This window comes from Chlorogloeopsis fritschii PCC 6912, assembly GCF_000317285.1.
GTDB lineage: Bacteria > Cyanobacteriota > Cyanobacteriia > Cyanobacteriales > Nostocaceae > Chlorogloeopsis > Chlorogloeopsis fritschii.
Map to the genome: position 1 here is coordinate 115,344 of NZ_AJLN01000051.1, position 57,671 is coordinate 173,014.

Genomic DNA, 57,671 nt, shown 5'->3' on the forward strand with positions numbered 1-57,671 from the left:
ATTATCTCAGGGCGATCGCTTGCTACAGGTGGTGGAGGCGTGACAGTAACAGGAGGATTAGTGCTTGTGATGGTTGGAGAATCAGGCACTTTCCCTTTTAAAAATCCTCCTTGGCGCAACAAGTATCCGAAAAAACCACCAAGGAGTACTAAGACTGAAAGAATAACTAACTGTAGTGGTACTTGCGAACGCTTGCTAGGAGCGGTATCGGGCATTACTTGAGTTTTTTGGTTATAGCTAAAACTCTCTGGCTTAACTTGTAAAGTTTGAGATAAAGAATTTCTAACTGTTGGAATGTTAAAAAGCTCAGGCGATACTTCTGCTAGCTTGGTTTCTGGTTCGGAGTATTGAACTTGATAGTGTACTAAAGCAACAGTGACATTATCATGTCCATTCACCGTGTTTGCTATCTCTATTAACCGATCTGTAATGCTTGCTATGTCAGTCTTTGCCTGCAATAGCGGTAAAATTTCTGTATCCCAATACTGTTCAACACGGTCGAAGTCACTCAAACCATCAGAACAAAGTAGGAAAATACAATCTTCGTCAAGGATAAAGCGTTCGGCAGAGGGATGTAATGAACTGCTAGGACTCATCCCCAATGCCTGTACCAAAGAACCGGAGGCACCTTGTTGCACGGCATCCCGGTAAATGGCATAACCCAACCGTACCTCACGAGAAGCAACATCATCATCGAGGGTTACTTGATAGCAGCCGTAAGGTGTAATCCAATAGGCACGACTGTCGCCAACATGAGCAATATAAATTTCATGTCCAACAGGTAAAGCCATCACCAGAGTTGTTCCCATCCGCTGTCGTCCTTGCCGACTTTCACTGTCGTTGCGCTGGCTGATTTTATCGTTAGCAACAGCTGCTGCTCGCTGTAAATCCTCTAGTAGAAGAATGGGATCTATATGATCGTGAGGAACTTTGGTTAGTTCTTGTACTTGGTGTTGAATAGTTTCAATCGCTAAATTTGATGCGACATTTCCACCCTCATGTCCACCAATACCGTCACAAACTATTGTTAAAGCACTAGTGTGGGGTGGTTTACTGATGATGCTACCGCTTTGAGGATAACAAGCATCTTCGTTACGTTGGCGACTTGGCCCTGTGTCGCTTTTAGTCGCAATCGTAATTTTGGGAGATTGGGTTTGGCCTAGTTCTGCCAGTCCTTTATCTAAAACTCTAATTAATTGCTCTGGAGCTTTGATTTCTTGGTCAATTAAACAACGACAAATTTCGCCTACAAATTCTGCGATCGCTGGTTTTGCTCCTGGCAGCAGTTGTTGCCAAAATTCACCTAATTCAGATAAGTTTGGGAGCGCAGCATCCTGAGAAGGAAATTCTAGCAATCGTACTAATGATCCTTCCACTCTTAGTAAATGGGAGTTCAGCAAACTAGAACCAACGCCCTCACTTACAAGAGGTTGCCACAGATGGGCTATCTGCCAAAGCCAATTTAGTTGGCGCATTGATGTAGCATCACGCCAAGCAGAGGTAAACTCGCTACATAAATCTACTTCACTTAAGGCTGCAATATCTGTAATTTTAATTGGAGATTTTTCTAACAGTAGTATTTCTTGTTCTTGCTGCCCATCAAAAATAGGCAAGACTCCGTATACCTGCGGTATATGCAAGCGATAAGAAATTAATCTTAAATAAGGTCTAATAGCTTGTAATTTTTCTGGATCTGGTGTTTGAGGTAAAAAACCAGGTTTGGTATCTAAAAGAATAGATTTATTTATAACTAAATAGCGATCGTCTAATATATCTCCCTTTTCACCCAAGCTCATACCATCTGTGACAGCCCAAAGGAAGCGTTTAGGTAAGGGTGTAGAGCATCGCTGGCAGAAGTTGTGGGTAAGAGGATTGGGAGCCTGACAATTTTCATTTGGGCAGTAGAGCGTAGCCGCATCATTTTCCATAGTTTTCCCACCGATCTGCAATTGGCAATTTCTTCAACATTAATAGCAGCGGCACTCTCAACCGCTAATGTTTCCTTAACTAGATCTATCCAACTTTGGATCATGATTTTAACTTGCAAAAGAAGCTAGGTGCTAAGGTCGGTCTAAACAATGTCCTCAGTCCACCTGAAGTTTCCTCTATGGGCTACTCCACCATCAGACCGGCTCAATTCACAACCTGCTATCAAACCATAAAGCTACCATGACTAGATTCCTTGGAATAATTACCCCTCTAGAAAGAAGAGAATGGGTTGGTATTTCTTTTAATTTTTAATTAAGTAGATGGTAATAAACTTATGAAGACAGCTAAAAAGCTAGTCTTCAATTGGTAGCAATCTGTTACTGCTAGAGTATTTAAGTTTATTCGCCTACTACTTTAACTGCAAATTTAACATATCTCATCTGTGAAAGTGTAATGGAAGATAACAAAGAAAAAAAAATTCATCGCACCGCCAATCCTGGTGATGTAATTTCTCAACAGCCACAAAGCATCGAAGAAAAATCCCAACAACAAGCGGTAAATGCTCCTGATATCACCGGCGATCAGATCGAAGTCCCGACTTACTTTGTTGTAGAAGAGCCGGATGGTGAAAAAAAAGCGTTACATCATGTTAAAGATGCTGAAGAAATATCAGACGTGATTCGAGAAGCACGAGTTGATGAAGAAGGAAATCGGCAGTGGTGGTAGTAACTTAACCTGAGATTGGAGGATAAGGTTAGGGGCAGAAAGAAAAATCAAAATTTATCAAAGTATAATTTCTCTCGTCTAACGACAGGGGAGATAGTGAATTCACTGAGCTATTGCAGGTTTCTTAACTCCAAGCGTCGAAAAACGGCGCTTGGAAGCTACCAAAGGCAAAGTGTGGTCACACTCTATTAACATAAATAAAATCTATAGCTCTCTTCTAAATTCTCTAATTTAATTAAATAAAATTATTATTTTCAGTTTGTCTGAGCATACAATCAATATGTATCAGTATAATTATTAGCATTAATCACGAGCTAATCTATATTATTTAGAGATTAAATACTCGCTTCTGTAACAAAAATCAACTTAACTATACTTTATTTTATTATTTTTACCACCAATTTTCTTCGGCTCGGAAATTGTTAGGAAATATACTCATAATTCTTAGTTCAAAAAGGCCCTAACAATGGACAAGTTGAGTTTACGACTAATCTAACTAATATTATTTGTTTTTACAAAGCTTTGGGGATTCAAGCTTGAAAGATGTTTACCAATTTAGAGATTAACTATTTAAGACGACATCTCTAGAAAATTCGATAGCACACCAATGAGAGTGGAGCACTAATTAATAACAAGTAAAAGGCTGCGGCAGTAGCCAAACAGCCTGTGGTTACGGAAAGTACGAGCAAAGCAATTGAGCGATAATTTATCGGTTTAATACCAAGATCCATCTCATGCTTTACCTGTAAAGGAGTTAGGAGTGAAAAATTTATAGTTTATAACTTTTAACTCAACTAACTCGTCATTCTTCATGACTTCGTTAATCCATAACTCTGTTGATCCTCAGGAGCAACTTGGGGAAGCCCCATACTGTAGTTTGTGACGCGAGAAGTAAGATTGTAGCTAATTTCGCCCTTTTGCAGGAGCGATCGCATAAAATGCTCCAAATCCGAACCAATACGACGTAAGTTGTAGTCTGTTAGGTCTGCGCCGCTATATGCTTCCACTAGTTCATCAAACTTATGATAAACCTTTTGCAGAGCATCTTCATCCCAGATAAATTCGTTGTCTGGGTCAACATCCAACGTTAAAACCTGATTGCTGGGAACCAATTCGCCATCCCGATCCAGTTCAGCCGCAAAAATACGGATATGTCGGGTTGTGGACTTGAGGAGCATTGGGTTGTCGTCCATAACAGTGTCAAATAGGGTGATCCAGTTTCTCGTTTGAATAGAATACAAGCAAACAGTCAGCAGATGCTATGGGCAGCCTAATACCGAATCGGGATTTTACTTTTTTGATTAGGGGATAGTTCTATCTTAATCCCTATTGAGGATTGACATGAAACGAAATCTTCACACTGAAATTGTTGCAGATGCTGTGGATCAGCTTGAATCCCCTTGAATCTTCGGCTAAGATGGTCGCCAAAACCCCTAATAAGGAAAAGGCAATGCCTTTGTTGTCAGCATGGGTAATTATTTTGCCTGCGTCAATTATTAATCTGTCTACTTTTGGGGGTTGAGACTGTATATTTTACCAAACTAAACGTGTGGTTAACCAATTGATTAATTACATCATGAAGATTGTCTGGCTTCTCTGTAACGCCACGTGCCAGGAAAACGGGAAGTTGCTCTTGAGGCATCTCAGCCTATAAAAAGGACTGCACACACTTGTGTACCCTGATGATACGTTCTACCTGCACCAAGCTCTGAGGGCATAGTAATTTTGCTCGCACTGGACTTGAAAGTGATAGAGGGTTGTACTAGCAATAATGGCTAAAGTTTGTCCGCCTACAATTTTTCATCTTTACATAAGCAAAAAATGGCCTTATTACTTTAGCAGTAAGTGATTCTACTAATGTAAATGTTCATGCATATTCATAATCTACTCCTGCGATTGGCAATGAACTAATGTGAGATACTTGGCGAATCATTGAAATCATGTCTATAATTGTCTTCCCAAAAAGAATTTTTACTTTTTGCTGACTATGTCTATAAATCTTGCTTGTCTGTCAAAAGAAAAATTAGTACATCTAGTAATTTTACGTAATTTAGACACAATAACGTCTAGCTTTCATTAATGTAGAGAAAATCAGCGATTTTACTTACGTAAAAATACTAAATTTTCAGTAAAAACTCAAACTGTTATTGACGTAGAGATAAAGTTGATGTAAAAACCTTTAAAAAGCTAGAACTAGTTCTTACAGAAACTTTATTGTATACAATCTTAAAAACTGAATAATGGTTATGGCTTGGTTCAAACACAGCTAATGCTGAAATATTTGAACCTTGATCGGAAAACTTGACAGTAGTAAAGTTTAGCTATAAACAATACGCAGGAGAGGCAAAATGGAATACAAGTTTTGTTCCACAAAAAAAGAGGGTTAATTCAAATATTTTAGTTCCGAAAAAAACATAAAGAATTTTTGCTTGTAGATATAGCTCCTCCACCTCAATCAACATAAAGTAAAGGAATCCTAACAGCTATGAGTTCTAAAGCTTTACCACGTCAAATCAACAATATCGAAGTAGGAGTTTATGAGTGTGAAATACATCTGAAGTTCCGACTAATTGAAGAAAAAAGTTTATTGGGCGATCGCGATCAATTGTTACAAGTGCTACTAGATGCTTTAACAGAAGGTTCCGATGACTTTCTAGAAACCCTACAAGCTTCTGTAAAAACGCAAGAAATTTCAGAACTTAAAGCTTCACCACAAATGCGACGTCAATTAATGCGTCTGCGAAATTTTAATGAGAATGCTTAATGATGAAACCTGTAATTAAGCTGCTACGTATGGAATTTACACCTTTACTCGTGAGGGTTGTCATTAGTCATTAGTCATTTGTAATACAAAAGACAAAGGACAAACGACTAACAAAGCGTACTCGTTGTTATTTTTTCAAAGGTTTCAGATTTTGAAATTATATTTCCAGGTATTTGCTAGAACCAGTTCTTTTGTTTCTAATTGCCGAGGTATTAGCTATTAACAATTGTTATTACAGACTCTGCTTCTTTGACTGATTTCTGTTTTGCTGAGTAAAAACAAAGGGTGCCACAGTACTTAAAACTTGGAATTTTAAATTCTGACTTTTGGATTGTAAATTCTCTGTAAATTACATCAAGTCAATTTTGACCTATCAATTTTAACTTGACAGATAGTAATATCTTGGAAGGTGAGTATAGTTACAGTGGTTTCCCTGTTATCACCTCAGTGCGGTTTCTAACCACCACAATCGTGAATAGTGTTGTGGTTAGAAGCCACACTGATTATGATAGACAAAATGTTTTATTTAGCCAGACCGTGTTCGAGGGCAAAACGAACCAATTCGGTGCGGCTATTTGTACCAGTTTTACTAAACAAGCGGCTAACATACTTTTCAACATTGCGAACGCTAGTATCTAAGCGTCTAGCTATTTCTTTATTCATCAACCCTTCAGCTACCAAATTTAAAACACTTTGTTCTCTGGGGGTTAAGTCAATTGTGAAAGGTGGTGGAGATTGAGCAAGCGCGTTTTTTTGAGTTAATAGTGCTTTGATTTGGGCAATTTGATTGGCTAGATCGGCTATATCGGGCGTTTCACCCTCTTCAGTTGCGGCTTGAGCTTTGGTGGCGCGGCGAGCAAGCAAGTTTTCGACTATTGCCACTAATTCATCGGGATCGAAGGGTTTGGGCAAATAGGCATCTACTCCGGCTTGATAACCTTGGATGCGATCAGTTGTCATGCCTTTAGCCGTTAGAAATATCACTGGCAGTGCCTGAAAACGAGGATCTTCGCGCATCTGCTTAAGGAACTGATAGCCATCCACCTGAGGCATCATGATGTCGGAAATCACAAGATCCGGTAAACTTTGTTGCATCAATTCCCAGCCTTCACGAGCGTTACTGGCAACTTGAACGCTGAAACCGCTTTCTTGTAAATAATCTTTCACTGCTTCACGCAATCCCGGTTCATCATCTACCAGTAACAGTTGTGCTGACATCTAAAAATTTCCTTTCCTCAACTTTATTTACAATCTAGCGAAAATAAGCAGGCTGTTGTAAAAGCAAATAAACTCTACTCTAATTGGTTCAAATGCTTTTAAGTAAATATTTATAAACTTTTGTCATCAATTGGGGACATACAATGCCCCCACAATCTTAAATTACTTTAGTTTGTTCAAAAATCTTTCATGGATGAGCAAATTGAACTTTTCCTTGTTTGGAGCCATTGCAACTTTGAGCAAAACTTGCTAGTCTCAGTACTCGCGCTTTCAAAGTATGGTAATTTAATGCAAACAATAGACGAACATTCAAGCCAAAGACGTCAAAGCAACCTTCCTGGTTGTGGGAACTGCACTCAAAATTGAAAATGCCTGCATCTTTGATCATCCACCTGATGCGATGTGCAACTAGTTGGAGTTGGTGTACATCGTGCTCACTGAAATTATGGGACTGGTAAGTACCAACGTGCAGAACTCCGACCATACCCTGTTTGATCGGTATTGGTATGCCAACAAGTGATTTAAGATCCTTGTGGCGCAGAACTGGACTTACAACCTCTACCTTTGATAAGTTATCAACTACCATAGGCTTCATGCTTGCGGCAATATGACCGGCAAAGCCCTGTCCTATAGGAACACGGATTTGCTGTGAAATCTCTTCCTCAAGTCCTATAGTGGCATAAACAGATAAATTCTGTTGACCTTCAACAGGTAGTAGAAACGTAACAGTATCTACAGACATATACTCTTGTACCCACTGCAATTCCTTTTGCAAGGATTGTGCCAACTGGGCTTTTATGTCGGTAGGTTTGCGACCTATTCGTACTTTCCAACCTTTATAGAATCTTTGTAAACCAATATGGTCTGCCCAAAACATTATTATTTGACTCCAGTCGATACCAAGTTTTAAATGGTTGTAACATTTCTAAAAATTATAGCTTTTTTATAAATTAGAGGTATGGCAATAATAATATTGGAATAATACTGGCATTATAGATTTGAATGAATGTGTATTTACTAACTATCCCATTAGAGGGATAATAACTACGAGTGAACTATTTTGTATTTATCTTATTCACCTTTTAGTATATTTACTTTCAATAAGATGGTAAATATTAACCGAGTAGCAATCGTGGGAGGAACTCATGGGAACGAGTTTACAGGTGTATATCTAATTAATAAGTTTAATAAAATTCCGAAATTAGTTCAAAGACCAAGTTTTAAAACACAAACAATAATTGCTAATATATGGGTTTTTAATACCGTCAAAAGATATATTGATAAAGATTTAAATCGCTGTTTTGCGACTGCCGATTTACAAAATGATAGCCCTTGTTATTTAGAAGAAAAACAAGCCAAATTTCTGAATAGACTCTCGACCTCAAAGGTAATTTTCAAGTTAATTTTATTTTGGATTTGCACAGTACGACTGCTAATATGGGTGTTTCGCTCATTTTAGTCAATCAGAATTATTTAATGTGAAACTAGCAGCATATCTAACTGCTATAGAACCATCTATAAAAGTTTATAGCTGGGTTGAGCCAGGAAAAGATAGCTCCTTTTTAAATTCCTTGTGTGAAAATGGTTTTGCTATCGAAGTTGGAGCGATCGCATCAGGTATTTTAAATGCAGCTTTATTTCAACAAACTGAAAGCCTGATTCAGACTATCCTTGATTATTTAGAGAACTTGAACAGTGGTGCAATTGAGCAGACAAACAGAAAACTAACTATTTATGAACATTGGAAGCCAGTCGCCCTTGATGATTAGTAGGGGAGACAGCACGCCTTTGTGGGTTCTCCCCGTAGTGTAGCGACTGCCGTGCGGGTTGCTCACAGCGTCTCAATTATCTTCGCTGTTTCTAGTATTTTGGCTTCCCTTTGTCCTGCTGCACGTGCCCTAGCAGTAAATAAACCAATAGGAGTATTTAATAAGTCTACAAGAGAGGCTCTGCCAGCTAAAGATTTGATGCTATCTGTAGGTAATTCCTTGAATAACCAACGTGCTAACCGATAACCACATTCTTTAAGTGTGATGTCCCGCATTAACTCCACGCCATGTAACTCATGCAAATAGCGATTAGAACGTCCATAGCGTCGCCATTGACTTTCTAATTCTTTAAGTGTATTTCGGTGTCGGTGCTGCACGATCGCTTCAGGAGCAAATTCCAAACGCCCGATATTTTCTTGTTGAATTCGCCAACAAATATCGGCATCGCCACCAGAATCAAGATAGGGACGAAATAAACCCACTTTTTGTAGTGCTTGTCGTCGAATTGCTAAATTTGCAGTTTGACCGTAAGGACAAAACTTATGGGCAAGGGTATGTTTTTGTGATAGAGTTTCTTGGCGAGCGGCAAAGTGTTCTAGTAAGTTGTTTGGAGATAATGCCGTAATTTCACCGACAACGATCGCTATATCAAGATTAATAAAAGGTGCAATTAATACTTCTAACCATTTTGGCTGGGGGCGACAGTCAGCATCAGTAAAGGCTACAATCTCGCCAGTGGCAGCACGAATACCTTTGTTGCGGGCGGCGTAGGAACTTTGAATTTGATTTTCGCTCTCTATACGAATGAGCGAGGGAAATTTTGTGGCAATTTCTTGCAATATAACAGCAGTGCGATCGCTACTGTTATTATCTACCAACAAGTACTCCAGCTTTTGTTTTGGGTAAGTTTGAGCCAGCAGGCAATTAATTAACTCTGGTAAATCTGCTTCACCGTTATAAATAGGAATAACCAGTGATACCCTTGGTAAAAAGGCATCACTGGTAGTTGCATGAACTAGTTCATTCATAAATTCAACTTTTTGGATTTGGGATTATTAGCAGCTAGTGGTTAGTATTTAGTGGAATTTTCTACTAATTACTGTACGGGAGGCAGCGCGCCCTTGCGGGTTAAGCGCGTCGAGTGCGACTGCCGTGCGGGTTTGAACAACAATCTCTCTAGGATGACGAAATATCTAAATAAACCCGCCCCTGCTAACCACTAACCTGATGTTTCGTTTTTAGTATTCCCAATTCCTAATCTCGAACGAATCTACAATCGCAAATCCCTGGCGCGAGCGCTGATTGGTTTTTGGGATGGTTGATTTTGTAAAGGCTTGGCAAAGTGATTGCTAGAAAGAATTGCCAAAGCACGGGTATAATGAGGGTCGTTTTGAGTTCCTAATAAATCTGGGTTAGAGGCTAACTGACGCTGTTGTTCCTCTGTTAAATCTAGTTTTATATGAGGCGCAATGCCTTTCTGACTAATATCTGTTCCTTGAGGGGTGTAATAATGGGCGATGGTGATTGCTACGCCAGAACCATCTGCTAATTCATGTACTGATTGTACTAGGGCTTTGCCAAAAGTTTGAGTGCCAACTACTGTCGCTCGTTTATTATCCTTGAGTGCGCCTGCTAGGATCTCGCTGGCACTAGCTGAGTTATTATCCACAAGCACTACAAGGGGGCGGTTGGTTAGAGCAGTTTGATTGGCTTTGGTTTGATCGCTGGCACCTTTTCGATCTACCGTGCGAACGATTGGGCCATCATTTAGCCACATCCGAGCAATTTCAATACTCGCTTGCAACAAACCACCAGGATTGCCGCGCAAGTCCAATACAAAGCCATTGACTTGCTTGCTGTTCAAATCGCGGATAGCTCGGCGCATTTGATCTGCAGCATGGCCACTAAATTCCCGCAAGCGGATATAACCAATACGGCGATTACCTTCTTGCTTGAGAGCATAACGTACTGTAGGCACTTCTATAGTTGCCCGTGTTAGCTTTAAATCAAAAGCATTTTGCCCATCCCTTTGCAAGCGCAAGGTTATGATTGTACCCGCCCTACCTCGAATCAACTTGGAAGCATCTTCGATTTTCATCTGATGGGTAGATTTACCGTTAATCGCCACAATCTCATCTCCAGGCTTGACTCCCGCTTTCATTGCTGGCGAATTTTCCAAAGCTTCTACAACGGTTAGTCGCTTGGTTTTTTCATTCATTTCCATCCTGATGCCAATGCCAGAGACTTCCCCAGATGTTTGGCTAGTCAGGGCTTCAAACTGTTTGGGATCCATAAACCGAGTGTATGGATCGTTTAACTGTTGTAGAGCTTCGCGAATGGCAGTGTAGGCTTGTTCGCGGGAAGTATAGTCTTTGCTCAAAAGACTAACTCTTATTGCCTGCCAATTTTTTTTGTTAAACGAACCATCTACATATTCACGATTTACCAATTGCCATACTTGGTCAACTACCTGTTTGGGGCTATCTTGTAGTGCTGCACGAACAGAACGACACCAAACTGTTCCAAATACAGATAAAGTAGCCGTAGAAGCGATCGCCCCTCCAATCAAAGCCACTTGCAGCAGCGAGTACCGTTTTGTAGATTGTTTCATGTATATTAGCTGGAATAATTGTGTGGTTGACAATTTAGCAATCAAGCTTTTTGGAAATTTATAAGTTTTCCTACTGAGCTATAAATTTTTTCATCTTTTTTCCTTTAAAGAGTTCTGAAAATAGTGCGTAATTTTTCAAGAAGTTTCCTTGTCTTCGTCAACTTGCAAGTCAGCTTACTGTATTTGTATAACACTTTCATCAGTGCCATATTTGCACTCATTATTACCTAATAGTAGATTTTACTAGGCTAACTTAATTCTAAAGATTAAGAAGTTTCAGTAACTTAAATTTTATATAAATCCGTCATGAACCGTAAAGTTCAAGGTAATCAATTTCGCCGTCGCAAAATCCTACTAAGTAAAGAGTGGGGATTTTTACAGAAAATAGCGATTTGGCTGGGTCTTCTCCTTAGCATTTGGCTAGTGTTTATCACTATAACGTTAGTTTTGGCATCTTCCAAGCCAGTGGATGCCTTATTTGTACTTGGTGGTAGTATTCGTAGGGAAATTTATGTTGCTAAATTAACAAAACAGTACCCCAAATCTCAAATTTTAATTTCTCAGGGTTCTCCAGAACCCTGTATTTGGCTGATTTTTCAGAAAGAAGGGGCTTCCATGAAGAATGTTACTTTGGAGAAGTGCGCTGATTCAACTTTTGATAATTTTTACTATGGTATCCCGATTCTGCGTCGCTGGAATGTGCATAAAGTCATGTTAATTACTTCTCCAACCCACCTACCACGAGCTAAGTGGCTGGGACAGATTCTTTTGGGCGCACATGGGATTTGGATGGAAACAGAGATTGTCCAAGAACGTGGAATCCCTGGTAATAGAGAGTTTGGGGTGAAAACTGGACTGGATGTCACTCGCAGCTTGTTTTGGGCAGGACTGAGTCAGATTATTCAGCCCCAATGCCAGGAAGTGAAAAGATTAGAAGATGTGAATATAGAAGCTTGGCAGTATCGGGGTTTTCACTGTGAACGGCAGGGAAATTTAACTAATACTAGAACCAACAAAAAAGAGCAATAATTTTCATCAAGCTGAATTGTTGAATAACGTTGAGGATTATCTCAAGTTTTTTACATTCTCAAGGAAATTGGATCATCTTTCAAACTTAGAAATTACCTTGATTAAAAGTAGGCTGAACTGCGATCGCCAAAATTGTCGATAAAGGCACGTCAGCAAAATATTGGCGCTGAAATTGTTCTTCGCGGACAGCTGCTAAAAATTGGTCAATGGCAACCTCTGCAAGAGTTGATTCAGCGTTTGCATCCTGACTAATTTGCAAATAGAGGTCTTGTCGTTGGACTGTAAAACCTATATATTTTAAGGCTTTGAAACCCAAAAGCAAACTGGAGTTGCTGATTCCTAATTTCTGTAAAAGTTGGACACGCGTGACTATTTGATTAGTGCGGCTGAGATATTTGGCAATTCCTACAAGCGTTAGCCAAATTTGCTCTGGTGGTTGGCGTTCGGGTTTTGACCATGCGATCGCCAAAGGTTGCTGATTGTGAAGCGATCGCCTCAACCATGCCCGTAAATCATCCCAGCTGGTGGGGCATTCTTTGAGGAGGAGAGGGTGAGGGGGTGAAGGAGTGAGGGGAAGAGTAGGAATATTACGCCAGTCCAAGATTGGTATAGATGGTTGAGTTACTTGGGTAAATTGTTCACTAGGACGTACAGTAATCAATCGAATTTCGTAGCGTTTTTTGAAGGTATTGTAGTCTAACTCTGCAATGCAATCACATTGCCCCGATGGTAATTCATCTTTATGGTGTCCCCACCATACCCCAGGGAAAGGATTTTTTGTCGAATTATCCCGAATATCAAACTCAGTTTTGATGTACTGCACTTTTTTCCCCTGCCAATCTTGTTGGTTGCGATGCCAAGCATTTTCAAACCAGCAGTTTTGGATCAGTAACTTTGGCACAGGATTACCCATGCCACAAGGTTCTAACAGTTTTAGTTCTAAAAATAATTCTTTTCCCAAGTCTGCAACTGTCACCACTAAGTCTGCTTGTATTGTTGATGTTAAAGTGACGCCTCCCAAAGTTTGCCGCAGTTGTTGGTTAATGGCCTCTGTAAACAAAGGAATATTCTCAACTGGCAAACTTAAACCTGCTGCATAGGGGTGTCCGCCAAAGCGATGCAAAAGATGGGCTTGGTTTTTTACTAGTTGGTATAAATCGACTGAGTTGATGGAGCGGGCAGAACCACGCGCCAATATAGAGGGGCTAGGGACTAGGGGCTGGGGGCTAGTTTCATCTTCCCTAGTCCCTAGTCGCCAGTCCCCAGTCCCTTCTGTACTCAGCAAAATTGTCGGTTTTCCTGTCTCCTGTGCTACTTGCCCTGCGACTAAGCCCAAAACACCAACAGCCCACTGGGAATCTGATAAGACTATGACACTAGTCGTGGATAAGTCCATTTGGTTGAGCTTTTGCTTAACTTGCTCTACCACTTCTTTTTGTAGAGACTTGCGGCGAGAGTTGGCTAATTCTGTGACTTCTGCCAGTTGATTGACACGCCTGGGGTCACGACTAGTCAGTAATTCTACGCAGAAGCTGGCATCGCCTTGAATACGACTAACGGCATTAATGCGCGGCCCAAGACCAAAGGAAATATCTGTGGGGCGATCGCCACTTTTTTGGCACAATTCTAACAATCGCCCTACTCCCGGACGCCGCCGCAGTGACGGAGGTTGCTTAAAATCTTCTTGCAGTCGCTCAATTCCCAACTGTGCCAAATAGCGACAATCTCCACTTAGTTGTACTAAATCAGCAATTAGTCCCACAGCTACTAAATCCAATAAATCTTCTAAAGATTGTTGCGGGACATTTGGCAAGGTTTGATACAAAGCCTCCACCAACTTATAAGCGACTGCTACTCCAGAAAGATGAAACAATTGATGGTCATTTGGTAAATAGCGGGGATTGATAATGGCAGTTACAGGAGGACGTTCCGCTGGCAGGGTATGATGGTCTGTAACAATAATATCTAAACCTAGTTGTTGAGCATAAGTAATTTCCTCAGTATTTGTGCTGCCCGTATCGCAAGTCACAATTAACGTGCAGCCTTGTTTAGCTAAATTATCAATGCCTTGATAGTTAAGGCCATGGGATTCTGTCAGGCGATTGGGAATGTAATAAATTAAGTGCGTATTTTGAGCAAAAAACTGCCCCAAACCATCCCACAATACAGCCGTGGAAGTAATGCCATCAGCATCGAAGTCTCCCCAAATCGCGATTTTTTCACCAGTTTTCCATGCCCTTTGCAACCGTTCCACCGCCAGTTGCATTTCTTGCCCAAACTCAAATGGGCTTGCTGGTTGATAAGCTTTTGGATTGACAAAAGCCGTTAGCTGCGAAGCATCTCGTATACCTCGTTGCCATAACAACTGCGCCGCAAAATAGCCGCTTGATGTAGGTGTATACTGCTTAATCGCTTGTAAGAACCACTCCGGTGGTTTTTCATCTGATGCAAGAATCCACTGCATATAGTTAATGGTTAAGGGTTAATGGTTAATGGTTAATAGCAATGAACAATTAACTATTAACAATTAACTATTAGCTATTACCAACTAAACAGGCGTTTGTTCATCAGTGATGTGAGATTCACTGATTAAGGCATTGAGGGCAACTTCACTAGCAACGCCTTCGGGTTTGCGAGTGCGGATTGGGCGAGAGCGTTTATAACCAGCCCTTTCAGCTTTTTGGCGCTCGTAATCAATGAGTCTGCCATAATGCTCATGTCTGCTTAGATTCATCGACAAGAAAATATGCTGGCGAATATTACCAAAACCTTTGCGGGTAAAAAACTTGACTGCTGAATCATTTTCTGGATCGGTGTCTACTAACATGAATCTCGCCCCATCTTCAATCATGCGGGCGATGACTGTATCAACAAGTTTGTCTCCTACTCGGCGACGCTGAAATTTGGGACTAACTCCTAACCATAGAATATACCCGTAAGTCCAAGAAGCCTTAGTAATAATAGTTCCTAAAATAAATCCTGCTAATTGCCCGTCGATTTCGGCAACAAGGCAGTATTCTGGATCGGTATTGTAAAGTCCAATCACCTCCCACTCATCCCAGCAACGGTATAGATAGGGATATAAATCACTAGTAAATAATTCTTCTCCTAAATGATAAACGGGGGCTATATCGTCAATTCCTAATTCGCGGACATAAACCGCATCAAATTCTTGTGGAAGCATAAAATAGTAGGGATTAGGGGTTAGAGGCTAGGGGCTAGGAGCTAGAAAATTAAAAAGTAAAAATTTTTAATTTTACATTTTTAATTTTTAATTGATTTGTCCCCAGTCCTTAGTCCCTTTACAGTGATACTTCTTGAATGTTAGCGAGATTCAGTAGGTTAAGGTTCACTGCATTGGGAGAAGAATTTGTCACAGATGTCAGTTCAGAATTGGTGCGATCGCGATCGCATCTCGTTGCAAACTGGCAATACTCGCAAGCTTTGTTACCCTCTGGTACTTGCGGAAAATCTTCTCCCTGGTGGTAACGTTCTAGCCATTGGTTTAATTTACTTAATAGTTGTGTAAGCTTCTTAGCTGTTTTCTCGTGTTGAACAGTACTATAACTAAATTTAATACTTTGCGGTTTACCTTCAGACTGGACAAACCAGTAAGTCATGGAAATATTTTCTGGTAGATAATCGCTGGTTTCAGCCAATACGTAAGTATATAGACGTGTCTGCCAATTTTGTTCTAATTTGTGTTTGTTTGGTAGTTTGGGATAAGTTTTCCAATCAAAAATTTGTGCTTGCTGGTTGTCTGCTATTAATAAATCGTAGACAACTGTCAGTAAATAATTTTTAACTTGCAGCGTGCGATAGTGTTCGCTTTCACGAAAAATTTGACTATCGACAACAGGCATTAAAATTTCTGGTGCAGCATTAGCAAAAGCTGTCATCCAAGTTTGCAATTGTGGATCTGCTTGCAAGAAACCATCAATTGATAAACCCATTTCTCGCTGCTGCATCAACAGGTGAAAGCGGCTCCCCAAGGTTTGGTGTTCTTCGCGTTCTGGATCGGCGGGAGAATGAAGTTGTTCTAAATAGGTGTGTTGGAATTGGCGGGGACAACGTTCTAAAAGATTAAGTTGTCCTTGGGAAATTCGCAGAAGTTGAGGTTGAGTGGATAGCATACTTTTAAGATAGCGATTCACATTTGTCCACAGGCGATCGCTCTTAATATAACCGTAGTAATCCGGAGGTCATCAACTTTCGGCACAGGTGATGATAATTCGATTAAGACGGAAATTATTACTGGCTAAAAGATTGGGGTTCGCCATCCCATTCAGGATCGTTGAAGTGTTCGTAGGCTTTGACGAAATCATAAATGGTGAAGTAGTCCTTCCCTTCAAATAGGCGAGTACCGCGACCAATAATTTGTTTAAATTCAATCATCGAGTTGATGGGGCGCATCAGCACGATGTTACGCACGTTTCGGGCATCAACCCCAGTGGACAGCTTGTGGGAGGTGGTGAGAATGGTGGGGATAGTTTTCTATAAGGGTCTTTTGAATATTTCCCATTCTTAATACAGGAATTTCTCCTTCTGCCAGGGATTTAGCAGACGAACCATATTCTACCTTTTCACACACATCCCCTAACTTTGTCTCTGTCCACCCGTTGCCTTTCTGGGTGAAGATGGCGTTTAGATAGCTTTCAAATAATTCGCGGGAGTTGGCGAGGTTTTTTTCGGTGTTTGCGATCGCTCTATCAATCCCCTCAAACGCCTCATCCAAAATTGCCACAATCCGCCTTTGTTCAGGCAGTGGTGGAAATGGAATGGGTATTGAGTTTAGTGATTTTTGATTAAGTTTTGGTTGAGCCATACCACTTACATACGGCTCAAGGGAGATGGAATTTAAATAATATTCGATGAAACTCTGTGTAATTTTTTCTTTAAAGCGGAGTACATGAGCGTGGTTATTTACCCACGTCTTACCTGTAATTGAGAATGCTATTGGATAGCTTCTTGCCAAAAGATTCGCACCATCTTCAGACACTAAAAGTAAATCTTCATCAAAGATGTAATTGTCAACGTAATCAACAATACCAGAAGCACCATAATAGGGAATGTTGCCAGATTTTCTTGAAAACTTTGTGATAGGTACTCGTTTGCTATCTAGATTTTCACAAAGTTTATCTAAATATTTGATTTCCCAACCCACTGGCAACTGTCCACTATCAACTCTCAACTGCATACCATCCCCTCAATACCAGCCAACATCTTTGCACTTTCCGCATCCAAAACCGCTATACTTCTAAACTTGTTCATAAGCAGCAATAAAATCATCCCGTGAAATCCCAGATTGAGTGCAGATACTTCTGAGGGTAGAACCTTTAATTAGTTTATGATTTGGCAAAGTTAAAGGAGTATTTGTGCCATCAGAATTTTGTCTAATCATAGAAATATGTTCTTTTTCTCTGATTATTGAAAATCCAAAACCCTCAAGCACCTTAATTACTTTTGATTTAGGGGCATCAACAGGAAACTTTGCCATTAAACGTTTGCCTCTGCCACAAAAGCTTCGAGTATTGGGGAATCAGATTCTAGCACCGATTCTCCAAAAGTTTCGACATGAAATAAAATAGCCGATCGCACATCATTTAAAGCTTCTTCATAGGTGTCACCCTCACCAACTACAACCCCTTGAATACCTAAAGGATAGGCAACATAACCATCAGGGTGCTTTTCCACAATGATTTTGATATTTTTCATAGTTACATCAACTAAATTAATTGGATATCCAAAAAAAACGTAACATAATCTGCTAATTGTCAACTGTCCATTGTCAACTGCATAATTCCCGCCAAAATCTCCGCACTCTCCGCATCCAAAGCCGCAATTTCATCCAGAATTTCCTGTGGTTCTCGTAACGTCGATTCCTCAGCTTTATTTGGATTCTTCACCGACAAATCAAATGTCTCCCGATCGACATCAGCAATATCCACCAGCCAAGATTTTTCTGATAGTGCAAACGTAGCCTGTAACTCTACAAACTCGCGCAAATCCTCATCATTCAGCGCATTCGTTTTCCCCAAACTACGCCCCGGATCGAGTTGGTAATACCAAATTTTCTGAGTTGCCATTCCCTGAGTTAAAGGTTTTCCCTGAGAAAACGTTGCTTGAAACTCTGTAAATATGGGAATAATTTGCGGTTGACATAATCAATCAGATCATCGCCTATCAGCGCGTTATCATGATCCAATGTACCGTCCGCTTTTTTCGGTGTTGCCCAAGACGACCAGCGATGCGCCTCATCAATAATAAATTCATAAGGTTTACCTACTAGTTCTGCCTCTAGCGCCCTTTCCTGCTCCAAATCATCCAAATACTTTAGAAACAGTAGCCAAGAGGTTTGCTCCGTGTAATCTAACTCTGTAGTACAACCTGCCTCTTTCCAGAGAACATCATCAATATTTTTAAAAGTTTGCTCGAACATTTAGCTTTACTGTGGGATTTTTAATATTAATGGCTTGGCTCCTATCTTGCACCTAGAAGGTGAAATGAGGGTGCGATTCGTTGAGTGCTAAATCACGGTTAAAAAACCGTACATAGTTACTCCAATCTAAGACTGCCAAGTCTAGATTGAACTTTCAGATTGATGTAGGTGTAAACCTGGATTTCTCACAAAGACTGAGAAATCAATGTTCAAAAACTTTCAGGACATATATTATACAAGTCTTACAGCAATTTTACCCATAACCCTTGAACTCCCCTACGACTTTTCACAAGGTTTCAACGACCATCCCGTCTAGGGGTGGTTGAAAGAAGATTTGTGTTGTTACTAGGTGAGATATTTATTTCAATTAGAAGAGTTGAAGGGCGCACTTAGTTAGGGACAACTCCGACACTGTGTATAGTGGAGATTAAAAATAATTTGTCGTTTTAGGTTTTTTGACAAATAATTCTGTCGTCACGGACAAATAATTTGTCGCTTTGCACAAAAATCGGGATGACTGGATTCGAACCAGCGGCCCCTTCGTCCCGAACGAAGTGCGCTACCAAGCTGCGCTACATCCCGGCACAGTAATGCCAACATAAATAGAGAATATCACAGGCTAGGGGAAATTACAAATGAGGGGATAGGGCATAGGGGAAGGGGATAGGGAACAGGGGATAGGGAACAGGGGACAGGGAACAGGGAACAGGGAACAGGGAACAGGGGACAGGGAACAGGGAACAGGGAACAGGGAACAGGGAACAGGGAACAGGGAACAGAAGATTATTTCATACTTCAGACATCAGCTCCGCTTTTGTCGGAACTTGCTACCATTAACTTTGATAACTAACTTTAAGTGGTGAAGGCAAATTGTGACTGTAAAGCCAGACTGGTTGCGGGTAAAAGCGCCTCAATGGGAGCGTGTGGGTAATGTTAAGGAGATTTTGCGGGATTTAGCCCTAAATACGGTTTGTGAGGAAGCGTCTTGTCCAAATATTGGTGAGTGCTTCAATGCTGGTACGGCGACATTTTTGATTATGGGGCCGGCTTGTACGCGTGCTTGTCCTTACTGCGATATAGATTTTGAGAAAAAACCCAAACCCCTAGACCCGACGGAACCTGCACGACTGGCGGAAGCAGTGCGCCGCATGAAGCTAAATCATGTGGTCATCACTTCTGTAAACCGCGATGATTTGCCGGATGGAGGTGCATCCCAGTTTGTTGGTTGTATTGAAGGAATTCGCGCCATCTCACCCAACACTACCATCGAAGTTTTAATTCCCGATCTGTGCGGTAATTGGGAAGCGTTGGAGTTAATTTTGCAAGCACAGCCAGAAGTTCTCAACCACAACACAGAAACGGTTCCGCGCTTGTATCGCCGCGTGCGTCCCCAAGGTAATTATGATCGCACGCTGGAATTACTGGAGCGTTCCCGTCAACTGGCACCGTGGATTTATACAAAATCCGGGATTATGGTGGGACTAGGCGAAACTGATGAAGAAATTCGCCTAGTCATGAGAGATTTGCGATCGGTGGATTGTGATATTTTAACGATTGGGCAATACCTCCAACCCAGCCAAAAACATTTGAAAGTAGATGGATTTATCCACCCAGATCAATTTGCTGCCTGGAAAGCATTTGGCGAAGAATTAGGATTTTTACAAGTTGTTTCTTCTCCATTGACCAGAAGCTCCTATCATGCAGAACAAGTCAGAGAATTGATGGAACGTTACCCCCGTAGAAGAGGACAAGGGGACAAGAAAGCACCAGGAGCAGAGGAGCAGGGGTGCAGAGGAGAACAACCAACTACTAACCACTAACTACTAACCACTGTACGGGCGGATTTTATTAGTAATCTCTCAAAATAACGAAATATCTAAAATAAACCCGCCCCTACTAACCAATGACTAATGACCAACGGCCAATGACCAATGACTAATTCCAAATCAGTAGTAATTCTGGGTGCGGGTGCTTGGGGAAGTGCCTTGGCAACTTTGGCATCAACGAATGGTCACAAAGTCCATGTTTGGTCGCGTCGGGGTTCCAAAACTTTGGCAGAGGTATTAGAGGGTGCTGAAATTATCCTTTCAGCAGTTTCGATGAAGGGTGTAAGAGATGTTGTTTCTGGGCTGAAGTCTTTATCCCTTTCTCCAGAAATAATTTTTGTCACGGCAACGAAAGGTTTAGATCCTCAAACCACCTGCACACCTTCACAAATTTGGCAAGAAGCTTTTCCCCATCATCCAATAGTGGTGCTTTCCGGGCCGAATTTATCTGCCGAAATTCAACAGAAATTACCAGCTGCAACGGTAGTTGCTAGCAGCGTTATCAGTGCTGCTGAGGATGTGCAGCTGGTTTTGTCTTCTCATCGTTTCCGCGTTTATACCAATACGGACACTTTAGGAGTAGAACTAGGGGGAACACTTAAGAATGTGATTGCGATCGCTGCCGGTGTGTGTGATGGTTTGCAGTTGGGAACCAATGCTAAAGCTGCTTTAGTTACCCGTGGTTTAACAGAGATGGTTCGCATCGGCTTGCATTGGGGTGGAAAGCAGGAAACATTTTACGGTTTGTCTGGTTTAGGCGATTTGCTTGCCACCTGTAACAGTCCTTTGAGCCGCAATTATCAAGTTGGCTACCAACTAGCTTGCGGCAAAACTTTGACAGAAATTCTCGCTCACTTGCAAGGAACAGCTGAGGGCATCAATACGACTAAAGTATTAATGCAGCGATCCAAACAGCAAAACATTTCCACGCCAATTACCGAGCAGGTTTATCGTTTACTTCAGGGTGAAGTTACTCCCCGACAAGCGCTTGAAGAACTCATGCTGCGAGACATCAAGCCGGAATATCACTAGTAAATTGCTGGTAGTTGTAAAGCGGATTGACATAAATATCTTAGTCATTTCACTGAGATATTTAGTTAAACCCTCCTTACAGTAGTTATTTTTTGGTTATTTTTCCCTAACTACTATACGGGCGGGTTTTAACAACAATCTCTCTAGGATGACAAAATATCTAAAAAACCCGCACGGCAACCGCACTCAACGAGAAAACCTCTAAGGGCACGTTGCCTCCCCTACTAACCAATAACTACTAACAATTCCCAAGAATCCCTGACGAAAAATTGTTCAAACCTTCAGGAAATTACTCACATAACTATGTAGATATGACTATGCTTGTGAGAAACAAGTGTCTTACTGATATGTATTTATACGAGGGCACAAAGTTAACAAACATGAGAAATCAAGGCTTCAACATTAACTAAAGAATTAATACTTTTAAGTCTACTTAAGGCTTTGAATCGCTTTACTTCAATGCGGACGAAAGCAATAGCAGACACTTTTCATGTACGTAATAAATAACACCTATTTGGTTTTTTGAAAAAAAACCTCAAGGTCACTCAAAACAATGTTAGTTCTTCGTAAATCACGGGAACAATAGCAACAGTTGATTAGCTAACCGCAATCTATTGTTACCTGGAGCCATTGAGACGATCCTTATGCCAGCAACATCTTTTTACGCAGACGCCGCCTACGAAACCCAACAGTCACCCCAGATGTTTGACCCAGATATCACAATTGATGAGAGTGAACTGCCGCTAGACGATCTGGAAGAGTTGGAGATGGTTTCTACCGATCCGGCTAGTTTCGCTCCCAGCGTTAACCGTCGCAGCACAGACTTGGTACGTCTATATCTTCAGGAAATTGGTCGGGTTAGACTGTTAGGACGAGATGAAGAAGTTTCAGAAGCTCAAAAAGTTCAGCGCTATTTGCGATTGCGGATAGTTTTGTCTAATGCCGCCAAGCAAGGAGATGAAATAGTTGCACCGTATCTGCGGATCATTGAAATTCAGGAGCGTTTAGCATCGGAACTAGGACATCGTCCTTCTATAGAACGGTGGGCTCGTGCTGCTGGTGTGGACGTGTTCGAGCTCAAGCAAACTTTAGGGCAGGGAAAACGTCGCTGGGCTGAAGTGGCTAAGTTGACTGTGGAAGAACTGGAGAAAATTCAAAGTGATGGACTTCAGTCTAAAGAGCACATGATTAAAGCCAATCTCCGCCTAGTGGTATCAGTTGCTAAGAAGTATCAAAATCGCGGTTTGGAATTATTAGATTTAGTCCAAGAAGGCACTTTGGGCTTGGAGCGAGCTGTCGAAAAATTTGATCCAACGAAGGGATATCGCTTCAGCACTTACGCTTATTGGTGGATTCGTCAAGGTATCACGCGGGCGATCGCTACTTCTAGCCGCACAATCCGTCTTCCAGTTCACATTACAGAAAAGTTAAACAAAATTAAAAAAGCTCAACGTAAAATTGCTCAAGAAAAAGGTCGCACTCCAACTCTAGAGGACTTGGCACAAGAATTAGAAATGACACCTGCCCAAGTGCGAGAAGTTTTGTTAAGAGTTCCCCGCTCTGTTTCTTTAGAAACCAAAGTTGGTAAGGATAAGGATACAGAATTGGGCGAATTGCTCGAAACTGATGGTGTAACGCCAGAAGATATGTTAATGCGAGAATCTTTACAAAAAGACTTGCAGCACCTTTTGGCAGATTTAACCAGTCGTGAACGGGATGTAATTTTGATGCGGTTTGGCTTGGCAGATGGACATCCTTACTCGCTAGCCGAAATTGGACGTGCTCTTGACTTATCAAGGGAAAGAGTTCGTCAAATTGAATCTAAAGCACTACAGAAGTTACGCCAACCCAAGCGCCGTAACCTGATTCGCGACTACTTGGAATCTTTGAGTTGACAAATGGTCAATGCTCAATTGTCAATAGTCAACAGTGAACAAACTCTCATTTATCTACTGTTGACTATGGACAAATCATTAATTGATTGCTTTACTAAATCTTTGTTCCCAAAGTTTCTCATCAGTTTGTAGCAAATAATTGACATCTGAGTCAAGCAAAACTAAAAGTTAGTATCTCTCAAGATATTTTGAGTACGGGGATCGTATCTTAATCTGTTGTTAATCAATATTCAATCGCTTCTACCATCATATTTAGTAAATGTTTGCAATAAGCATTCTTTGTTGCAAATTGGTCTAAAGTTTTGCTATATTCTCAGCTGACAGGGTTTGTTGAGAAAAATTTGTATGACGGTTTACAGCGCTACTTCACTTAAGGCAGAATTAAACGAACGAGGCTGGCGTTTAACTCCCCAGCGAGAGACAATTCTACACATTTTCCAGGATCTTCCGCAAGGAGAACATCTCAGTGCAGAGGATTTGTACCATCGACTAGAAACCAAAGGAGAAGGAATCAGTCTGTCAACTATTTATCGAACTTTGAAGTTGATGGCACGGATGGGAATTTTGCGGGAACTAGAGTTGGGAGAAGGTCATAAACATTATGAATTAAACCAGCCTTACCCCCATCATCACCATCACCTGATTTGTATCAGGTGCAACACAACTATCGAGTTCAAAAATGACTCCATTTTAAAAATTGGTGCGAAAACTGCTCAAAAAGAGGGTTATCACCTGCTTGATTGCCAATTATCAATTCACGCAATTTGTCCAAAGTGCCAAAGGTCTTTGATGCCTGTGTAACACTTAAGTAAGATTACTGGGGCAAGTGCTGATATTGATTATACAGGTAAGTTTTTGAGCAGTCTAAAACTAACGGCGAATGGAGGTAGGCAAGCTGTTAAGCAGTGTTACCAACACAGAGTGCAGGTGTTAGAAGCGTCCGCTTCTAACATCACTTAAGCTGATACCATAAAATTCTTGAGCTAGTTTAATGGCTCGCTTGGTTTCATCTCCCATCACGCCATTGAGAGCACCTTTATAAAAACCGCGATCGCGCAGTCGTCTTTGTATTTCCAAAACTTCAAACTCGCTTTTAGCAGCAGTTTTGACGGCATTGTGTAATTTGGCTCTAGTAGTTGGCCCGGCAATACCACTTACTGCTAGGAAGTTATCGGCTTGAAAACGTCGGACTGCATCTGCAGTATAAGGGCCATAGTAGCCATTTGGCTCTCCTTGTAAATAACCAGCTTGGATTAACTGTTCTTGAAGAACCCTAACTGGCTCACCGCGATCGCCTTGGCTGAGGTTATCTCTTTGTTTAACTGGTTTGGCAACTTCTTGTGTACCACCAACACCCAATGGTGGTAATTTGCGGAGAGTATTTGGCCCTGCAACACCATCAACATCTAATTTGTAAGCTATTTGGAATCTTTTGACAGCTTCTTCTGTAATCGGCCCAAATATACCAGTGGATTGACCAAAATAAAAACCCGCAACTCGCAAACGTTCTTGTAAAATTCTGACTTGTTCACCTTCGTCGCCTTTTTGTAATAAATTGGGACTACGGCGCTTATTGTGAGTAGAAGCATTCAGAGCATTAACTCTTTGAGTTTGGTTGCTTACAGTTCTAGCAACTTGGCTTTGGGTTTTTACAGTGCTGGTTTTTTTACTTTGGGTAGTGGCATTATTGACTTTTTGAATTTGAGTACTCGCAGTATTGGTTTTTTTGCTTTGGGCTTTAACCGTACTTTTTTGCCAGTTCTCTAATTTTTGTAAAGTTGTTGAGCCAGCAATACCATTTACTTGCAAACCGACTGCCTTCTGGAAACTACGGACAGCAGCTTCGGTATCGAAGTCATAGACTTGTGTAATCGGAGCTTGATAAAAGCCTGCATTTTTTAGTCGTTGTTGCAAAGAACGGACAGAAGGGCCTTGATCTCCTCTTTCTAATGCTAAAACACTGGTGACAGCACTGAGAGTAGACAGGGTAACGAGCAAGGGCAGCATATACTTCCAAGCCTTACCAGAAAGACGTCTCCAATCAGGTGCTGGTGTGCCCTTTAACAAAGAATTGAAATCAATCAATTCATTCGACAAGGGTTCTTCGTAGGCAGAAGCTACGTACAAATATGCAAGATTGTCCATATGATGTTTCCTACACCACGGATTTTTGTTCGATAACTGCTTCAGCTTGATGAATTAAGTTTCTCAAATTTTCCAAGGTTTGTATACTGACATCCTGCCAGAAACCACGTTTGAATGCTTCCAGCAGTCTTTCGGCAATATCACGCAGAGCGTAAGGATTTTTACTCTGAATGAATTCACTGACAATAGGGTCAAATAAATAAGCCTGGGCTATTCCTTCATACATATAGTCTTCTACACATTTGGCTGTAGCATCGTAGGCAAATAGATAATCTACTGTTGCCGCCATTTCAAATGCACCTTTGTAACCGTGACGCATAACACCAGCTATCCATTTGGGATTGACAACACGAGAACGATATACCCTAGCGATTTCTTCTTTTAATTGACGAACTCGCGGTTTGGCAGGAATAGAACGATCACCAAAATAGGTTTGGGGATTTTTCTTTTGTACAGAACGTATCGCTACGGTTAAACCTCCTTGAAATTGGTAATAATCATCAGAATCGAGTAAATCATGTTCGCGATTGTCTTGATTGTGCAGTACTATTTGCATTTGCTGCAATCGCTTCTCAAACGCTTCTGGAGATGATATTCCTTCTCCTCCTCTTGTTGAGGTGTAAGCATAGCAACTCCAGTTAATATAAGCACGTGCTAAATCCTCCTCATCTGTCCAATTTTGCGATTCAATTAAGCCTTGTAGCCCGGCACCGTAGGCACCTGGTTTAGAACCAAAGACACGGTAGTGTGATCGCGCTTGGGCTTCTTGTTGACTCAAACCCTGTGTTGTCCAAAATTCTGTTTCTTTTTGAATTTGGGCTGCTAGGGGATTTTGTTCTGGCGGTTCATCTAATGCTGCTACTGCTGCCACTGCTTGATTAAATAAGTCAATTAAATTTGGAAAAGCATCCCGGAAAAAACCAGAAATTCGCAAAGTAACATCTACGCGGGGACGTCCTAACACTGAAAGTGGCAAAATTTCAAAATCTACTACTCGTCGTGCGGCACCATCCCAAACAGGCTGTACACCTATTAAAGCTAGTGCTTCAGCAATGTCATCACCTCCAGTCCGCATTGTAGCAGTTCCCCACACCGATAAAGCCAGTGTTTTTGGATACTCACCATGCTCTTGTGTATAAACCTCAATTAGAGTTTCAGCAGCTTTTCTGCCAACATCCCAAGCCGTTTCTGTCGGTATAGCACGAATATCTACTGAATAAAAATTATTACCTGTAGGTAAGACTTCCGGGCGTCCCCGCGTCGGTGCGCCAGCAGGAGCACTGGGAACATATTTACCATCCAGCCCGCGCAATAAGTGAGTGATTTCTTGGTTTGTTTTTTGTAGCGAAGGTATTAGGCGAGAGCGTATCCAGTTGAGGGCGGAAGAGAGGGGGGGGGTAGGGGCAGTGCCTTGGGAGCGCCCTGAAGTGGGAGATAATATATTTTCTACGAGTTCAGCAGCGTGTGCTTCTAAAACTTCAACTGCGTCACCGACGGTGCGACAGGGGCATTGATATTTTGCGAGTAAAACTTGCTGGCTAATTGCTGATAATTCTGTGCTGAAATCTGCTGTGAGGGGATCGAAATCTAAGCCTAAATCTTGAGCTAGAGCACGGGTGAATCCGATTTGATGGCGATTGGGATGACGAGCGATCGCCACAATTAAATCACGCAGTTGTCTTCCGGTTGGACATTGCCCAAAAATGTGCAAACCATCACGGATTTGAGCTTCTTTCAACTCACAAAGATAACCGTCAATGTTGTTAATGGCTAATGGTTGATTGCTAATTGTTAATTGTTCTTGACTATTAGCCAATTTTAAATCGAGATGAAGATTTTCTTTAATAACTAGTTCGCGGATGCGATCGCAAATTGCAGGCAAGCGTTCCGGATTTAAACTTTCTGCTTCATAATACTCATCAATTAAATTTTCCAACTGTTGCAAACCACCGTATAGTTCTGCTCGCGTTAGTGGTGGCGTCAGGTGATCCACAATTACAGCTTGAGCGCGACGTTTAGCTTGTGAACCCTCACCAGGATCGTTAACAATAAACGGGTATAAATGGGGAAGCGCTCCCAAAGCAACTTCTGGATAACAATCACCAGATAGCGCCACACTTTTACCTGGTAACCATTCCAAATTGCCATGCTTCCCCACATGAACCACCGCATCCGCACCAAAACATTCCCTCACCCAATAATAAAAAGCTAAATAAGCGTGAGTTGGTTCCAAATCCGGTGCATGATAATTCAAACTGGGATCGACATCATAGCCACGCGCCGGCTGAATCCCCACAAAGATATTACCAAGTTGAATACCGGGAATGGGGAAAGAGTGGGAGAGATTAGAACTATTTTCTTTCTTTGTTTCTTCCTTTGCGTCCTTTGTGCCTTTGTGGTTCGTTTCAAAAACACTTCCCCACCGCTCACAGATACTCTGCTGCACAACTTCCGGTAAAGAAGCAAAATACTCCTGATACTCTTGCCAAGAAAAACTTTGTCGCACTTGACGTAATTCCTTACCTTCTGGATCGTTTGTCACGCCCGTAGTGAGATAGTGTATTAATTCATCACTCGTTTCAGGTATATTTTCCACCTGATACCCTGCCAACTGCAAAGACTTAAGGATTTCTACACAACTTGCTGGTGTATCAAGTCCTACACCATTAGCCAGACGTCCATCACGCGTGGGGTAATTTGCCAAAATCAAAGCAACGCGCCGTTGTTGGGGCGGCTTAGAACGCAGGCGCACCCAGTTGGCTGCCAGTTCAGCGACAAATTCAATGCGATCGCGCACAGGTTCATAAACAACCACATCGGTTTCTAGGTGAGGATGGCGATTTTGCACTGCCTTAAAAGATATAGCTCGGCTAATAATACGTCCATCGACTTCTGGCAATGCCACATTCATGGCGATATCGCGGGGTGAAAGCCCTTGAAATTGAAACTGCCACTGCTGTACCGAACCACTGCTGAGAATCGCCTGTAATATAGGTACATCCAATTTTTGCCATAGGGCAATTTGGGGTGTTTCTGTTTCTAGGCGTGCCAGCGAAAAACTGGTTGTATTCAGCAGCAGAGCTATTTGTTCAGAGTCTTTGGGTTGAAAAAACTCGCTTAACTCATCTTGAACATCGGCTTCTCGCAAAGAAGAAACAAAAACTGGCACTGGTTCTAAATTCCGCTTTGCCAACGCTGCACACAAAGCATCAATAACTTTAGTATTTGCCGCGAGATAATGGGCACGGTAGAAGAGGATGCCAATTTGAGGGCAGGGGGAACTGGAAGAAGAGAACACGGAGAATTGTTCTGTCTTTGCGTCTTTTCCCTGCCATTCATACAACCCGACACGAGGAACTGTCTGTGGAGGTGGTGGATTAAATGAACTAAGTTGGCAAGTATCGGCAATAAATTTGAGAGCGTTAACAATATTTTCTACGCCACCTTCAATGAAATAGCGCCATATTTTGTTAACAGTAGTCAAAGGCAGAGTAGAGTGAGATACTAAATCGGGATCTAAAGCATCATCCCCTGGTATTACAATTAGGGTTGTACCATGACGTAGGACAATTTCTCGTACCACTTCTAAACCATAAGCCCAGTAGGAACGTCCTCCTAATAGGCGCAAAATAATTACTTGGGCAAGCTCCAAAACTTGCTCGGCATAGGTATCTATATCTATTTGATGCTGCAAGCTCAATAGGTTTGCAACTCTTAATGCAGGGAAATTAGTAGGCAACTTAGGAACTGCCGCTGCCAAAGTTTGAATATCGGTATCAGCAGCCGTAAGAAATACAATGGGAGCAGGAGTTTGTTCTAAATATTTAACGCCTTCCGATTGAGGACTCCATCCTCCCGATATGGCACTAATACGATGCATAATGCTGTATTACCGTCTTAAACTGTAGATTAGAACACATTGAAAAATTTTAATTAACTGGGTACAGCCCCTCATACCTTGAATATGCTTAATTCTCCTGATTTGAGCTTTTCTCGAACCTTGCCTTTGGATGTATTTAATCAGCTTGGCGAATTGTTAGAACAGATGGCTCAAGCAGTGGAAAATGGAGCTTTGGTATTGACGGAAGCTGTACTTGCCAGAATTCATATCACACAGGAGTGGCAGAAACAAAGATTTGCGATTGTCATTTCTAAAGGGTTTAGTGTGTTGATGGTGGGTTCTCCACAGGAGGAAGAGCAGGGAAAGGCAGAAGGTAAGAGGCACAAAGAAGTCACAGCAGAGGCTTCCTCCAAAAGCGTTGCTCTTCCAAAGGAGGCTGTGAACTTCAAAGAAGTAGGAGGAAATCTGCCCAGAGCACACTTACAACATCAAGAACCTGCGGATTTGACAGCATCAATGGAAATCCCTGGATGGCAACCTCTCTCTGAGTCTTTGTTAAATGTAAAATTAACATTTGATACTGAGGCGATCGCCTCTTTTGTTGTGAAATTGAGGGATTTGTTTGAGTGCGACTCTCAGACATACCACAATATTGAACGCTATCGTCAAATTCTCGCTCCGAATGATGGTAGGCTCCAAAGTCAGTTTACGCTATTGTTGTTAAATTATTTTTTGCCGCAGCCAAATTCAGAACTTATAAATCCTCCTACCTTCTGTTCTGTTTCTATTTGTCAGCCAGTGGAAGATGCCCTGCAAAAACAACTTGCTCAAGAGCGGCTGTTAAACCAGGTAACAACTCAAATCCGGCAAAGTTTAGACATATCTGTGATTTTGGTAACAGCAATTGAGCAAGTACGGAATTTTTTGGAGTTAGATCGATTGGTAATCTGTAAACTACCTTATTTAAAAGGAGTTAAGCTTTTCAATCCTTCTGAGTTTTTTAATCCCCCAGCGCTTCAAGGTAGTTCACAAAGTAGCCCTGTTTTGGGTATACCAAATACAATCAATCACACCTTACCCAGAATACAGAAAGAGGCTTTTCCCAGTAACCAATCACCAATACCTAGTATGGAGTCTTCCTCCCCAACTCCCAATTTTGGTGAAGTTAACAAAATTTTAGAATTTTCATCTTTTTCTAGCTTATTTTCGCACTCAGGCTGTGTTATTTACGAATCCCGTGCTAGTGATGCTATTCCTTCAGTATTGATGAGTAAAGAAGACAATTGCTTTACGCTTAATTCTTCATGCTGGAAGAAGTATCAGCAAGGCTTTACTTTAGCTGTGGATGATGTTGAAAAAACTTATGCCTTAGAAGAGTGTCTGTTGAGTTTTTTAAGGAATATACAAGTTCGGGCAAAATTTGTAGCTCCGATTGTATTCGAGGACAAACTTTGGGGACTTTTGATTGCTCATCAGTGTAATGCCCCACACTCATGGAGTGAGAGTGAAAAAAGTTTGCTAACTTCTATTGCCGAACAATTGGCGATCGCTATTCACCAGTCTGAGTTAACGCGATCGCTCACTCAGGAAAAACAAACGTTAGAGCAACGAGTCATTGAGCGTACAGTAGCGCTGCACGATGCCTTAGTTGCTGCTGAAGCCGCCAGCCGCCTCAGAAGTGAATTTCTTGCTACCATCAGCCATGAATTACTCACACCTTTGACTTATGTGATTGGTATGTCTTCCACTTTACTACGCTGGTCGTTTGGAGAATTGAACGAGCGGCAACGGGATTATCTGCAAACAATCCATGATAGTGGAGAGCATTTATTAGAAATGATTAATGATATTTTGGAGTTATCCCAAATTGAAGCAGGAAAGGCAGTCTTAAATATTACAGAATTTTCTTTAGTGGACATAGCAGAGGCTACAATAGCATCGCTTTTAGCAAAAGCCACAAGTCAGCAAGTTAATCTTAGACTGGATTTACCCCTGGATCGACAACGCGATCGCTTTATTGCAGATGCCAGGCGAGTAGAGCAAATATTGTGGAACCTTTTGAGCAATGCGATCAAATTTACACCTGAAGGTGGAAATGTCACTTTACGGCTATGGATGGAAGACGATACCGCCGTGTTTCAAGTGGAAGATACTGGCATTGGTATTCCTGAAGAAAAATTACCACTGTTGTTTGAGAAATTTCACCAACTCGATCCACCCTACCGCCGTCTTTACGAAGGTACAGGGCTTGGCTTGGCATTAACAAAACAACTTGTAGAACTACATAGAGGTCGAATTGAAGTAGAATCTACTGTTGGCATTGGCTCAATTTTTACTGTATGGATACCAATCCAACCAGAGCCAGTTTTGAGTTAGTCATTAGTCACTAGTCATTGGTTAGTAGTTGGTAGTTTGTCATACTAAGTTGCAATCATAGGTAGTATTTCTCCCCCTGCTCCCTTGCTCCCCTGCCCCCCTGCCTGCCAAAACTAATATGTTTGAACGCAACTTGGTATCACTCCCTCACTCCCTCACTCTTCTCCCTTCTTTCCCTCTATGCCTATTGAAAGCTTACAGGGCGGACTAATTGTTTCCTGTCAAGCCCCTGTAGATTCACCGCTCCACAATCCATTCGTAATTGCAGCAATGGCACAAGCTGCTGTCAATAACGGTGCTGTTGGAGTGCGTATTGATACGCCTGCGCATATATATGCTGTACGTCAACGTGTTCAAGTGCCAATCATTGGACTATGGAAGCAAGTCATAGCTGGATATGATATATACATTACTCCTCAATTTCACCATGCCGCTGCTGTTGCAGAAGCGGGAGCGGATATTATCGCCATAGACGCGACGACTAGAAAACGCCCTGGTAGTGAAAATTTAGCAGTTACTATTGCCCAGATTCATGAGAAATTAGCCAAACCAGTCATGGCAGATGTAGATACAATCGAAGCGGCAAAATTAGCTGTAGACGCTGGTGCAGATATGGTAGGAACTACTCTTTGTGGCTACACTGCTGCAACCAAGCATCTTTCTCCCCCCGCTTGGGAACTTTTAACTCAGATGGTGGAAAAGCTACAAGTTCCCGTAATTTGTGAAGGCGGTATTTCTTCTCCTCAAATGGCGCGTAGGGCAATTGATTTAGGAGCATACGCTGTAGTTGTTGGCACTGCGATAACGGGGATCGATTATTTGGTGAGAGATTATCTATACAATCTTAAATACTGAGTCTTGGGTATGGGAGCATCCCAAATGGTTGAGTTTATTTTTAAACGCAGAGTCATGCACAGGAGTACAAGGTAGCTGATGAATTACAACAGCAACATCTCAAATCCAAACTCTACAGAGCAATTAGAATCATGCAGTTCTCGCATTCCAATTCGTTGAAAGCCAAGGTGCTTGTAAAGTTGATGAGCAGCAGTAAAACGAGTGTCGCTCCAGAGGATGAGACGGAGTTTCTCTGCACCGCGGGCATGAGCGATCGCTATTTCTACCAATCGTCTTCCCCAACCTTGTCGGCGTAACGAGGGATGTACATATAAGCTTTTCAACTCAGCATCATCAGGGTGAAGCAGAACAGCTCCCGTTGCCAAAATATTTCCTTTCTCTTCAATCACCCAGAATTCTCCACCGTTAGCACGAAAATAATCTCCTGGATTAAGCAGATGAGTATCTTCTTTTTCAGCATCCAGAACACAGCCATATTCAGCGTAAATTTCTGCTATTAGCTTCAGTATGCCAGGAACATCAGATGAGATAGTAGGACGAATTAAAAGCATTTGCACTGTAACTAAAACTAACTGTAGTTTTTGAGGGCAAAGTTGCAGTCAAAAGCCCTACATTCAGAGTTAATAGAACATTTGCTATTAATTATCTTCGTTTAAAAATTACCATTTCATTACCAACCACCGGGCTACGCGCCACCAGCCTGTTTTGAGAGTCGGTAATTTCTAGATGAGTGAAGTCCAATTCTTGAGAACGTTGTAAAATCTCAGCGGCTAGTTTGTTTTGTTGAGATTCTTTGAGAGTGTACCAATCATCACTAATTTTCATAGTGAGAGTACTAGTGAGAAAGTTGGCTTGAATTGATTGTATGAGTCCGGAGGCAATGCGATCGCTTACTTGTGCCACTTGATTTTCAATTGCCGCAATCAAAGTTTGTTCTGGCGTTAATACTAATGTCGGTGTCGGTGTTGGTGTCGGCGTGGGGGTTACTTCGGGTTCTGGCTCTGGTGTTGAGGGAGGAGTAATTTCTTCTGTTGGCGGCGCGGCTTCTTCTTCTGCTGATGGCGTTGGTGTTGTTAATGACTCTGGTGAAGTCGTTATGGTTGGTGAAGGTTCTTCTTCAGCAAGAGGAGTTTCTTGAGTAGGGGAAGTAGGCGGAATTGTTGCTACTTCTGTTGGCTTACTTGTAAAAATATTTGAAGTTGTCCAAATTAAAATTACGGTAGTAACAGCAATAACTCCCGTCAAAACAGTGTCGGATAAATTAGCAGACAAATTTGTTGGTAACAAAGAGCGGATTTTGGCTAATAATCCACTCCACCCAGATTGAAGCGGCTGCAAAAAACTGGAGGTTTCCTCAGTACCACCAGGAGGTTCTGTCTCCAACTTTTCAACCGTTGTTTCTAAAAGAGCGATCGCACCTCTGAGAATTTGGATAGTTTTAGCCTTCCAAAAAGGTTGAGCTTTTTGGTATTGTCTTTGCCGAAGTCGATTTTCCTCCGGTTCTGGGGAAGAAGATGGTTGTGGATTTTGATTGTCTTGTGACATGGAACTTTCACCCAGAGCAGCTAATCAAAAACATACATATTAAATTCCTGCTTCAGCCTCCCCTGCCTTAATGTATCACTTCATTGCTTCGGCTAAACTTATCAAAATATTGATTTGGATACAATTATGAAGCTAAAACGCCGTCAATTTTTATTTTTAAGTAGCCTCAGTGCTTTTGGTATAGGATTTTTAGGTGTTATCAGCCGTTATGCTAGTAACAATACTGATGAACTAGAAACAGCAGTAGCCGCCGCTCCAGCTAAAAAAGACTTGTTACTACGCTTTGTTTCTGTTGCAGATACAGGCACTGGTGCAGGAGGGCAGTATGCTGTCGCTAGGGCAATGACTAATTATCACAGCAAAAATCCCTACAAATTAGTTGTCTTAGCTGGCGATAATATCTACAATAATGGCGAAATTGAGAAAATTGGTGCAGTTTTTGAGCGTCCTTATGCTTCTTTGCTCAAACGAGGTGTAAAGTTTCAAGCTGTTTTAGGCAATCACGATATTCGTACTGCCAATGGCGATTTACAGTTAAAATATGTCGGCTTTAATATGAAGGGACGTTATTACACTTTTCGCCAAGACAAAGTACAATTTTTTGCTTTGGATACTAATGGTAATGCTGATTGGAAAAATCAGTTGATTTGGCTAGAAAAAGAATTAAGCCGCAGTAATGCCCCTTGGAAAATTGTCTTTGGTCATCATCCAATTTATGCATCGGGTGCTTATGGCAGTAATCCACAGTTTATTAAAAATTTTACTCCCTTGTTTCAAAAATATGGCGTTCAACTTTATATAAATGGTCACGAACATCATTATGAACGCACCCGTTCTATTAATGGTACGACTTATTTAATTTGTGGTGGTGGTGCAGGTACTCGCCCTGTCGGAAAAAATGAATGGACGGAGTATTCTGCTGAGAGGTTAAGTTTTGCAGCCTATGAAGTATATCCAGATAGAATCGAGATTAGCGGTATTGGTACCGATCGCCGTGTTTTTGATCGAGGCATTATTCCACTGCAAACAGCATAATTATCCTTTCTTCAGTTGGGCTTTAGCTTGCTGCCATAAGGCTTCTAACTCTTGGAGAGTGTAATCGGAAAGGGGGCGATCGGCAAAAGCCTCCATTTTTTGTAACCTTTGAATAAAGCGTTGATTTGTTCCTTGTAATGCTTCGCTGGGATCGAGGTTATACCAACGGGCAAGCTGGAGAACAGAAAACAGCAAGTCACCTAATTCAGCTTGTTGTTGTGCTGGTGTTTCGTGGGCTAGGGCGTGCTGAAACTCCTGTAACTCCTCGTGAAACTTATCCCACACCCCGTCGATATTTTCCCATTCAAATCCTACCGCAGCCGCTTTCTGGGAAATTTTCATTGTTGCCATCAAAGGGGGAAGTTTACGGGCATAGTTACTCAACTTCGCACTGAGTTTTTGACTCTCTGGAGACGGTTCTCCTTTTTCTGCCGCTTTAATTTGTTCCCAGTTTTGCCGTACTTCTTCCACACTTTGTACCGAAACTTCGCCAAATACGTGCGGATGGCGGCGAATCAATTTTTGAGCAATACCTTGAGCTACTTCCTTAAGAGTAAATTGCTCGTACTCCTTAGCAATTTGTGCTTGCAGAACAACTTGTAATAGCAAATCCCCCAATTCTTCTGCGATCGCTTCTTTGTCTCCACTTTTGATTGCATCTACGACTTCATAGGCTTCTTCAATCACGTAAGGCGTCAGCGTTTGGGGAGTTTGCGCCAAATCCCACGGACAACCTCCTTCGGGCGATCGCAACTTTGCCACCACATCAATTAATTCTTGTAACGCCGCCAGAGTTTCAGCATGATTCTGGTTTTGATGAAATTCCATAATTAATAACTAATAAAAACTTTTTGATTAAGAAGCTATCACTATTACTTTGTCCGGCTTTTACTGGTTTTCGAGCCAGACTGACGACTGCGAGCTTTCGCTTTACGTTTCTTCATTTTCGCACGCGGTAGCAAACCGCGAATACCGGATGAATGGAAACGCTTGTATGCCGAACTAGCCCAATCGCTCAAGGAATGGCTCATTGCACCAAGCTCCAATCCCAAAAACAGCGCCAGAGACTCGGTGCTGTAACTTATAAGCGATCGCCCTACATTTTCACTTAAAATCTGCCAACTCCACGCTCTATGACCTAATTTCTCGGCAACTACCACACTTAAAATTGCCAAAGTTACAGCAATAATGCCTAAATAAAGCACTCTTAAAGTTGTACCAATAATTGGTCCGTGAGATAAGAACGACCGATGGCGCAGACTTTTTTGATAAGGAATCCAAATCCAACGCAATAAACCCCAGCGTTGGTACTGGCGAGAATATATATCTAAGTCAGGGCCAAACATTAACCCACCAAACATAAATCCACCAGCCACCAACAAAGTCAGGTTGCCGCTCTGAGTCTGAACAAAAGTGAAACCAGCAACAAACGGCAAAGCCCACAGAGTAATGCGATCGTGCGTTTGACCAGAGGGCATTGAGACTTTCTAAAAAATTTTCAAAAATATTTCCCAAAAATACTAGCGCGACACGAAATTTTTTGCTATATTTAATTCTTGTGTGTGACGGGCGGTTAGCTCAGTTGGTAGAGCGCCTGCCTTACAAGCAGGATGTCACAGGTTCGAGTCCTGTACTGCCCATAGCCCTAAAAGTAATATCCAACTTAACTAAATAGTTGGACAGTTAAGTAGAGGCGCGATATATCGCGCCTCTACATCCGGATGAATACCGCGATTCGGCAAAGCCTAAATTACCACCTGAAGCAGTACAAGTTTTGATTGCTTAATGAATTATTTCATTAGCGATCCAATTGATGAAGAAATCGGGTTGTGAGGATCTAGCTTAGTCATCATTAACCACCAAAACTGTCAGTTCGTGCATCTTACCAGAGAAAAAGCCAAAATTAATGTTGCTTTTCCTCAGCAGTTTTACTGATCCCAAATCATTGCCGATCTAGGTATAAATTTGTAAATCACCGTCTTTGGCGATCGTCTGAGCTAGGATGCCTTACTGTTGTGTTTGAGCTATGCCCAATGATAACCTGCCGTCGAGTAGCAATGATACTAGCCTTATTAATAAAATCAGCTACAACCTTCATCAAGTAATTATTACCATTCAAGAACAGCAACCTGAATTATTGCTAGATAAATATAGAAATATAAACTGGCATAGTAGCCGCAACCAATCTGCGCTGAGTCTAAAACTAACAAACTTACTCAGCCAAGCTCAAGACCAAAGTACATTGCTTCAAAATTTACAGTGTTTTCTTAAAGCTCTTTTTACTCCCGAATCTTTTGATTCACCTGTATTAATAAAATTTTTAGAGACAATTCGGCAATTATCTTATTCAGAATCTGAATCAAATAAATCATCTCATTGTCTAGAAGTAGATTCATCCAAGAAATTTTTACCAACAGTAACCGCTACATCAAAACAGCAAACTGGAATCGCAATTTTACTTCTAGATGCAGAAAACATCCAACTTAATGCCGAAACTGAAAAGTTTTTAACCACAGTTTGTCATTGTCCTCTGCACGTAAAAATTGCTTTTGCTAATTGGTGCAGTATGGGTAAACAAGATTTTGAATTCCATCAACGCAGCTATGATTTAATTCATGTACCTGCTGGTAAAGACAACGCTGATGGTAAAATGATAGCCTTCGGCTCATCTATTCACGAACGCTACCCACAAGTTCAAGAAGTTTTAGTCTGTTCCTCAGACAAAGTGATGACTAATCTATGCAATCATTTACAGCAAAATGGATTAATAGTTTATCGAGTTAGTCAGCAAGGCAATCATCTCAAAATCTTGAACAGTAACACTGGTGAAACTCACATTCGTAGCATATTAGAAATACCTGATTTTAATAAATTTATTAAACAAATTCAAGGCATAATTATATCTGAAGAAAAAACCACTTCTAATCAATGGTTTAAGTTATCTCAAATTGCGCAAATATATCAGCATAAATATAATCTTGACATTAATGAAGTTACATCTCATCACTATCCGGGGAAAACAGCAAAGGATGTTTTGATTAAATATCAATCTGATGTTGTTATCTATCAACCATTAGAAAATCCAGAAGCATATGTAGCTTTATTTAGAAAACCTCAACTCAATAAGTTAAATAACAATAATTTTGCACTGAAAAAAGAGGTTACTTCTAAAGCAGATTTAGAAAAGGCATTAGTTGCTATAATTACTACCCTAATGAGTAAATTCCCCAACAACTATGTTCCTATAGAAATTTTAAGTAGCCATTTTAATAAACAATACAGTTTAGGAGTTAATAAAATGCTGGGAAATTTGGGTTTAAGCCGTAATTTCCGAGCTTTTCTAGTAAATGATTGCAATTGTTTCGATGTTCACAGAATAGGCGATCGCTGGCAAGTGGGTTTAAAAGAAGCTCTTGCCACAACCAAAAACTAAAGGCTTGCATACGCCACTGCCTTTGCTAGCAACTTCAAGTACTATTGTCAAATTAGTAATCTAAAACGCACCTATCAAATATTTAAAACTTAAACACATTAATATACAGTGATATCTAAGCTAGTCTGTAAATAAATATTACGTTTTAAGAAAATGTTAAGGATTATTACAGACTTTGACGGCCCTATTATAGATGTTTCAGAACGATATTACCGTGTTTATCAATTCTGTTTAGAAAAAACTCGACGTCCAAACCAAAAAGTACGGGAACTCTCGAAAGCAGAGTTTTGGCAAATGAAGCGATCGCGTGTAGCCGAAAAACAAATTGGTATAATTTCCGGTTTAGATGAAGTTCAAGCACAAGAATTTTCCCAATTGCGGCGGCAAACAGTACATACAGAACCTTACTTTGAGTACGATCGCCTTGCTGATGGCGCTGTAGATGCATTAATAAAAATTCAACAGGCTGGCATTGATTTAGCAGTAATGACTATGCGCCGCGTGCGGGAACTAGATTACGCGTTTAGAAAGTACGATTTAGGCAAATTTTTCCCAGAGAATCGCTGCTACTGTTTGAGTAACGATTATGTCAAAACCCGCGATATTGATGACAAGCCTTTATTGATGGCACGCGCATTAAAGGAACTACCAGCCGCTACAGATACGTGGATGATAGGCGATACCGAAGCCGATATTACAGCGGCTAAAAAGCACGGTATTAAATCAATTACCGTTGAATGTGGTATTCGCGATCGGGCACAGTTAAAGTTTTATCAACCCGACATGATTGTTCCAAATTTTAGCGTAGCTGTTAATCTCATTTTGGAGCGAGCACTGCAACCAACCAGATAAATAGCTAATAGCTAATAGCTAATGGTTTTGAAGAAATCAGCTATGAACCATTAGCTATTAACTATAATCGACTTAGCGCAAAAAGCTAGTTATTAGCCACAACAATACAAACGTCACTACAGTAGAAAACTGATTTTGCGTCAGAGGAATCAATGGTTGTATTTGCGGTATTACCCAATTAGCAACTAATCCTCCAGCAATTAAACCTATAATTAAACCGCTCAGAGTGAATAAAACCGCTCGACCAAACCTACCTTCCTTACGATTGATAAAGTAAATACTAATACCTACTCCAACTACCAGTGCCAACTGTAGAACTTGATCTGCTCCAGTTGGGTAAAATATGCTGATGGCACTCAAACCTAAATACCAAGCACCAGGTAACAACACATCTGCTGATGTTGGTTTATCCAGTATTCTTTGCAGCCATGCAGGTGACTGCTCGCGAGGGGCTGGATTTTCTTTTGGAGGTGCTTGTACAAGACGTTCTGGAAAACGGATGCGTTCAGGCACTTTAATCTTACCTTCTTGGCGCAACCGCAAACGATCCATCAAAACCGCATCATAGGCAGCTTCAATCATTTCTAGACGTTTAGCATCGCCACTGTACTGTTGTAAGAGGCGATTACGAACTTCCTGGATTTCATCGAAGCTAACGTCTTCTGGTACCCCAAGTTTTTCGTAGGGATTTTGCTCGCTCATGGGAATTTGTTTGTCTAGCCTAAAATCGGCAGCAGTCTTTTGTTGTAGAAATAATAAATTTAGGATTTATCTTTGGTGAGAACCAATGTTTTGGTCGATGTTACATCCTACCTGGATATTAGCAGGGGTAAACACAATCGACATGATAATTTTAACTATAGACACTCTAACATATGGTTAGAACTCCGTGTATCCCCTCATGCCGTTCCCCATTTAGAGCTTTACTCTAGAACTTAAGCTAAAAATACCTAAAAGGCTTTTTTATGAAAAAATTATCTTTTTCTGTTTCGGATTTGGCTGTTGACTTTGCTTTAAATAGGTTTTACTGAGCCAGCTTCAAAATTTCTCATTCCAATCCGTCGCTTGTAGATTTAAAATAAAAGCGTTTGAATTACTTAAGTAATAGGAGTAAAAAGCCTCCTGGTTTACTTAACTGTAGCGGCGCGGTAAGAGCATCTGCCCACTAGATACAGGGTTAACAATTCCCATGCCTAAACTGATTAAAGTGGCATTATATAAATTAATCGCGCTTTAGTTGCTGAAATTCCAGATTAAACTAGTATTTTAGATAATCAGGGAATTTTTAACTCAACCTTGTAAATTTTGATTTCCTGTCAAACGGAAACTGCGTTTTTGACGCAACCCGTAAGTTAATCCTAATAAATTTTTGTGCAAAGTGATGGTCATGGCTCCTGCCAAGATTCTTGTAGTTGATGACGACCCTGCAGTTCGGAACTTAATCCAACGCTTTTTAATAAAGCAGAACTACCAGGTAGAGGCTGCCGAAGATGGAAAGACAGCCCTGGCTCTTTTTGAGCAATTTAATCCGGATTTGGTGATTTTAGATGTCAATTTACCAGATGTGATTGGGTTTAACCTCTGTCAAGAGATGCAAAGCCGCAATGGTGTTTTTGTTCTCATGTTGACAAGTCGTGCAGACGAAGCTGATAAGATTCGCGGCTTCTCTAAAGGTGCTGATGACTATCTCACCAAGCCTTTTGGATTGGGAGAACTAGAAGTTAGAGTAGCAGCAATTTTGCGGCGTCAACGGATTGTAACCACAGCAGAACAAAAACGTCTTGTCTTTGAAAAGCTGATGATCGATCCCGTCAGGCGAGAAGTAACGCTCAACAGTCAACCTGTACCCTTAACGGCTCTGGAATTCGACTTGCTACATTTTTTAGCTAGCCATCCAGGTAGAGTGTGGCGTAGAGCAGAACTGATCCAGGAAGTATGGGATTATGAATATGTCGGTGACCAACGAGTTGTAGATGTACACATCGGACAAATTCGCAAGAAAATTGAAATTGATGCTAGCCAGCCAGCATTAATTCAGACTGTTCGTGGCGTTGGTTATAAGTTTGAGTGCCCTACTACTCCCTCCCAGCACTCCGACAAACCGCAGTAGCCAATCTTCAATACTCAATGCATTGGCAACCAAAACTAAACTGCAATTCTTCCAGACAAATGAATGCAGTTGTTTCAAACAACGTCACTAATGCGAATATGGCAAGCGGCAAAAGTCGCCGCTTAAATCAAAATTTAGTTTTGCTTGATTGGTAATTTATTGGCTTATGAGCTGGGGATACCTTGGACGTAACTTGCCAAGTATCAATTCAAAAAGGAATCACATGAAGACGCATCAGACTCACCAGGCAGAAAGATGCGGGAATAGAGGTATTGCCAAACTTTAGGAAAATGGTATAAATTCCAGCAAGCTCCATAGTTGGTTTCATCAGATAAATCGCTTGGGTAAGCGCCAAAAAACCTCTACAGTTAATTTCTATATTAAATACGGCATCTACCATCAAAATAGCATTTTTATATTCTTGACTGAAATATCAAAAATCCGCTAGAAACTCGTGGTTTGTTGGTAGCATTCTCAAGTTTAGTTCTAATTCTTACATAGAAATCTATTGATGGGGTACGGCGGATATCATGCCGTACCCCTAATGGGGCATTAACCAAAATAACACCGTCACATAGAAACACCTATAACTACGGTGTCTAATGGATGAGCAATTGGGCATGAATCGGGGCAGCGTATTTATGCTTAACAGTGATGGAATAACGTTTCTAAATATACACGAGCTGCACGGCGATCGCTATCTCCATTTTGAAGTAAAAACAACGACAGTGCTGCTGTCAAAACTCGGTTTTGATCCCAATCTGGATGCTTTTCTAAGTAAGTTTTGAGCGATTCGTGTAGTGTTTCAGGAATTTCTGTAAAGATGCTTACTGTTGCGTTCATGAGATTTTTCTCCTTTACAGGCTATCAATAGGGAAGTTTTGCTTGTAGTCAAAGCTCTCAGGGGAATACAAAATCATTTGTCAACCCAACAATCTGCGGTGACAAAAAGTGGGGTTATTACACACCCATAAGTGCAGACTACAAAGGCAAGCCGAATCATTGTGCGTCAAAAGGGGGTGGGGTTGTCAATGCTGCGAAATGTTAAGACATGGTTTATAAAGAATACACATTTACGGAATTATAAGGGTTATAGAAGTATTTTTGTAAAATTACTTAACAAAAACTCAGTCTTGTAAACCCCTGACAGATGTAAATAAAAAATCCCCAGTAATTCAGCAAGAGCTTATGGGATCAACAAGTGGTTGTGGAAAACTACAAAAGTGCTTGTGGAAACTCTGTGGAATCAGTGAGGAAAATTTCAGGAAATGATAAGAATTACAAAATGATAAAAATTTCAAAATAAGTGTTAGGGGAGTGGCGGAGATGGGAAAGACAAGGAAGAACTTTCTCCTTGCCAAGGAAATTTGTGTCTAAATCCCAAATATTTTCATGGTTTTCCCTCATTCATCGCCAAGTTTGGATCTTAATGCTCGGTAGGTTCCTCTCAACTATTGGCACCGGTTTAACACTGTTTTATGCTCCCATCTTTTTTGTCAATGAAATTGGTTTATCAGCAACTTCGGTTGGTTTTGCTTTGGGTAGCGCCTCAGTTTCTGGGGTAGTAGGACGAATTTTAAGTGGCTCCTTAGCAGATTCTCCCCAAATAGGACGTCGTCGTACTCTATTACTAGCAACGGCAATTTCAGCATTGGCTGCTTTAGTTTTGGCTGCAACCCACAATTTTTTCATCTTGATCGTCGGTCAGTTAATTAGTGGCTTAGGCATTGGTTTATACTGGCCTGCAACTGAAGCAGTTGTTGCCGATCTAACACCACCTGAAAATAGTCATGAATCTTTTGCCCTTACCCGACTGGCAGACAACTTAGGATTGGGGATGGGAATTGTCTGCAGCGGAGTTTTAATTAATGCAACTGGGAATTTCCGCACCCTATTTATCATTGATGCCATTTCATTTATTGTATTTTTTGCCGTGATTTATGTAGCGATCGCAGAAAATTATCAACCACAACCGATACAAACAGAATTGACTTCTCATTTTGCAGTTTGGATTTGGGCATTACGCGATCGCCGATTTCTCACTTATATTGCAGTCAATATTATCTTCACAATTTATATTTCTCAATTGCACAGCACCCTTCCCCTCTACCTCAAAAATTTTGTGCCAGTTGGGTTTTCGGCAACAGGATTTACAGCAACCACCATCAGTACCCTTTTCGCTTGGCACTTGATAGTAGCGATTTGCGGGCAGCTACCAGTTGCTAGAGTTGTCAAACGCTTTTCTCAGCCCCAAGCACTTGCAGTTTCGGCCATTTTGTGGGCAATTGGATTTAGTTCGATCTGGTTTATAGGTGTTTGTAGAACAGGGCATCTATTTTGGGCGACTTTAGCATTGGGAGTATTGGCAGCTGCTGTTGTCTCATACACACCCTCTGCTTATTCCCTAGTCACCCACTTAGCACCTGCATCAAGACGCGGCGTTTATTTCTCCATCAACTCCCTGTGCTGGGCAATTGGTTATTTTATTGGCCCTTTGCTTGGAGGTTGGGCATTAGATCAATCAAAATTATTAGTAAATTACTTTTGGTTGGGGTTAGCCTTGAGTGTTTTGCTCACCCTGGCAATTTTGCTTTATCTGAATCGGATGTTGGTTAGTAGTCAATAGCTTCCGTTCACAGATACAGGGGTGGAAGTATCTTGAAAATACCTCTACCCTTGACTCCCTACTTAACTAGTTATTTGCGATCGTCTATTTTTCTACACTTCGTTTTTCTCTTTAGCGGCGACGCTCTTGCAATTTTCGGTACACTGATTTCAAATCAACTTGATGATGGGCAAGAGCGACGAGAGTGTGATACAGCAAATCAGCGACTTCAGATGCGATCGCTTCTGCATCGTCATCCTTAAATGCCATCACTACTTCCGCACTTTCTTCACCAATCTTTTTCAAAATTTTGTTATCACCACCTGCAAATAATGCACAGGTATATGAGCTTTCATTCGGGCGATCGCGGCGATCGCAAATTATTTGAAATAATTGCGATAGAGTATCACCAGGTGGTGGAGCAATTTTCCCGTCTATCCGATGAAAACAACTACGCTCACCAGTATGACAAGCGATATCTCCTACTTGCTCTACTCCAATCAGTAATGCGTCGCTGTCACAGTCATAACGAAGACTCTGAACTTTTTGAATATGACCCGAAGTCGCACCTTTATGCCAAAATTCCTGACGGGAACGACTCCAAAACCAAGTTTCTCCTGTTTCTAAAGTCTTTTGTAGTGACTCCCGATTCATCCACGCCATCATCAAAACAGTGCCATCCAAATAATCTTGAACAATCGCTGGGACAAGACCGCGTTCATCGTAGCGAATTTTGTCAATAGGGATAGCATTTTGTTGTGAATTAGTCGCAGAAAAAAACATACCAGCTGCTTTTAAAGATAGCGAGAATGACTCATGGATTCACGATACCATTCTATTTAGAGCAGATGATATATGATGTTTAAAATAATTTTCTAAATTTATCTTCTAATTTAATCTTGTTTTTAATCTAGTCTTATCTTAAACTACAGAACTCTTATGTATGACAGACTGCATCCTCACAGCACTCAAAGCTACCTTATGAGCTTTAGCCTCTTCACCATACCAATCAAGCGCCGAGTTGTAAGCAGCCCGGTAAACATCTTGGTCAGTATCGGATAAGCGAGTGCGAATTTCAACAGGCAAGTCTTGATTGGACTTGTATAACATATTGTTATTTTCTTGGTTCAGGTAATTTTATACGATAGAAGTTCTGAGAAGACTTGACTCCTATCTTAGGATATAGCTTTTTACTTCCCACTCTTTTAGGAGAGAACCTTGGTAAATACAACGATTAAAACTACCAAATCACAAGAAATCTTCGCCGCTGCTCAAAATCTAATGCCAGGAGGGGTAAGTTCCCCAGTTCGTGCCTTCAAATCTGTGGGAGGGCAACCGATTGTTTTCGACCACGTTAAAGGCGCATACATTTGGGATGTAGATGGCAATCAATATATTGATTATGTAGGAACTTGGGGGCCAGCTATTTGCGGTCATGCCCATCCCGAAGTCATTGCGGCACTGCATGAAGCTTTAGAGAAAGGTACCAGCTTTGGTGCACCTTGCCTGCTGGAAAATGTCTTAGCTGAAATGGTCATTGATGCCGTACCCAGCATCGAAATGGTAAGATTTGTGAACTCAGGCACAGAAGCTTGTATGGCAGTGCTAAGGCTAATCAGAGCTTTCACTGGGCGTGAAAAAGTGATTAAGTTTGAGGGTTGCTATCACGGTCACGCTGATATGTTCCTAGTAAAGGCAGGCTCCGGTGTTGCTACCCTTGGTTTGCCCGATTCCCCTGGAGTGCCTAAATCAGTAACAAGCAACACTTTAACTGCGCCTTTCAACGATTTGGAAGCTGTAAAAGCCTTGTTTGAAGAAAACCGCGACCAAATTGCTGGGGTGATTCTGGAGCCTGTTGTGGGTAATGCTGGCTTTATTCCTCCCGATGCAGGCTTTTTAGAAGGGTTACGAGAACTTACCCACGAACATGGGGCGTTACTGGTATTTGACGAAGTGATGACAGGCTTCCGCATTGCTTACGGTGGTGCTCAAGAGAAGTTTGGTGTCACCCCCGATCTCACAACTTTAGGTAAGATTATCGGTGGCGGTTTGCCTGTAGGAGCTTATGGCGGTCGTCGGGATATTATGTCTATGGTTGCCCCTGCTGGCCCGATGTATCAAGCAGGAACTCTTTCTGGTAATCCTTTGGCGATGACTGCGGGCATTAAAACGCTGGAACTGCTACAAAAACCCGGTACTTATGAGTACTTAGATCGGATTACTAAGAAGTTAGCAGACGGTTTATTGCAAATAGCTCAACAAACTGGTCACGCTTCTTGTGGTGGTCAGATTAGTGCTATGTTTGGTTTGTTCTTTGCATCTGGCCCTATCCATAACTACGAAGACGCCAAAAAGTCGGATTTGGGCAAGTTTGCTCGCTTCCATCGTGGGATGCTAGAGCGTGGCATTTACCTGGCACCGTCCCAGTTTGAAGCTGGATTTACCTCCTTAGCTCATACCGAGGAAGATATTGACCGGACTTTAGAAGCAGCAAGAGATGTAATGTCTAATTTGTGACGCATCTATTGCAGTTCTAACCTGCTGCTATCTAGGAAATTGTCAGTGAATTTGCCACTATTTCTGTAAGAATAGCAACTCCGCCCAAATAATGGGCGGAGTTGAAAATTTATCAGGGCAAACATGGGAACTGCTTAACAACCACAACCACCGTGACCACAACCTTTCATTGTTTTATGGCCTTCAGCACAAGCTTCTGAGCAATAATATTTACCTTCTTTTTGAATAGCATCTTCTAGAGTCACAATACACAAGCAAGATTCACAAGCACATTTCATTTGGGTGACGGTTGTCATAATTTTCTCCTTTTCTTCCTGCCATTAAACTACAATACATGAACAGTTATTCATATATTTAAGTAATAAAAATTAAAATTACCAAAAGACGGCGAGAAAGTCCATTAATTCTAGGAATGGGATGAATAGTCGCTTGCCGTCTTTGTCATTTGGTACAAAGGACAAATGACTATTGACCAATGACTCGAAATCAACAGCTTGTTAAACTTCGCTCCGCTTCTGGATTTACAAAAAGCCGGGGATGAGTTTAAAAGCGAATTTACTATTTATTTAGTGTCGCAATTTCCTTTTCTTCGAGGAAATAGGCTAAATTACGTAATTTTACTCTTGCTTCACCCAACCTTAGCGCAACTTTAGCAACTCTTCAAAGCATTTCCAGCGAAAATTACCTGGTTAAAGTAACTTTTGATTTCAATAATTGGATTAGGGTGTAGAGCTACCCGTAATTTTTCGTGCAGCGAGTTGACAGTGCATGAGCTACTGCTTAAATCCTAACTGTCCCAATCCAGAAAATTTAGCTTATAGCGATAGGTGTCAGTCTTGTGGCTCACAACTGTTGTTGTGCGATCGCTATCGAGTTCAGAAAGCTTTAGGGCAAGGTGGTTTTGGGGCAACCTTTCTTGCCTTTGATGAAGCTTTACCGGGCGAACCGAGTTGCGTGATTAAGCAATTACGTCCGTCGGGAACCACACCCCACGTTTTGCAAATGGCACGCGAACTATTTGAGCGAGAAGCTGTGACTTTGGGCAAGATTGGTAATCATCCCCAAGTACCCAGACTGCTAGACTACTTTGAAGATCATCAACAATTTTACTTAGTTCAGGAATATATCAGTGGTGCCACTTTACAGCAAGAGGTCAAACAAAGTGGAACACTTAGTGAAGCTGGAGTTAAGCAATTCTTGAGTGAGCTACTGCCACTACTGCAATATATACACGAGCATAAGGTGATCCATCGTGATATTAAGCCAGCCAATATCATTCGCCGCACTCAAGACAGTAGATTAGTTCTTATAGATTTTGGAGCTGTCAAAAATCAAGTCACCCAAGCAAGCGTCAATCAATCAGAACAAACGGCATTAACTGCATATGCAATTGGTACACCTGGGTTTGCACCTCCAGAACAAATGGCAATGCGTCCAGTCTATGCTAGTGATATTTATGCTTTAGGGGTGACGTGTATTTATCTACTAACTGGTAAATCTCCTAAGGATTTGGAATACAATCCCACAACAGGTGAAATGATGTGGGAATCTTATGTGCAAGTAAGCGATCACCTCGTAGACGTACTGCGGAAAATGCTGGAAATTTCAGTACGCAATCGCTACAAAACAGCCGAAGAAGTACTCAGAGCACTAGATCTTGAACCATACTTAGAAAGTTTATCGAAAAGTATGATGATTCAATCTTCTGGTGATGTGAAAGACCAAGCAAATCAACATCCGGAAGATTCTAGCAACTCTTGCGCTAATATTTCTGGTTTAAGTGTAGCGCAGATAGCTGCCGCAATTCGCGCCAGACGAGCCAAAGCAGCAGAAGGTACTGGTACTATGCATATCGGGAAGACACAGCAACGAGTTGTAACCACCAAAGCTTCTACTTTGGCTAGCAAGTGCAGTGATTCCCAACAGCAACCGTCTAAAGTAATGCGACAGTTAGATCACCAAAGCCTACTAACAGCTTATCTAAAAGGTAGACGAGATTTTGCCCTTCACAATTTAAGTCTGATAAATTTGCAAGGTGCGAATTTATCAGAAATAAATTTCCATTCTTCTCAATTGGAAAGAGCCAACCTTCAAGGAGCTAATCTCCACAGTAGTGATTTTGGGCAAGCTAGTCTGAATCGAGCTAATCTCAAGGATGCGAATTTAAGCAAAGCTTTTCTTGGTAATGCCGATTTAGAAGGAGCCGATCTACGGGGCGCAGATCTCAGCTATGCTTATCTTCAAAATGCTAACCTCCGAGGAGCCAATTTGTGTGGTGCTAATCTTACTGGTGCAAAACTTTCTGAAGAACAACTAACACTAGCAAAGATAAATTGGATGACAGTACGCCCCAATGGTAAACGAGGTTTGTTATAAAAATCTTTCCACCAAAAGTTGCACAAAAGTTGTATTTGACTTTAAAAAATCAAAATTTTCTGGAATTCTTAATTTTAGTTTTGCACTATCTCTTGCCAGTGGTATTTCTCACACTGGCTTTTTTACTGCGTTTTGCAATCAAGCAAAGCTTATTTTAGCAACAAACTATCATGGCTGATTAGCGATCGGTGATATTAAAGGCATCTCGACTTTACTACATCCATACACTAAATAGCCCTTTGTGAACTGCGTACAGAAGAGGACAAGGAAACACGGGGAAATAGGGGCAAGGAGAATTGATCGGTATGTTCTTTCCCCTTGTCTCCTCCTATCCCAATTCCCTTCTGCCTTATACTTAACAGCACCAACAGTCATGAGGTGTTGCATGAAAGTTGTATTTGACTTTATAAAACCATACTTTTCTGTAATTCTTATCTACAGTTCCTTGTGCTAGATGAACCTCATTGGTATGCTACCTTTCGCCAGAGTAAAATTACTCTGGCGGTTTTTTCTTTTTTACTTTCCCTTCATCAATAGCTTGCCTTACCTCTTTAAAGACTTTTTCTTCGTTGGCACAAACTACTAATCCTGCCAAAAGTTTATCTACTGCATCCTCCAACTACCATTTCCAATGGCATTTTTCAAGATGCCAAGAATTGTTGTATGACGTTGCAGGAAAATTGCATATAAATTGACTGGACTTTCTTTCTGTAAATTATTAATTTTTTATTCAGAAATGCTGATAAATTCTAGTATTAGAATATTTTATCTACTCACACATAATTTTTTTGTAATTTATACTTGAATTAAGTTATTTTCTAGGCAAAATCTCCTAAAAATAGAATAATTATGTGATTCTCTTTGAGAGAGATTTTTCTTTCGCAAAAAACTAAATTTCTATGGAGAGTAGTTTATTTCTACCAATAGTGATTCAAAGATGTGTAGACTAACCTGTGGCAAAATACATATAACCTTTCCTTAAAGATGAACAAAAAATGGGCAACTAAACGAATTACGGTTAATCTGGCATCAAGTGAAGCCGAAAAACTTGAAAAGTATTGCCAGCAAACTGGCAGGCCAGCAACAGATGTGATTCGGGAACTGATCCGAGGATTATCTGTGCAGTCGCAAGATGAACAAAAAATGGGTGATTAAACCGCTCTCTCAACAGAGAAGATCATCCGGACTTACTGCTATGGATGTATAGTCATGAACTATATCAACACTAATTAGATGCTTCAGTATTTTTCTATTTCCATCTGCACTAGCAAGTAAGTACTTCAACAAAAATAATTACAAATTATTTAAGCTGTTCCCTATTTCCTATTCTCGGACTCCACCCGTAACTTTAATTTTGCTTAATCACTTATTTAATGATGTGGCTAAAAATGTAACTTGTAGACGTAATCAAAATCCTGAACAAAACAAAAAATCTCTTGTTGGCTTTGCAGTTTCCAAAGTTTGATAGTACCATCAACGCTGCCAGTAGCTAACATTTGTTCATTTGGGCTGAATGTTGAACTTCATTCATCTCAAATACTACTACGTCTAAAAATCAAGCTAATTCCGGTTAAATATGGTTGTAATGTAATGGGAAAATAGCTTGAGAATTTATCATTCGCCCAAGTATTTAGCTCTCAATTCCTCTAATTCTTCATCGATTTTGCTATTACCAGTAGATTGATTTGTTGGTGGCGGTGATGGCTTTGCTTTTTGATTTTGGGGCTTATTACCACCAAGAAATATAGTCTTTAGCTCTTCTAAATCTTTCTCTACTGGATTTCCTGCTGATGGTGGTGTAGAAGTGGGCGGTGATTTTGCAGCTGGTTGGGCTGGTATTACAGGTGTAGCGATCGCTTGCGAATTTTGATTCAAATCTATCAGGACTTGATCTGCTGCTTGATAGCGTCTAGCCGGAATGCTTTCTAGCATTTTGTCTAAAATCCGACTTAACTCATCGCTCACTGGAGATTTCACATATTGTCTCCAAAGCCATGTATCGTTGTTGAGATCATACAATTCAAAAGGCGATCGCCCTGTTAATAAACGCAGACAAGTCGCACCCAAGCTGTAAATATCGCTGGCAAAAATCGCCTGTCCGCGAATTTGTTCGGGTGCAACATACTCTGGGCTACCAATACTTGTACCCGTGCGATTGAGGGCTGTGTTAGTCAGAACCTTAGAAGCACCAAAATCTACCAAAACTGGTTTGCGATCGCTGTCACGATGAATAATATTTTCTGGCTTAATGTCGCGATGAATAACTTGCCTAGCATGACAAAATTGCAACACTGGCAATAAATCATTTAGCAGTTGCCGGATCTGCTTTTCACCATAAGTCCCCTTTTCTGCCAATTCCTGCGCCAAGTTTTGCCCATCGATAAATTCTTGGACAAGATACTGCCTGTCATCTTGGGTAAAATATGCCAACAGTTCGGGGATTTGGGGATGTTTGCCCAATTCATCCAGCCGCATTGCTTCTTGGTTAAATAACTCCACTGCTTTTTGCACAGTGCTAGTGCCTTGTGCTTGCGGGTAAAACTGCTTAATCACGCAGCGTGGTTTGGAGGGTTTATCCTCATCCACTGCTAAAAAAGTCCTGCCAAAACCACCTTGTCCTATGGGTTGTATAGCGCGGTAGCGTTCCTTGAGAAATAACTTGGCACCACAAGTTAGGCAAAATTTACTATTACTTGTATTTTGAGGCTTGGGGCAGCTGGGATTAAGGCAATAACTCATGTTGAGGACTCACCTGGAAATAGGGACTAAGGGCTAGAGGCTAGGGAAAAGAGATTTTCATAAAGTATTTTGTTATGGGATTAATCAAATCGGTTGATGATTTATAACTGTCTCTATTTTGCCCTGCTCTGACTGATTGTTGATATATTTGATAGTAATTAAAGAATTTTTAGCTCTTGGCTGCTGTTCTCTACCGTGCTGTTCGTGCTTCTTAAATAATAAGGAGATAGTTATGCTGGTGAGAACTTGGCGCTTTATTACTATTACTCTCGTCGCCCTGAGCATGGGGATGGCATGGTGTCATGCATTGGAGCTACCAGCCAAAATGGGTTATGATAGTTCCCTTTGGGTGACGCTCCATCAAACTCTGTATGTAGCTTTTGGCCCGCCTAATATTGGTGCATTTGTCGAGGTTGGTGCCCTGCTGGCGGCGATCGTACTAACTTTCCTCGTCCGCAAACGTCGTACAGCCTTTCGCTTCACGCTGCTAGGAACGATTTGTCTAGTCATAGCTTTCCCCGTCATCTTCTTTGCATTCACTGAGCCTGTGAATGCCCAAGTTAGACAATGGACAGTTGATACAATTCCAGCAGACTGGATGCGGTGGCGCGATCAATGGGAATACTCGCACGCAGCACGCTTTGTCTTTCAATTAATTGGGTTTTGTGCGCTTCTGCTTTCGGTACTCGTTGAGACTCCAAAAAACCGTCCGCTCATAAAAGCTCCTACAGAACGCCAACGCGAGGGCGTGGCTTAATAAAGTGTATGTTTCAAAAGTTCAGTTTTCTACACTCTTTTAGTTCGGGAAACCACACCCAAACTGAGTTGCTGTAGTTATGTCTGCTTAACTAAATTAGCAATCGAAAGGTGAGAGTGCTAATTCACTCATCACCTAATCGTACAGGTCTTATGCTGTAAACGTTTGACTTCCTGATACTGTTTTGGATTGTAAAAGAGTTACTAGACTCAGTTTTTGGGCAATCCATCTGTCACAATCATTTTTCAAATTAGTACGAGTTGTAAATTCAATAAATAATGCTTGGAGGATTAGATATGGCGCAGGTATCTCTGAGCGTTTCTACTGTCAAACCACTAAGCGATCGCGTCTTAATTAAAGTAGGTGAATCAGAGGAGAAGACTCCAGGTGGAATTCTTCTTCCGGATACTGCCAAAGAAAAACCTCAAGTAGGAGAAGTAGTGGCTGTTGGTGCTGGCAAGTGGAATGAAGACGCTTCACGCCAGCCAATGCAAGTAAAGGTAGGGGAAAAAGTTCTCTATTCCAAATACGCTGGAACTGACATCAAAATCGGTACGGAAGATTACGTACTTTTATCAGAAAAAGACATCCTTGCGACACTGACATAGTAGGAGTTAGGGGCTAGGGACAGATCAATTAATTCAAAATTTTTACTTTTTAATTTTTAATTTTTAATTTTCTAGCCCCGATCCCCAATCCTTTATACAGGAGGGATATTTATGGCTAAACAAATAATTTATAACGAAGAGGCTCGTCGTGCCCTAGAAAAAGGTATGGACATTTTGGCTGAAGCAGTAGCCGTCACTCTGGGGCCAAAAGGTCGTAACGTAGTTTTAGAGAAAAAGTTTGGCGCTCCCCAAATTGTCAATGATGGTATCACTATCGCCAAAGAAATCGAATTAGAAAACCACGTAGAAAACACTGGTGTATCTCTAATTCGTCAGGCGGCGGCTAAAACTAATGATGTTGCTGGTGATGGAACAACAACGGCGGTTGTTCTAGCTAGTGCCATGGTTAGAGAAGGAATGCGCAATGTAGCAGCAGGTGCAAACGCTATTGCCTTGAGGCGAGGAATTGATAAAGCAGCCCACTTCTTGGTAGAGAAAATTGCCGAACACGCCCGCCCAGTGGAAGAGTCTAAAGCGATCGCCCAAGTTGCGGCAATTTCCGCCGGAAACGACGAAGAAGTCGGACATATGATCGCCAATGCAATGGAAAAGGTAGGCAAGGAAGGCGTGATTTCCCTAGAAGAAGGGAAGTCAATGACTACCGAGTTGGAAATTACCGAAGGGATGCGCTTTGACAAAGGCTACATTTCTCCTTACTTTGCTACCGATCCAGAGCGGATGGAGGCAATTTTTGATGAGCCTTACATTCTGCTGACTGATAAAAAAATCACTTTAGTACAAGATTTGGTATCAGTACTTGAGCAAGTAGCTCGTTTTGGCAAGCCTTTGCTAATTATTGCTGAGGATATCGAGAAAGAAGCTTTAGCAACCTTGGTAGTCAACCGTCTACGGGGTGTTTTGAATGTCGCTGCCGTCAAGGCTCCTGGATTTGGCGATCGCCGCAAAGCCATGTTAGAAGACATTGCTGTTCTGACGGGAGGGCAAGTAATTACTGAAGAGGCTGGCTTGAAGTTGGAAAATGCCCACTTAGAGATGTTGGGCAGAGCAAGACGGATCACCATTACAAAAGACCACACTACAATTGTCGCAGAAGGCAACGAAAAAGCTGTGAAAGCTCGTTGCGAACAAATTCGCCGTCAGATGGAAGAAACTGAGTCTTCCTACGACAAAGAAAAACTGCAAGAGCGCTTGGCTAAATTAGCTGGTGGTGTAGCAGTGATTAAAGTGGGCGCTGCTACCGAAACGGAAATGAAGGACAAAAAACTCCGCCTAGAAGACGCGATCAACGCAACCAAGGCAGCAGTAGAAGAAGGTATTGTTCCCGGTGGTGGTACTACCCTGTTACATCTGGCTCCCCAACTGGAAGATTGGGCAGCAGAACACCTAACTGGTGATGAACTCATCGGTACGATGATTGTTGCCCGTGCCCTTTATGCTCCTCTGCGGCGAATTGCTGAAAATGCCGGACAAAATGGCGCTGTAATTGCTGAACGAGTGAAGGAAAAACCATTTGATGTTGGCTTTGATGCAGTAACCAATCAATTCATCAATATGTTTGAAGCTGGTATCGTCGATCCAGCTAAAGTGACTCGTTCTGCTTTGCAAAACGCGGCTTCTATTGCAGGTATGGTATTAACTACCGAGTGCATTGTGGTTGATAAACCAGAACCCAAGACTAAAGCTGCTGCTGCTCCTGGTGCTGGCATGGGTGGCGATTTTGATTACTAAAAACTCTCTACCTACTTTAAGTTAGACAAACCGCCTCCCAACTAGAGGCGGTTTCTCAAATAGAAACTTCTTGATCTACTATATGTCCATCTTCCATGTGAAGAATACGGTCAGCAATATCAAGAATGCGATTATCGTGAGTTACCATCAGGATGGTACAACCCTGTTCTTTTGCCAAATGCTGCATTAGTTCTACAACATCCCGACCTGATTTGCTATCTAAAGCAGCAGTTGGTTCATCAGCTAAGACTAATTGTGGATGATTGACTAAAGCACGAGCTATTGCTACTCTTTGTTTTTGCCCACCGGAGAGATCGTTAGGGTAGTAATTTACTTTATGTTCTAAGCCGACAGCTTCTAGCATAGCTTTAGATATAGCTTGAGCTTTTTGATAAGAAAATTTTTTGTGCAACTCTAGTGCCATTTGCACATTCTGACAAGCAGTCAAAAATGGTAGTAAATTGTGAGCTTGAAAAATATAGCCAATGTTTCGTCTTATTTTTACTAATTGTTTTTCCTTGGCTCCATATAGTTCATTTCTTAAAACTTGAAGACTTCCTGTTTGAGGAGACCGCAATCCTCCTATTAAGGTGAGTAGAGTGGTCTTACCTGAACCTGATTGTCCCATTAAGATAATTACTTCACCTGAATAAATTTCTAGATTTATATCAAATAAAATCTGTTTTCTTAGTCCTCCCTCACCAAAGTAATGGTCGAGATTTTGAATTGTGACAATAGGCTCCCTTAGCATTGGTTGAATAAAATAAATATGCTGAATTTATAAACTGTTCGCAGCGAGGAGAAGAGGGGAAGAGAGATAATTTTCCCTTCCCCTCTACTTTCTTCTTAATCCCCAATCACGAGCACCTGTACAATTAGTTTCCTTTAAATTAAAATCGGTTCTTTCAACGAGGACATGATTTCCGGAAATGTGTTTTGTAGCTGATGAATATTCAAAATTTCTTCTAAACGTTCACGCCGTTCTTCCATATCTACCTGCTTAACTTCAAAAATTTTTACTAGCAACGATATGGCTTCTTTCATTTGTTCGGTTGATGGCTGATTCTTTCCGAGTTCTTCAGCTAATTGGCGAATTTTACGTGCTGCCGGTAAAACTTCTTGAGTATATGCTTCGGTATTCGGATTATTATTTGGAGTGCAGGCGATCGCTTTTTGTACACTACCAAGAAATGTGGGTACGTAATTAACCATTGTTTACCTCTTGAAATAAGTAGTTTTTAGTTAGTAATCCAAGAAAAATAGAAGTTAAAGAGCTTAAACTTCAAATCTTCGCGGTTCAAATTGAAATGCCTCTTTCGGTAAAGACACTCCTTGCATAGATAACATCCTGGCTCTAATTACCGCAGCAGCACCGTGTAAAATATTGAGTGCGACAACCGCCACGTAGCGTTCTTTATGACTTTCCATGAAAGAACCTTTTACCCAGTGATTAAAAGAACCCATAACAGGGCCGCACCATATCTGAAAATCAACAGCGCGATCGCTTGTTCCTTGTTGTGCCCAGCGAGAACTCAAACCTAAATACCAACGAAATACGAGCGCCATCTGATGTTTTGGTTGTTCAGCAGCTTTGATTAGCTGTTTGGGATCTCTAAGGCTGAAGTACTCTTGTACCCCTTGCCAAACCTGCTCAAAGGAAGAGCGAAAATAGCGTTTTTCTATATCTTCACGTTCCTGTTGGGGAATGTCTGGCCAGGAAGGGTAGTTGCGATAGATCTGGTAGAGTTTTTTGGCGCGATTGGGAAACAGAGTGCGATTTTTTAGTACTTGCACTTGTGCGCCTAACTCAAACATATCTGCGGCTGGTGCCATTTCAGTTTGATTAATTTCTGCCTCAGCCAACATTTCCTTGACTATCTCTGAAGTGCCTGCCTCAACACAAGATTGATTAATCGAACCAGTCACAACATAGTCAGCTCCAGCAGTAAAAGCTGCTGCTGCTGCCGTTGGTGTACCAATGCCACCGGCTGCACCTATTCGTATCCTTCGGGTATAGTTGCGTTGTGCCATCACAGCATCGCGAACAGATTGGATCGCAGACAACAGTGCTAGAGTCGGCATTCTATCTGTATGTCCTCCAGAATCACCTTCTGCTGTGATGTCTTCTGCTAGAGGAATTTCTAGAGCTAGTTTTGCTTCTTCTTGTGAAATTAACCTGTCAGCTAGTAATTGTTCCAGAATTCTTAATGGCGGGGGTTCCATAAATTGCTGTGCTAATTCTGGACGGGAGAGTTTGGCAAAAATGTGATTTTGGGCGATGACAGTTTGATTTTCACCCCGCTTGAGACCTTTGACACGGTAATAGACTAAGGCTGGGGTGATCTGTGTAAATGCGGAAGCTTCAATTCGGCACACCCCATATCGTAGATAAAGATTGACAGTATCCCACTCTATTTGTGGTGAGATCGGATTACTCAAAAGATTGAAGCCATAATTTTCTTGTCCTGGAATAGCCGCTTGAATTGTGACGATCGCTTGCTCAATCCGATTTAAGTCCAGTCCACCAGCACCAAAAAAAGAGAGCATTCCCGCTTTTGCCATCGCGATTACCATCTCTGTGGAATTAATACCTCCAGCCATTGCTCCTGCGACATAGGCATACATGACTGCATGGGTATCTAGAAAAGTTGGACAGCCTAAATCATGGGGAGCCAAAGCAGGAAGTAAACCTACCACCGGGCAAGCATTACTAGGAAGAGGATCGGTTGCCCCCATGATAAATCTTCCTGTAAAAGTGAAGCGAACTGTGCCTGATGGATGTAGATAAGCGAAAATAGGAGCTTGAGAATTAGCAAGAAGCGATAAAGGAGAAAAATATTGTTCTTCCTCCAACACTAGGTATCCCAATGTTGGGGCTTTAATTTTTAGA

At 41.3% G+C, this 57,671-nt stretch carries 52 protein-coding genes, 2 tRNA genes and 2 pseudogenes (2 of these 56 cut by a window edge); 23 read left to right on the forward strand and 33 right to left on the reverse strand.

Annotation, left to right across the window (positions count from 1 at the left end; all coding sequences use genetic code 11):
* A protein-coding gene (locus tag UYC_RS0108025; RefSeq protein WP_026087650.1) for a protein phosphatase 2C domain-containing protein crosses the window boundary here: on the reverse strand, positions 1-1,928 show its 5' portion. It extends 415 nt beyond the left edge of the window; only the first 1,928 of its 2,343 coding nucleotides appear in the window; its start codon is at positions 1,926-1,928; its stop codon lies off the left edge, out of view.
* A 454-nt stretch (positions 1,929-2,382) separates the two neighbouring features.
* Here UYC_RS0108025 and UYC_RS0108035 point away from each other — a divergent pair, with 454 nt between their 5' ends.
* Positions 2,383-2,655 (forward strand): hypothetical protein, encoded by a 273-nt coding sequence (locus UYC_RS0108035; RefSeq protein WP_016877331.1) that lies wholly within the window; start codon positions 2,383-2,385, stop codon positions 2,653-2,655.
* Positions 2,656-3,464: 809 nt separating this feature from the next.
* On the opposite strand, the gene UYC_RS0108045 is transcribed toward UYC_RS0108035, so the two are convergent.
* On the reverse strand, positions 3,465-3,848 hold the full coding sequence (locus tag UYC_RS0108045) for an NAD(P)H-quinone oxidoreductase subunit M (RefSeq protein ID WP_016877330.1): 384 nt from the start codon (positions 3,846-3,848) through the stop codon (positions 3,465-3,467).
* A 1,292-nt stretch (positions 3,849-5,140) separates the two neighbouring features.
* Between UYC_RS0108045 and UYC_RS0108050 the strand changes: the two genes are divergently transcribed.
* Positions 5,141-5,419: an Npun_R1517 family heterocyst differentiation transcriptional regulator gene (locus UYC_RS0108050; protein ID WP_016877329.1), complete on the forward strand. Its 279-nt coding sequence runs from the start codon at positions 5,141-5,143 to the stop codon at positions 5,417-5,419.
* 522 nt (positions 5,420-5,941) lie between these two features.
* Here UYC_RS0108050 and UYC_RS0108055 read toward each other — a convergent pair.
* Complete coding sequence (locus UYC_RS0108055; protein ID WP_016877328.1) at positions 5,942-6,637, reverse strand: response regulator transcription factor; 696 nt, start codon at positions 6,635-6,637, stop codon at positions 5,942-5,944.
* Positions 6,638-6,824: 187 nt separating this feature from the next.
* Positions 6,825-7,514: a GAF domain-containing protein gene (locus UYC_RS0108060; RefSeq protein ID WP_016877327.1), complete on the reverse strand. Its 690-nt coding sequence runs from the start codon at positions 7,512-7,514 to the stop codon at positions 6,825-6,827.
* Positions 7,515-7,742: 228 nt separating this feature from the next.
* Here UYC_RS0108060 and UYC_RS40305 point away from each other — a divergent pair, with 228 nt between their 5' ends.
* The gene (locus UYC_RS40305; RefSeq protein ID WP_026087648.1) at positions 7,743-8,096 is read left to right on the forward strand and encodes a M14 family metallopeptidase; all 354 of its coding nucleotides are present in this window, start codon (positions 7,743-7,745) and stop codon (positions 8,094-8,096) included.
* A 19-nt stretch (positions 8,097-8,115) separates the two neighbouring features.
* Positions 8,116-8,406 carry a M14 family metallopeptidase gene (locus tag UYC_RS39865; protein ID WP_026087647.1) on the forward strand — a complete coding sequence of 97 codons (291 nt, stop codon included), beginning with the start codon at positions 8,116-8,118 and terminating at the stop codon, positions 8,404-8,406.
* Between the two features lie 62 nt (positions 8,407-8,468).
* Here UYC_RS39865 and UYC_RS0108075 read toward each other — a convergent pair whose 3' ends face one another.
* Entirely contained in the window at positions 8,469-9,434 is a 966-nt protein-coding gene (locus UYC_RS0108075) for a glycosyltransferase family 2 protein (protein ID WP_016877326.1), read from the reverse strand.
* A 242-nt stretch (positions 9,435-9,676) separates the two neighbouring features.
* Positions 9,677-11,017, reverse strand: coding sequence for a carboxyl-terminal processing protease CtpB (ctpB, locus tag UYC_RS0108080; protein ID WP_016877325.1), 1,341 nt, complete (start codon positions 11,015-11,017; stop codon positions 9,677-9,679).
* Between the two features lie 306 nt (positions 11,018-11,323).
* On the opposite strand from ctpB, the gene UYC_RS0108085 reads away from it, so the two are divergent.
* Positions 11,324-12,046, forward strand: coding sequence for a YdcF family protein (locus tag UYC_RS0108085; protein ID WP_016877324.1), 723 nt, complete (start codon positions 11,324-11,326; stop codon positions 12,044-12,046).
* A gap of 85 nt (positions 12,047-12,131) precedes the next feature.
* On the opposite strand, the gene UYC_RS0108090 is transcribed toward UYC_RS0108085, so the two are convergent.
* From UYC_RS0108090 to UYC_RS0108135, 10 genes and pseudogenes are all read right to left on the reverse strand, one after another.
* Positions 12,132-14,510 (reverse strand): single-stranded-DNA-specific exonuclease RecJ, encoded by a 2,379-nt coding sequence (locus UYC_RS0108090; protein WP_016877323.1) that lies wholly within the window; start codon positions 14,508-14,510, stop codon positions 12,132-12,134.
* 84 nt (positions 14,511-14,594) lie between these two features.
* Positions 14,595-15,230: a GNAT family N-acetyltransferase gene (locus UYC_RS0108095; protein ID WP_016877322.1), complete on the reverse strand. Its 636-nt coding sequence runs from the start codon at positions 15,228-15,230 to the stop codon at positions 14,595-14,597.
* Between the two features lie 118 nt (positions 15,231-15,348).
* On the reverse strand, positions 15,349-16,179 hold the full coding sequence (locus tag UYC_RS0108100; protein ID WP_016877321.1) for a PD-(D/E)XK nuclease family protein: 831 nt from the start codon (positions 16,177-16,179) through the stop codon (positions 15,349-15,351).
* A 133-nt stretch (positions 16,180-16,312) separates the two neighbouring features.
* Positions 16,313-16,540 (reverse strand): annotated as a pseudogene (locus UYC_RS36460) (hypothetical protein); the annotation flags it as partial.
* Positions 16,488-17,243 carry a restriction endonuclease subunit S gene (locus tag UYC_RS0108110; protein WP_016877319.1) on the reverse strand — a complete coding sequence of 252 codons (756 nt, stop codon included), beginning with the start codon at positions 17,241-17,243 and terminating at the stop codon, positions 16,488-16,490. The pseudogene UYC_RS36460 and the gene UYC_RS0108110, both read right to left, overlap by 53 nt.
* 60 nt (positions 17,244-17,303) lie before the next feature.
* Positions 17,304-17,543, reverse strand: a complete 240-nt coding sequence (locus UYC_RS0108115; protein ID WP_016877318.1) for a type II toxin-antitoxin system HicA family toxin — start codon at positions 17,541-17,543, stop codon at positions 17,304-17,306.
* Positions 17,543-17,761 (reverse strand): type II toxin-antitoxin system HicB family antitoxin, encoded by a 219-nt coding sequence (locus UYC_RS0108120; RefSeq protein WP_026087646.1) that lies wholly within the window; start codon positions 17,759-17,761, stop codon positions 17,543-17,545. The genes UYC_RS0108115 and UYC_RS0108120 overlap by 1 nt, the downstream gene beginning before the upstream one ends.
* A 59-nt stretch (positions 17,762-17,820) precedes the next feature.
* Positions 17,821-18,132: a hypothetical protein gene (locus UYC_RS39410; protein WP_016877316.1), complete on the reverse strand. Its 312-nt coding sequence runs from the start codon at positions 18,130-18,132 to the stop codon at positions 17,821-17,823.
* Between the two features lie 8 nt (positions 18,133-18,140).
* The gene (locus UYC_RS39415) at positions 18,141-18,485 is read right to left on the reverse strand and encodes a type I restriction-modification system subunit M N-terminal domain-containing protein (protein WP_016877315.1); all 345 of its coding nucleotides are present in this window, start codon (positions 18,483-18,485) and stop codon (positions 18,141-18,143) included.
* A 508-nt stretch (positions 18,486-18,993) separates the two neighbouring features.
* Positions 18,994-19,067, reverse strand: a tRNA-Pro gene (locus UYC_RS0108135).
* A 290-nt stretch (positions 19,068-19,357) separates the two neighbouring features.
* On the opposite strand from UYC_RS0108135, the gene lipA reads away from it, so the two are divergent.
* The 4 genes from lipA to UYC_RS0108155 all read left to right on the forward strand — a co-directional run bounded on the left by lipA (position 19,358) and on the right by UYC_RS0108155 (position 24,039).
* A complete protein-coding gene (gene lipA / locus UYC_RS0108140; protein WP_016877314.1) occupies positions 19,358-20,305 on the forward strand; it encodes a lipoyl synthase in 948 nt (315 codons plus the stop codon).
* 111 nt (positions 20,306-20,416) lie between these two features.
* Positions 20,417-21,343: an NAD(P)H-dependent glycerol-3-phosphate dehydrogenase gene (locus UYC_RS0108145; protein ID WP_016877313.1), complete on the forward strand. Its 927-nt coding sequence runs from the start codon at positions 20,417-20,419 to the stop codon at positions 21,341-21,343.
* Positions 21,344-21,987: 644 nt separating this feature from the next.
* Positions 21,988-23,238, forward strand: a complete 1,251-nt coding sequence (gene sigC / locus UYC_RS0108150) for an RNA polymerase sigma factor SigC (protein ID WP_016877312.1) — start codon at positions 21,988-21,990, stop codon at positions 23,236-23,238.
* Between the two features lie 345 nt (positions 23,239-23,583).
* The gene (locus UYC_RS0108155; protein ID WP_016877311.1) at positions 23,584-24,039 is read left to right on the forward strand and encodes a Fur family transcriptional regulator; all 456 of its coding nucleotides are present in this window, start codon (positions 23,584-23,586) and stop codon (positions 24,037-24,039) included.
* A gap of 129 nt (positions 24,040-24,168) precedes the next feature.
* Here the strand turns inward: UYC_RS0108155 and UYC_RS0108160 are convergent, their stop codons facing one another.
* Together UYC_RS0108160 and cobN are read right to left on the reverse strand one after the other, a co-directional pair.
* Complete coding sequence (locus UYC_RS0108160; RefSeq protein WP_016877310.1) at positions 24,169-25,383, reverse strand: peptidoglycan-binding domain-containing protein; 1,215 nt, start codon at positions 25,381-25,383, stop codon at positions 24,169-24,171.
* Between the two features lie 10 nt (positions 25,384-25,393).
* Positions 25,394-29,263, reverse strand: a complete 3,870-nt coding sequence (gene cobN / locus UYC_RS0108165) for a cobaltochelatase subunit CobN (RefSeq protein ID WP_016877309.1) — start codon at positions 29,261-29,263, stop codon at positions 25,394-25,396.
* A gap of 84 nt (positions 29,264-29,347) precedes the next feature.
* On the opposite strand from cobN, the gene UYC_RS0108170 reads away from it, so the two are divergent.
* On the forward strand, positions 29,348-31,600 hold the full coding sequence (locus tag UYC_RS0108170) for a GAF domain-containing sensor histidine kinase (RefSeq protein ID WP_016877308.1): 2,253 nt from the start codon (positions 29,348-29,350) through the stop codon (positions 31,598-31,600).
* Positions 31,601-31,780: 180 nt separating this feature from the next.
* Positions 31,781-32,455, forward strand: a complete 675-nt coding sequence (locus tag UYC_RS0108175) for an N-acetylmannosamine-6-phosphate 2-epimerase (protein WP_026087775.1) — start codon at positions 31,781-31,783, stop codon at positions 32,453-32,455.
* A gap of 83 nt (positions 32,456-32,538) precedes the next feature.
* On the opposite strand, the gene UYC_RS0108180 is transcribed toward UYC_RS0108175, so the two are convergent.
* Together UYC_RS0108180 and UYC_RS0108185 are read right to left on the reverse strand one after the other, a co-directional pair.
* A complete protein-coding gene (locus UYC_RS0108180; protein WP_016877306.1) occupies positions 32,539-33,006 on the reverse strand; it encodes a GNAT family N-acetyltransferase in 468 nt (155 codons plus the stop codon).
* Positions 33,007-33,097: 91 nt separating this feature from the next.
* Entirely contained in the window at positions 33,098-34,000 is a 903-nt protein-coding gene (locus tag UYC_RS0108185) for a hypothetical protein (protein ID WP_016877305.1), read from the reverse strand.
* Positions 34,001-34,126: 126 nt separating this feature from the next.
* Here UYC_RS0108185 and UYC_RS0108190 point away from each other — a divergent pair, with 126 nt between their 5' ends.
* The gene (locus UYC_RS0108190; RefSeq protein ID WP_016877304.1) at positions 34,127-35,035 is read left to right on the forward strand and encodes a metallophosphoesterase family protein; all 909 of its coding nucleotides are present in this window, start codon (positions 34,127-34,129) and stop codon (positions 35,033-35,035) included.
* Here the strand turns inward: UYC_RS0108190 and mazG are convergent, their stop codons facing one another.
* Positions 35,036-35,863 carry a nucleoside triphosphate pyrophosphohydrolase gene (gene mazG / locus UYC_RS0108195; protein WP_016877303.1) on the reverse strand — a complete coding sequence of 276 codons (828 nt, stop codon included), beginning with the start codon at positions 35,861-35,863 and terminating at the stop codon, positions 35,036-35,038.
* 44 nt (positions 35,864-35,907) lie between these two features.
* Positions 35,908-36,513 carry a metal-binding protein gene (locus tag UYC_RS0108200; RefSeq protein ID WP_016877302.1) on the reverse strand — a complete coding sequence of 202 codons (606 nt, stop codon included), beginning with the start codon at positions 36,511-36,513 and terminating at the stop codon, positions 35,908-35,910.
* An 89-nt stretch (positions 36,514-36,602) separates the two neighbouring features.
* Between UYC_RS0108200 and UYC_RS0108205 the strand changes: the two genes are divergently transcribed.
* The 3 genes from UYC_RS0108205 (at position 36,603) to UYC_RS0108215 (ending at position 39,320) form a co-directional block, all read left to right on the forward strand.
* Positions 36,603-36,675, forward strand: a tRNA-Val gene (locus UYC_RS0108205).
* Between the two features lie 386 nt (positions 36,676-37,061).
* The gene (locus tag UYC_RS0108210) at positions 37,062-38,468 is read left to right on the forward strand and encodes an NYN domain-containing protein (RefSeq protein WP_016877301.1); all 1,407 of its coding nucleotides are present in this window, start codon (positions 37,062-37,064) and stop codon (positions 38,466-38,468) included.
* Positions 38,469-38,621: 153 nt separating this feature from the next.
* Positions 38,622-39,320 (forward strand): HAD family hydrolase, encoded by a 699-nt coding sequence (locus UYC_RS0108215; protein WP_016877300.1) that lies wholly within the window; start codon positions 38,622-38,624, stop codon positions 39,318-39,320.
* A gap of 72 nt (positions 39,321-39,392) precedes the next feature.
* Here UYC_RS0108215 and UYC_RS0108220 read toward each other — a convergent pair whose 3' ends face one another.
* On the reverse strand, positions 39,393-40,022 hold the full coding sequence (locus UYC_RS0108220; RefSeq protein ID WP_016877299.1) for a CPP1-like family protein: 630 nt from the start codon (positions 40,020-40,022) through the stop codon (positions 39,393-39,395).
* Between the two features lie 685 nt (positions 40,023-40,707).
* Here UYC_RS0108220 and UYC_RS0108230 point away from each other — a divergent pair.
* The gene (locus tag UYC_RS0108230) at positions 40,708-41,430 is read left to right on the forward strand and encodes a response regulator transcription factor (protein WP_016877297.1); all 723 of its coding nucleotides are present in this window, start codon (positions 40,708-40,710) and stop codon (positions 41,428-41,430) included.
* Between the two features lie 645 nt (positions 41,431-42,075).
* On the opposite strand, the gene UYC_RS0108245 is transcribed toward UYC_RS0108230, so the two are convergent.
* Complete coding sequence (locus UYC_RS0108245) at positions 42,076-42,273, reverse strand: DUF2811 domain-containing protein (RefSeq protein WP_016877294.1); 198 nt, start codon at positions 42,271-42,273, stop codon at positions 42,076-42,078.
* Between the two features lie 526 nt (positions 42,274-42,799).
* On the opposite strand from UYC_RS0108245, the gene UYC_RS0108250 reads away from it, so the two are divergent.
* Positions 42,800-44,056 (forward strand): MFS transporter, encoded by a 1,257-nt coding sequence (locus UYC_RS0108250; protein ID WP_016879344.1) that lies wholly within the window; start codon positions 42,800-42,802, stop codon positions 44,054-44,056.
* Between the two features lie 111 nt (positions 44,057-44,167).
* Here UYC_RS0108250 and hisIE read toward each other — a convergent pair whose 3' ends face one another.
* Positions 44,168-44,818, reverse strand: a complete 651-nt coding sequence (hisIE, locus tag UYC_RS0108255; RefSeq protein WP_016877292.1) for a bifunctional phosphoribosyl-AMP cyclohydrolase/phosphoribosyl-ATP diphosphatase HisIE — start codon at positions 44,816-44,818, stop codon at positions 44,168-44,170.
* 138 nt (positions 44,819-44,956) lie between these two features.
* Positions 44,957-45,145: a ChaB family protein gene (locus tag UYC_RS0108260; RefSeq protein WP_016877291.1), complete on the reverse strand. Its 189-nt coding sequence runs from the start codon at positions 45,143-45,145 to the stop codon at positions 44,957-44,959.
* A 108-nt stretch (positions 45,146-45,253) separates the two neighbouring features.
* On the opposite strand from UYC_RS0108260, the gene hemL reads away from it, so the two are divergent.
* Positions 45,254-46,552 (forward strand): glutamate-1-semialdehyde 2,1-aminomutase, encoded by a 1,299-nt coding sequence (gene hemL, locus UYC_RS0108265; protein WP_016877290.1) that lies wholly within the window; start codon positions 45,254-45,256, stop codon positions 46,550-46,552.
* Between the two features lie 134 nt (positions 46,553-46,686).
* Here hemL and UYC_RS0108270 read toward each other — a convergent pair whose 3' ends face one another.
* Positions 46,687-46,848, reverse strand: coding sequence for a metallothionein (locus UYC_RS0108270; protein WP_016877289.1), 162 nt, complete (start codon positions 46,846-46,848; stop codon positions 46,687-46,689).
* A 472-nt stretch (positions 46,849-47,320) separates the two neighbouring features.
* Here UYC_RS0108270 and UYC_RS0108275 point away from each other — a divergent pair, with 472 nt between their 5' ends.
* Positions 47,321-48,928 (forward strand): serine/threonine-protein kinase, encoded by a 1,608-nt coding sequence (locus UYC_RS0108275; RefSeq protein WP_016877288.1) that lies wholly within the window; start codon positions 47,321-47,323, stop codon positions 48,926-48,928.
* 493 nt (positions 48,929-49,421) lie between these two features.
* On the opposite strand, the gene UYC_RS39870 is transcribed toward UYC_RS0108275, so the two are convergent.
* Positions 49,422-49,547, reverse strand: coding sequence for a hypothetical protein (locus UYC_RS39870; protein WP_016877286.1), 126 nt, complete (start codon positions 49,545-49,547; stop codon positions 49,422-49,424).
* A 365-nt stretch (positions 49,548-49,912) separates the two neighbouring features.
* On the opposite strand from UYC_RS39870, the gene UYC_RS35385 reads away from it, so the two are divergent.
* Positions 49,913-50,083 carry a ribbon-helix-helix domain-containing protein gene (locus tag UYC_RS35385; protein ID WP_016877285.1) on the forward strand — a complete coding sequence of 57 codons (171 nt, stop codon included), beginning with the start codon at positions 49,913-49,915 and terminating at the stop codon, positions 50,081-50,083.
* A 227-nt stretch (positions 50,084-50,310) separates the two neighbouring features.
* Here UYC_RS35385 and UYC_RS40310 read toward each other — a convergent pair.
* Together UYC_RS40310 and UYC_RS0108300 are read right to left on the reverse strand one after the other, a co-directional pair.
* Positions 50,311-50,442, reverse strand: a pseudogene (locus UYC_RS40310) (WD40 repeat domain-containing protein); the annotation flags it as partial.
* Positions 50,443-50,542: 100 nt separating this feature from the next.
* Positions 50,543-51,667 carry a serine/threonine-protein kinase gene (locus UYC_RS0108300; RefSeq protein ID WP_016877283.1) on the reverse strand — a complete coding sequence of 375 codons (1,125 nt, stop codon included), beginning with the start codon at positions 51,665-51,667 and terminating at the stop codon, positions 50,543-50,545.
* 232 nt (positions 51,668-51,899) lie between these two features.
* Here UYC_RS0108300 and UYC_RS0108305 point away from each other — a divergent pair, with 232 nt between their 5' ends.
* The 3 genes from UYC_RS0108305 (at position 51,900) to groL (ending at position 54,781) form a co-directional block, all read left to right on the forward strand.
* Positions 51,900-52,424 carry a DUF1772 domain-containing protein gene (locus UYC_RS0108305; protein ID WP_016877282.1) on the forward strand — a complete coding sequence of 175 codons (525 nt, stop codon included), beginning with the start codon at positions 51,900-51,902 and terminating at the stop codon, positions 52,422-52,424.
* 296 nt (positions 52,425-52,720) lie between these two features.
* Positions 52,721-53,032 carry a co-chaperone GroES gene (gene groES, locus UYC_RS0108310; protein WP_016877281.1) on the forward strand — a complete coding sequence of 104 codons (312 nt, stop codon included), beginning with the start codon at positions 52,721-52,723 and terminating at the stop codon, positions 53,030-53,032.
* Positions 53,033-53,143: 111 nt separating this feature from the next.
* Positions 53,144-54,781 carry a chaperonin GroEL gene (gene groL, locus UYC_RS0108315; RefSeq protein WP_016877280.1) on the forward strand — a complete coding sequence of 546 codons (1,638 nt, stop codon included), beginning with the start codon at positions 53,144-53,146 and terminating at the stop codon, positions 54,779-54,781.
* A gap of 55 nt (positions 54,782-54,836) precedes the next feature.
* Here groL and UYC_RS0108320 read toward each other — a convergent pair whose 3' ends face one another.
* The 3 genes from UYC_RS0108320 to UYC_RS0108330 form a co-directional block, all read right to left on the reverse strand.
* Entirely contained in the window at positions 54,837-55,532 is a 696-nt protein-coding gene (locus UYC_RS0108320; protein WP_016877279.1) for a DevA family ABC transporter ATP-binding protein, read from the reverse strand.
* Positions 55,533-55,666: 134 nt separating this feature from the next.
* Positions 55,667-55,993, reverse strand: a complete 327-nt coding sequence (locus UYC_RS0108325; protein WP_016877278.1) for a hypothetical protein — start codon at positions 55,991-55,993, stop codon at positions 55,667-55,669.
* A 63-nt stretch (positions 55,994-56,056) separates the two neighbouring features.
* Positions 56,057-57,671: the 3' portion of a PfaD family polyunsaturated fatty acid/polyketide biosynthesis protein gene (locus tag UYC_RS0108330; protein ID WP_016877277.1), read on the reverse strand. The gene runs 5 nt beyond the window's last position; only the last 1,615 of its 1,620 coding nucleotides appear in the window; the start codon falls outside the window, past its right edge — the gene reads right to left on this strand; its stop codon occupies positions 56,057-56,059.

What these genes read in the sequence shown, in the direction of transcription:
- UYC_RS0108045 (WP_016877330.1), bottom strand. Translation starts at nt 3,848, where the DNA reads ATGGACGACAACCCAATGCTCCTCAAGTCCACAACCCGACATATCCGT.
- UYC_RS35385 (WP_016877285.1), top strand. Translation starts at nt 49,913, where the DNA reads ATGAACAAAAAATGGGCAACTAAACGAATTACGGTTAATCTGGCATCA.
- ctpB (WP_016877325.1), bottom strand. Translation starts at nt 11,017, where the DNA reads ATGAAACAATCTACAAAACGGTACTCGCTGCTGCAAGTGGCTTTGATT.
- UYC_RS0108220 (WP_016877299.1), bottom strand. Translation starts at nt 40,022, where the DNA reads ATGAGCGAGCAAAATCCCTACGAAAAACTTGGGGTACCAGAAGACGTT.
- UYC_RS0108095 (WP_016877322.1), bottom strand. Translation starts at nt 15,230, where the DNA reads ATGCTTCCACAAGAATTTGATGCGGTTTATGTCCGCGAATTAGGAATT.
- hisIE (WP_016877292.1), bottom strand. Translation starts at nt 44,818, where the DNA reads ATGTTTTTTTCTGCGACTAATTCACAACAAAATGCTATCCCTATTGAC.
- UYC_RS40305 (WP_026087648.1), top strand. Translation starts at nt 7,743, where the DNA reads ATGGTAAATATTAACCGAGTAGCAATCGTGGGAGGAACTCATGGGAAC.
- UYC_RS0108145 (WP_016877313.1), top strand. Translation starts at nt 20,417, where the DNA reads ATGACTAATTCCAAATCAGTAGTAATTCTGGGTGCGGGTGCTTGGGGA.
- UYC_RS0108300 (WP_016877283.1), bottom strand. Translation starts at nt 51,667, where the DNA reads ATGAGTTATTGCCTTAATCCCAGCTGCCCCAAGCCTCAAAATACAAGT.
- UYC_RS0108035 (WP_016877331.1), top strand. Translation starts at nt 2,383, where the DNA reads ATGGAAGATAACAAAGAAAAAAAAATTCATCGCACCGCCAATCCTGGT.
- UYC_RS0108085 (WP_016877324.1), top strand. Translation starts at nt 11,324, where the DNA reads ATGAACCGTAAAGTTCAAGGTAATCAATTTCGCCGTCGCAAAATCCTA.
- UYC_RS0108155 (WP_016877311.1), top strand. Translation starts at nt 23,584, where the DNA reads ATGACGGTTTACAGCGCTACTTCACTTAAGGCAGAATTAAACGAACGA.
- UYC_RS0108120 (WP_026087646.1), bottom strand. Translation starts at nt 17,761, where the DNA reads ATGAAAAATATCAAAATCATTGTGGAAAAGCACCCTGATGGTTATGTT.
- UYC_RS39415 (WP_016877315.1), bottom strand. Translation starts at nt 18,485, where the DNA reads ATGTTCGAGCAAACTTTTAAAAATATTGATGATGTTCTCTGGAAAGAG.
- sigC (WP_016877312.1), top strand. Translation starts at nt 21,988, where the DNA reads ATGCCAGCAACATCTTTTTACGCAGACGCCGCCTACGAAACCCAACAG.
- UYC_RS0108160 (WP_016877310.1), bottom strand. Translation starts at nt 25,383, where the DNA reads ATGGACAATCTTGCATATTTGTACGTAGCTTCTGCCTACGAAGAACCC.
- UYC_RS0108060 (WP_016877327.1), bottom strand. Translation starts at nt 7,514, where the DNA reads ATGTTTTGGGCAGACCATATTGGTTTACAAAGATTCTATAAAGGTTGG.
- UYC_RS0108210 (WP_016877301.1), top strand. Translation starts at nt 37,062, where the DNA reads ATGCCCAATGATAACCTGCCGTCGAGTAGCAATGATACTAGCCTTATT.
- UYC_RS39410 (WP_016877316.1), bottom strand. Translation starts at nt 18,132, where the DNA reads ATGGCAACTCAGAAAATTTGGTATTACCAACTCGATCCGGGGCGTAGT.
- UYC_RS0108185 (WP_016877305.1), bottom strand. Translation starts at nt 34,000, where the DNA reads ATGTCACAAGACAATCAAAATCCACAACCATCTTCTTCCCCAGAACCG.
- UYC_RS0108215 (WP_016877300.1), top strand. Translation starts at nt 38,622, where the DNA reads ATGTTAAGGATTATTACAGACTTTGACGGCCCTATTATAGATGTTTCA.
- UYC_RS0108270 (WP_016877289.1), bottom strand. Translation starts at nt 46,848, where the DNA reads ATGACAACCGTCACCCAAATGAAATGTGCTTGTGAATCTTGCTTGTGT.
- groES (WP_016877281.1), top strand. Translation starts at nt 52,721, where the DNA reads ATGGCGCAGGTATCTCTGAGCGTTTCTACTGTCAAACCACTAAGCGAT.
- UYC_RS0108180 (WP_016877306.1), bottom strand. Translation starts at nt 33,006, where the DNA reads ATGCTTTTAATTCGTCCTACTATCTCATCTGATGTTCCTGGCATACTG.
- UYC_RS0108245 (WP_016877294.1), bottom strand. Translation starts at nt 42,273, where the DNA reads ATGAACGCAACAGTAAGCATCTTTACAGAAATTCCTGAAACACTACAC.
- UYC_RS0108075 (WP_016877326.1), bottom strand. Translation starts at nt 9,434, where the DNA reads ATGAATGAACTAGTTCATGCAACTACCAGTGATGCCTTTTTACCAAGG.
- UYC_RS0108305 (WP_016877282.1), top strand. Translation starts at nt 51,900, where the DNA reads ATGCTGGTGAGAACTTGGCGCTTTATTACTATTACTCTCGTCGCCCTG.
- UYC_RS0108175 (WP_026087775.1), top strand. Translation starts at nt 31,781, where the DNA reads ATGCCTATTGAAAGCTTACAGGGCGGACTAATTGTTTCCTGTCAAGCC.
- UYC_RS0108275 (WP_016877288.1), top strand. Translation starts at nt 47,321, where the DNA reads ATGAGCTACTGCTTAAATCCTAACTGTCCCAATCCAGAAAATTTAGCT.
- UYC_RS0108200 (WP_016877302.1), bottom strand. Translation starts at nt 36,513, where the DNA reads ATGCCCTCTGGTCAAACGCACGATCGCATTACTCTGTGGGCTTTGCCG.
- UYC_RS0108190 (WP_016877304.1), top strand. Translation starts at nt 34,127, where the DNA reads ATGAAGCTAAAACGCCGTCAATTTTTATTTTTAAGTAGCCTCAGTGCT.
- UYC_RS0108050 (WP_016877329.1), top strand. Translation starts at nt 5,141, where the DNA reads ATGAGTTCTAAAGCTTTACCACGTCAAATCAACAATATCGAAGTAGGA.
- groL (WP_016877280.1), top strand. Translation starts at nt 53,144, where the DNA reads ATGGCTAAACAAATAATTTATAACGAAGAGGCTCGTCGTGCCCTAGAA.
- UYC_RS0108115 (WP_016877318.1), bottom strand. Translation starts at nt 17,543, where the DNA reads ATGGCAAAGTTTCCTGTTGATGCCCCTAAATCAAAAGTAATTAAGGTG.
- UYC_RS0108110 (WP_016877319.1), bottom strand. Translation starts at nt 17,243, where the DNA reads ATGCAGTTGAGAGTTGATAGTGGACAGTTGCCAGTGGGTTGGGAAATC.
- UYC_RS0108260 (WP_016877291.1), bottom strand. Translation starts at nt 45,145, where the DNA reads ATGTTATACAAGTCCAATCAAGACTTGCCTGTTGAAATTCGCACTCGC.
- UYC_RS0108230 (WP_016877297.1), top strand. Translation starts at nt 40,708, where the DNA reads ATGGCTCCTGCCAAGATTCTTGTAGTTGATGACGACCCTGCAGTTCGG.
- UYC_RS0108320 (WP_016877279.1), bottom strand. Translation starts at nt 55,532, where the DNA reads ATGCTAAGGGAGCCTATTGTCACAATTCAAAATCTCGACCATTACTTT.
- UYC_RS0108170 (WP_016877308.1), top strand. Translation starts at nt 29,348, where the DNA reads ATGCTTAATTCTCCTGATTTGAGCTTTTCTCGAACCTTGCCTTTGGAT.
- cobN (WP_016877309.1), bottom strand. Translation starts at nt 29,263, where the DNA reads ATGCATCGTATTAGTGCCATATCGGGAGGATGGAGTCCTCAATCGGAA.
- UYC_RS0108100 (WP_016877321.1), bottom strand. Translation starts at nt 16,179, where the DNA reads ATGCTATCCACTCAACCTCAACTTCTGCGAATTTCCCAAGGACAACTT.
- UYC_RS0108090 (WP_016877323.1), bottom strand. Translation starts at nt 14,510, where the DNA reads ATGCAGTGGATTCTTGCATCAGATGAAAAACCACCGGAGTGGTTCTTA.
- UYC_RS0108325 (WP_016877278.1), bottom strand. Translation starts at nt 55,993, where the DNA reads ATGGTTAATTACGTACCCACATTTCTTGGTAGTGTACAAAAAGCGATC.
- mazG (WP_016877303.1), bottom strand. Translation starts at nt 35,863, where the DNA reads ATGGAATTTCATCAAAACCAGAATCATGCTGAAACTCTGGCGGCGTTA.
- UYC_RS0108055 (WP_016877328.1), bottom strand. Translation starts at nt 6,637, where the DNA reads ATGTCAGCACAACTGTTACTGGTAGATGATGAACCGGGATTGCGTGAA.